The following is a 57,304-nucleotide window of genomic DNA, read 5'->3' as shown; positions in this document are numbered from 1 at the left end:
AACGCTTAACCCCGTCCCGCCGTTACGAATTCGCATGCGCGCACGCCCGCCCGGCCCGCGTGGCTCGCCGCTCGTCGGCAACGCCCGCCGGTACGCTGAGGATCCGTTCACCTTCATGCGCGATTGCGCCGACGCGTACGGCGACGTGGTCCGGTTCGACCTCGGCCCCCGGGAGACGTACATGCTCACGAACCCGGCCGACGTCCAGCGCGTCCTCGTCAGCGAGGCCGACGCCTACCGCAAGGCCGACTTCGGCGACCGCGCCATCGACGACCTCCTCGGCGACGGCCTGCTGATGAGCGAGGGCGACACCTGGAAGCGCCAGCGCCAGCTCGCGAACCCCGCGTTCAACATGCGCCGGATCAGCGCGCTCGCGGACACGATGGTCGACCACACGGCGGACGCGCTCGGGGGCTGGGCGGACGGCAAGGTCGTCGACCTCCAGCTCGAGATCGCCCGGCTCACCGTCCGGATCATCGTCTCGGCCATGTTCGGCGCGGAGCTCAGCGACGAGCGGATCCGGGCGGTCCAGGACAGCCTCGAACCCCTCGGCGCCCGCTTCGAGCCCGACCCGCGGCGGTTCCTCCTGCCGGACTGGATCCCGACCCGGGAGAACCGCGAGTTCGACGACGCCATCGCGACGCTTGAGGGCGTCATCGAGGACGTCCTCGCGGCGCAGACGGGCACCCAGCGCGACCCCGCCGTCGACCCGGCGGGCGAGGCCGGGACGAGCGTTCACGGTCCCGGCCCGGACGGCGACGCGGAACTCCCGAACGACCTGCTCTCGATCCTCCTCCGGGCGCGCGACCGCGGGGAGCAGACGGAGCGGAACCTCCGCGACGAGCTGATGACGATGCTGCTCGCGGGCCACGACACCACCGCGCTCACGCTGACGTACACGACCTACCTGCTCTCGGAGCATCCCGAGGTCCAGCGCCAGGTGCAGGCGGAGGTCGACGAAGTGCTCGCGGCGACCGGCGAGCCGACGACCGGAGAGCCGACGACCGGCGCCGACGGCGCGGATTCGGCCCCGCCGCGACCGACGCTGGAGACGGCCCGGCAGCTCGACCTGACCGAGCGCGTGATCGACGAGGCGATGCGGCTGTATCCACCCGTCTACGCCCTCTTCCGGCAGGCGAAACGGGACGTGGAACACGGCGGCTACCGGGTGCCGAAGGACGCGACGCTGCTCATCCCCCAGTGGGTCGTCCATCGCTCGGATCGGTGGTACGACGACCCCGAGACGTTCGACCCGGACCGCTGGCTCCCCGAGCGGCGCGCCGAGCGCCCGCGGTTCGCCTTCTTCCCGTTCGGCGGCGGCCCGCGCCACTGCATCGGCAAGCAGTTCTCGCTGCTCGAGGCGAAGCTCATCCTCACGTGGGTGTACTCCCGGTACGACCTCACCTACGAGGGCCCGGAGCTGTCGCTGCGGGGGTCGCTGACGATGCATCCGGACCACCCCGTGCCGATGCGGGTGGAAGAACGGTCGTAGCGCGAGGCCCTTTTCGGCAGTCCGCGACGGCTACAGCACCAGCCACGTCGCCGGCGACGCTTACTGCACCAGCCACGTCGACAGCGACGCCTACAGCTTCAGCGTCGCCGCCGGCTCCCGGAAGTCCGGGTCGAAGATGTCGAGCGCGTGGACGCGCCACTCGATCGGGTCGATCTCCGTCGCCGCGAGCGCCTCGGCGTCCGCGAGGTCGCCGCCGCGAGCGAGGGTCACGTGGGGCGTGTAGTCGTCGCCCTCGAGCCCTTCGATAGGGTCGAAGGCGGCACACAGGCGGCGGTGGAGTCGCAGGAGCACGTCGCTCTCGACGGCGAGGTAGACGACCGGCGCCGTTCCCGTCGTCGGGTTCTCGAAGTAGTCGATCTCGGACAGTCGCACGTCGAAGGGGTCGGTGCCCGCGAGGAGGGGGCGGAGCCGCTCGCGGAGCTCCGCGAGGGCGCGCTCCTTCTCGGGGGTCGGCCCGCCCGGGCCGTTCACGTCGTCGGCGCCAAAGCGCTTGAGACACAGCGAGTGGCGGTCGCGGATCCGGTCGAACGCCGCCAGCTGCGGGTGGAGCTCGTTCGAGAGCCGGTCGACCTCCCGCGGGATCGGGACGTTGAGGCTGAACATCAGAGGTTGTCGGTCAGGTACAGGACGATGAGCACGACGATGGCGATCCCGAGCAGCTGGGGGAGCATGCGGAACACCATCCCGGTGATCGACAGCAGGGCACCGAGCACTTCCAGGACGAGCCAGACGATGACCAGTCCCAACACGATCTTCAGCAGAGTGTCGACGTCGACGGACGCACGAGTCATGTCCGCAGGTGCGCCCGGCCGGCGCAAAAGTACTCCGGCCTGCCCCAGCTATTATCTCACCCTTCAGCCAGGGGTAACGGGACCGGGTGAAGGGGATATCGACGACGAGAGCAGTGATCGAGCGTTCATCGGGACCGGCAGGGCACGCGGGAATCTGGTTGTTTTTAAATAGCCGCAGTGAGGAATGCGTGTATGTCGCGGCCGGGCAGCAGTCGACTCTCGCAGCACGCGTGGACGCCGAGCACCGTCGTCGCGCTCGCGCTCGTTGCGCTTCTGGCCACCGGTGGGATCGCGGTCGTCGCGGGCACCGGCGCGGGGGCTGCCACCGGAGCCGGGAGCGGCGGCGGGAGCTTCGCCGCACAGGCGGTCGACGCCGACCAGGTGACGCTCCGGGCCGACGTCAACGAGTCCGGCGACGCCCACTGGCGGATCGAGTATCGCGTCCGCCTCGATACCGACGAGCGGAAGGCGGCGTTCTCGGACCTCGAGCAGGACGTCGAGCAGAACGAATCCGACTACGTCGCGCGGTTCCGGGAGCGGATGAACGCCACCGTCACGAACGCCGAGGAGACGACCGGGCGGGAGATGGCCGTCGGGAACGTCCGCGTCGACACGAGCCGACAGACGATCACCGAGGAGTACGGCGTGTTGACCTACGAGTTCCGCTGGACCAACTTCGCCGTCGTCGACGGCGACCGCCTGCTCTTCGGCGACGCGCTCGCCGGGTTCTTCCTCAGCGAGGGCCACAGCCTCACGCTCACCTGGCCCGAGAGCTACGAGCTGGAGAGCGTTCAGCCGAGCCCCGACGATACCGGGGCGGACCGCGTTCGCTGGTCGGGCAAGGTCGACTTCGCGGGCGACGAGCCCCGCGTCGTCGTCACGAAAGCGGGCGTCGGTATCTCGGGCCTCCTCGTCGCCGGCGTGCTGGCCGCGCTGATCGTCCTGCTCCTGGTCGGGTGGCAGCGCGAGGCCGTCGCGGCCGTCCTCGGCCTCGGCGGCGCCGGCGAACGCGAACCGTCGGCGCCGGCGGGCGAAGCGGCGGGTGAGGGCGCCGGAGCGGCCGGCGAAGCAGCCGGCGGCACGGGCGCCGGCGCAGCTGCCGGCGGCGAGGCTGCCGGGGCAGCTGGCGACGCCGGCGACGCGGCAACCGGCGGGGAAGGATCCGAGGAAGGCGGCGAGGAGACCGGAGAGACCGGGCCGAGCGAGCCGCCCGAGGAGCTCCTGAGTAACGAGGAGCGCGTGCTCCGCCTGCTCGAGCAACACGGCGGTCGCATGAAACAGCAGGACGTCGTCCAGGAGCTGGGCTGGACCGACGCCCGGACGAGTCAGGTCGTCTCCGGCCTCCGCGACGAGGGGAAGATCGAGGGCTTCCGCCTCGGCCGCGAGAACGTCCTCCGGCTTCCGGAGGCCGACGAGGTCGCCCCCGGCGAGGGCGACGCCGCGAACGGAGGCGGCGAGGAGTCCGACGAGAACGACGCCGGAGTCGACGGCGACGACGAGAGCTACGGCTACCAGGGCTAAGGCGGCGGCAGCAGTTTGTTCGTTCCAGGCCGAACGCGTCGCCAGCGACGGCGCTATCGCTCTGCGGGGAACGGCGGTGAAAGAAGGGTAGTGCCCGTCGAGGCGCGTCCGATCACACTCGCGACGCTACTCCTCGTTCAGCTGCTGGAACTGGTCGAGGAGCTCCTCGGCGGACTCACCGGAGTCGTAGGTGACCGACCCCCGGTAGTTCGTCCGCTCGTCGTCGAAATCCGCGTCGACGCTCGACGCTTTCTCCTCACGCCGCTCGTGTTCGTCCTCGTCATAGGCACCCATTGACATGGTACGCTCTCGCTTAGTGGTTTTCTTACATATATGTAACGGTCATCAATGTCGCCTCATTTATACGATCGACGAGGGTCCCGTTATCGGCGGGCGGTTTCCCGATTGCGGCGCCGGGGCCGACGGTGGGCGGTTTCCCGATCGCGGCGCCGGGGCCGACGGCGGGCGGACGGGTCCCCTCGTCCTGCCGAAACCAGTGCACCGGAACCCATTAGCGTCCCGCGAGCCTTCGTCCCAACGTGGCTCAACCGCTTCGGTTCAGGCGCTCGGCCGGCTCGTGGACCGCCGACCAGGTTCGCGACAAGATCGAGCGCCCGCTCGACGACAATCTCGGGGCCGACGCCATGGCGCCGTGGTTCAAGGCGCCCAATGGCTACTCGGCGCGCCGCTTCGAGATGGACGACGGCTCGATGGCGCTGTTCTGCTGGACCGATCACGACGACGACCCGCCGGCGGGCGCGACCGCCGGCCCGGCGGGGTACTGGCTCGGCAACACGGAAACACCGAGCGCGCTCTGGCGCACGGAGAAGTTCGGCTTCGAGAAGGTACCCTACCCGGTCAGTCGCTGGGCGACGCGGGAGCTGACCGCGGGCCTCCTCGACGAGGAGCCGTGGCTGGAGCCGTACCCCCACGTCACCTGGTTCTTCCTCCCCGTCTTCTGCTCGAAGGACGGCGCGGCGTCGACGCGCGCGTTCTTCCGCGACCACGCGGCGGGCTTCCCCGACGCCGACCGCGACGAGGCGCTCGCATACCTCGAATCGGTGCTCCACCCGGGCACGCTCGACCCGTACCGCGCGGTGATGGCCGGCAAGCTCGGGACCTCGGAGTCGGTCGACCTCGTTCGCATGAGTGCGGCCATCGCGGAGTTCACGGCCGCGAAGCTGCTGACGGACGCGGGCTACGATATCACCCCGGAGATCGAGGTGACGACCGGCCACTCGCTCGACTATCGCGCGGAGCGGCCCGACAGCGACGGCGCGACCCTCGTGGAGGTGACGCGCCCGCAGCCGGCGTCGAACCGTGCCGCCAGCGGGCCCGTGGCCGCCGTCCGCGACACGGCCCAGACGAAGACGGACGGGCAGCTGGAGGCCCACGCCGGCGGCGTCACGCTGTTCGTCGACTGCTCGTCGTTCCCCGAGGGGGACTGGGAGCGCGTCGCCGCCGAGCAGCCGGCCGTCCGGCATAAACCGGCCGTCGTCTACCGGGCCCGACCCGCCGGGCGGATCGAGGCCTACCGGAAGGGGTCGGTGCCGCTGGAGCTCGGCGACGCTGTCGAGTGGATCTGATTATAAAAACCGCAGCGAGGGAGTTGCCCACGGACCCGGGGATCGCGCCGGAAAACGGCGGCCCGAGAGAACCGTGCCCGGTCGCTAGAACGACACCGGCTCGGGACCGTTCTCGCCGACCGTGCCGGGGTCGCGGTCCGAGTAGAACCGGCGACCCACGCCTCGATGGCAGACGCCGGATCGGATCGCTGTGCACACCTCGTCGGCGGAGCGGAACGTCTCGTCGCCGAGGCGGGAGAGTACGTCGCCGAGCCGTTCGGACCCCTCCGCGAGCTCCACGCGAGCGTTCCCGTGGGCCGCGATGATGTCAGCGGTCGTCGCCGGATACTCCTGCCGTTCGAGTCGGTCGTCGATGCCGTTCAAGCGCATCACCAGATGGGAATCGGTCGATAACCTTAATGATTGTCCATGGAGGTCCTAAGTCGGTGTGTAGACCTTAATGATCATTAATTGGTTGTGCGTGTCGCGATTTTGCGGCGTCGCCGCGAGGACGCTCGGGCCGGATCGGCCCTCCTTATATCCCCCAGGTCGTGACTGCCCCTATGACCGAGAACCGCCGCCTCGTCGCGGACCTCCACGCTCACACGACCGTGTCGGACGGGACGATGGAGCTGGGGGAGGTACCGAGCGTCGCGCGCGACGCCGAGCTCTCGTGGGTCGCGCTCACCGACCACGACCGCGTGCACCCCGACCTCGACGCGCCGGTCGTCGAGCGCGACGGGGTCCGGCTGATCCGCGGCATCGAGCTCCGCGTCGACGCCGGCTTCGACCGGCTCGACCTCCTCGGGTTCGGCGTCGAGCACACCGAGGCGCTGGACGCGGAGATCGAGCGCCTGCAGCGGAACCGGGTCGAGCGCGGACGGCGGATCGTCGAGCGGGTCGAGGACCGGCTCGGCGTCGACCTCGACGTCGACCCCCGGCCCGGGCTCGGACGGCCGCACATCGCGCGGGCCATCGAGCGCTCGGACGCCCCGCACGACTACCGCGAGGCGTTCGACGAGCTGATCGGCGACGACGGTCCCTGCTACGTCCCGCGCGACGTCACCGACCTGGACCGCGGCGTCGACCTCCTTCAAAAGGCGTGTCCGGTCGTCGGCCTCGCGCATCCCTTCCGCTACGCCGACGTGGACGCCGCGCTCGACGTCGCGCGCAACCTCGACGCCGTCGAGCGCTGGTACCCGTACGACGACGGCGTCGACGCCGACCCGGCGCGGGTCGACCGCGTCGCCGACGAGGCCGACCTGCTCCGGATCGGCGGCACCGACGCCCACGAGCGCGACCTCGGGGTTGCCGGACTCACGGCAGCCGAGTTCGAGCCGGTCCGCGAGCTGTTGCCGCCGGCCGTCGAGGAGTGAGGGGAGCAGTCCCGTCGCCGCTGCCCTTCTGACACCGGCAGACACCCCCAACGACGGCTACGCTTAAACCGCGGCGGTGACTACGTTCGGGTATGCAGTGCCACTACTGCGACCGGGAAGCCGCCTACGAGGCCGAGTCGGACGGCGTGACCGTCGGGCTCTGCGACGAGCACTTCCAGGAGCGCGTGGAGGAGCTCGCCGAGTCCGACGAGCTGGCGGCCCTCCGAGAGCAGGTCGACGTCGAAGGCCCCGAGTAGCGGCGTCGTCCCTCGCGGCCGTCGCCGACGCTGGAGCGACCCTTCTATCGAACGAATCTTAAAAAGGCACGCACCGCCAATGGCGGGTATGCACCTCACGGACCGACCCCGTCGCCTGCGAACCGACGGCGTCCGGCCGCTCGTCAGCGAGACCTCGCTGTCGGCGTCGGACCTCATCGCCCCCGTCTTCGTCGACGCGACGACGGACGAGCGCGTGCCCATCGAGTCGATCCCGGGTCACGAGCGCGTCCCCGTCGACGAGGCCGTCGCGCGCGTCAAGGAGATCCGCGAGACGGGCGTCGAGGCAGTCATCCTGTTCGGCATCCCCGAGTCGAAGGACCCCGAGGGCTCCCGCGCGTACGCTGCGGACGGCGTCGTGCAGGAGGCCACCCGCCGGATCACCGCCGAGACGGACGCGTACGTGATCGGCGACGTCTGCCTCTGTGAGTACACCGACCACGGCCACTGCGGCGTCGTCGAGGAGTCGGCGGAGACGGCGCCGACCTGGACCGTCAAGAACGACGAGACGCTGGACCTGCTCGGGCGGACCGCCGTCTCGCAGGCCGAGGCCGGCGCCGACATGGTTGCGCCGTCGGCGATGACGGACGGGCAGGTCGGCACCATCCGCGAGGCGCTCGACGACGCGGGCCACGAGGACGTCGCGATCATGGCCTACTCGGCAAAGTACGAGTCCGCCTTCTACGGCCCCTTCCGCGACGCCGCCGACGGCGCGCCCGCGTTCGGCGACCGCCGGCACTATCAGATGGACCCCGCCAACCGTCGCGAGGCGATCCGCGAGGCCGAGCTCGACGCCGACCAGGGCGCCGACGTGCTGATGGTGAAGCCGGCGCTGCCGTACCTCGACGTCGTCTCGGACCTCCGCCGTGAGTTCGACCAGCCGATCGCCGCCTACAACGTCTCCGGCGAGTACGCCATGCTGCACGCCGCCGCCGACAACGGCTGGCTCGACCTCGAGGCCGTCGCCCACGAGTCGCTGCTCTCGATCAAGCGCGCCGGCGCCGACCTCATCCTGACGTACTTCGCCGAGGACGTGGCGGAGCGGATTTAAAAGGACCCGCGCTCAGACCACCTGCTCGCCGTCCTCGTACACCTCGATGGCGTCGACGGGGCAGACGCGGGCCGCGAACTTCGCGTCGAACTCCTCGTCCTCGGGAACCTCGACGACGTAGCGGTCCTCCTCGGTCTCCTCGGCGCCGACGAGGTCCGCCTTCCCGTCGTCGACGTCCTTCTCGAACCCGTCCCACTCGTCGACGCACTGGAACATGCCGATGCAGGTGTCGCGGTCGAAGCGAACTTCCATACCGGTCCTTCGCTCGTCCGGTACAAAGCGGTGACGACGGGCGGCGCCGGCGTCGGAACCGGGTGGCCCGGATCCAGGGAAGTCAGTCGTCGGAGCGGTCGGACTCGTCCTCGACCGTCTCGTCCGGGACGTACGACCGGCCGGCCCGGCTGCCGAGGGTCCACTCGGGGAGGCTGAGCTGTTTCACGTCCCGCCCCGGGCGGATCTCCTTCCGCCGGTACTCGGACGTCTGGAAGTAGTTGACGACGGTGACGAGCAGGACGCCGCCGATCGTGTTCCCCAGCGCGACCGGGAGGATGAACGTCGCGAGCCCGGGCAGCAGTGCGGCCTGCCCGAGGAAGACGAGGTACATGAGCTCCGTGAAGGAGACGACGACGTGGAACAGGTTCCCGAGCGGGACCGCGAGGAACGCGAAGTAGACGAGGACGACGCGGGAGATGGTGTCACGGGCGGAGAAGTCCATCCAGACCACGCCGGCGACGATCAGACCCGCGAAGATCGCTTTCCAGAACAGGGTCCAGAACGGCGTGTCGAGCCCCTTCTGGCTGAGGCTCACGGCGGCTTCGGCCGCCGCCGGCGAGAGGACGCCGGTGTGCGCGAGGACGAGTGCGCCGAACGTGGCGCCGACGAAGTTCCCGACCAGCACGAGCAGCCAGACGCGCAACAGCGTCGGGACGCTTGCCAGCCGCTCCAGGACCAGCGCGACCGGCGGGAGCGTGTTCTCGGTGTACAGCTGGTAGCCGCCGATGATGATGTAGACGAACCCCAGCGGGTACATGAGCGCCTTCAGCACGGGGTGGCCGTCGGTGGCGCCGTACATCGAGGCGTACAGCATGAACGTCAGCGTGATCGCGAAGCCGGCGGCGAGCGCGCTGAAGAACAGCTCCCGCGTCGGGCGGTCGATCTCCTCGTCGGCGGCGGCGACGATCCGCTCGAACACCTCGTCCGTCTCGAACCGGTCGCGAACGACGGCGCCGACCGCGGGGGCACCGTGGCGTGACGCCTCGACCGCCTCGCGGACGCTCTCGTCCCCGTTCTCCCCGGGTGCGGACTGTTCGTCCTCCTGGTCCAGATCACTCATCGTGGACGGCTACTGAGCGAACCGTGAAAATGCCTGCTACTGCTCCCCGTCCGCCGTCGATCGGGTGCCGGCTGGGCGACGACGGCGCCCCTTTTAAGCGTCCGAGGAGTCGAGCCGTACACATGCCCCGACTCTGGCTCGTCGACCGCGAGTTCGACTCGAAAGGGCTCGTCCGCCTCACCTACGCGACGGAGGACGGCGAACAGGTGTTCGTGAAGGAGATCGCCGAGGCGCAGCTGTTCCAGCGGGGCGTCACCGCCGCCGTCGACGTCGACGGGGGGAAGCTCAAGTCGCCCGACCCGGAGGACGTCGACCGGTTCGCCACGGAGGCGTCGCGGATGGCCGCCGAGCACGACCCCGACGACGAGATCTGAGGATCGTTTTCTCGGGCGGCGGTCGCCGCCACCCCCACTCCGATGATTTAAACCGGATCGCAAGCCAAGAGCTGGTAATGCAACCGACATCGCTCTCCGGGCTCCCCGAGGGGGTCGGCGAGGCCCTCGAGGCGGAGGGCGTCGCGGAACTCTACCCTCCACAGGAGCAGGCGGTGGAGGCCGGCCTGCTCGACGGCGAGAACCTCGTCGCCGCCGTGCCGACCGCCTCCGGGAAGACGCTGATCGCCGAGCTTGCCATGCTGTCGGCGATCGAGCGTGGCGGGACCGCCCTCTACATCGTCCCGCTGCGCGCGCTCGCGTCCGAGAAGAAGACCGAGTTCGAGCGCTGGGAGGAGTTCGGCATCGACGTCGGCGTCACGACCGGGAACTACGAGGCCGACGGCGAGTGGCTCGCGACCCAGGACGTCATCGTCGCCACCTCCGAGAAGGTCGACTCGCTCATCCGGAACGGCGCCCCGTGGATCGACGACCTCTCCTGTGTCGTCTCCGACGAGGTCCACCTCGTCGACGACAGCCACCGCGGACCGACGCTCGAGGTCACCCTCGCGAAGCTCCGGCGCGTCAACCCCGGCCTGCAGACCGTCGCGCTCTCCGCGACCGTCGGCAACGCCGCGGAGATCGCCGACTGGCTCGACGCGAACCTCGTCGAGTCCGACTGGCGCCCGATCGACCTCCGGATGGGGGTCCACTACGGCAACGCGATCAACTTCGACGACGGCTCGCAGGTCGAGGTCCCCGTCGAGAGCGGCGAGAAGCAGACCCCCGCGCTCGTCGGCGACGCACTCGACACCGAGGAGGACGGGCAGGGCGGCTCCTCGCTCGTCTTCGTCAACTCCCGCCGGAACGCGGAGTCCGCCGCGCGCAAGCTCGGCGACGTGACGCGACCGCGGCTCACGAGCGAGGAGCGCACGAAGCTCCGCGACCTGGCCGCCGAGATCCGGGACGTCTCCGACACCGACACCTCCGAGGACCTCGCGGACGCCGTCGCCGACGGCGCCGCCTTCCACCACGCCGGGCTCGCGGCTGAGCACCGGAGCCTCGTCGAGGACGCCTTTCGCGACCGGCTGATCAAGTGCGTCTGCGCGACGCCGACGCTCGCGGCCGGGGTCAACACCCCCGCCCGCCGGGTCATCGTCCGCGACTGGCGCCGGTACGACGGCGAGTTCGGCGGGATGAAGCCGCTCGACACGCTCGAGATCCACCAGATGTGCGGCCGCGCGGGGCGCCCCGGCCTCGACCCGTACGGCGAGGCCGTCCTCCTCGCGAAGGACTCCGAGACGATGGACGAGCTCTTCGAGCGGTACGTCTGGGCCGACGCGGAGCCGGTCCGCTCGAAGCTCGCCGCCGAGCCCGCGCTCCGGACCCACGTGCTCGCGACGATCGCCTCCGGCTTCGCCTCGTCCCGGGAGGGCCTGCTGGAGTTCCTCGACAACACGCTGTACGCGACCCAGACCGACGACGAGCGCCGGCTCGCGGACGTGACGGATACCGTCCTCGACTACCTGGAGGCGAACGACTTCCTCGAACGCGACGGCGACTCGCTGGTCGCGACCGGCATCGGCCACACCGTCTCGCGACTCTACCTCGACCCCATGAGCGCCGCGGAGATGATCGACGGGCTGCGGGCGGCCGGGGGGGCCGACGCTGCTGGCGCGGCCGACCCCAACGCGGACGACGCGAACAGCGAGTTCGCCCCGAGCGACGAGCCCGCAGCCAGCGACGACGAGGCGGCGTTCGTGAACTACACGCGGGAGGAAGACGAGGGGGCCGAAGCTAGTGACGACAGCGCCGACGAGGAGACCGACTCGGCCACCCCCGAAACCACCGATCCCGACCTCTCCCCGCTCGGCCTCTATCACCTCGTCTGCCGGACGCCGGACATGTACGATCTCTACCTGAAATCGGGGGACAAGGAGCAGTATACGGAGCTTTGCTACGAGCGCGAGGGCGAGTTCCTCGGGAAGGTCCCCTCGGAGTACGAGGACGTCCGCTTCGAGAGCTGGCTCTCCGCGCTGAAGACCGCCCGCCTCCTCGAGGACTGGGCCAGCGAGACGGACGAGGCGGACATGGCCGAGGAATACGGCGTCGGCCCCGGCGACATCCGCGGGAAGGTGGAGACCGCCGAGTGGCTGCTCCGGGCGATGGAGACGCTCGCGTCGGAGATCGGCCTCGACGGTGTCGTCCAGATCCGCGAGGCGCGCAAGCGCGTCGAGTACGGCGTCCGCGAGGAGCTGCTCGACCTCGCCGGCGTCCGGAACGTCGGGCGCAAGCGCGCGCGCCGACTGTACGAGGCCGGCATCGAATCCCGCGCGGACCTCCGCGAGGTGGACAAGTCCGTCGTCCTCGGCGCGTTGCGCGGGCGGGAGAAGACCGCCGAGACGATCCTGGAGAACGCCGGCCGCGAGGACCCCTCGCTGGACGACGTGCGCGCGGACTCGTCGGCCTCGGCCGCCGCGACCGCCGGCGCGGCCTCGGGCGACGACGGTGACGGGCAAGCGAGCCTGGGTGATTTCCAGTGATCGGCGTCGACTCGCCCACGGCCACGCCCGACGTGGACGTCCGGATCGTCGAGGGGGTCGCCCACGTCGACGACCTCGACGAATTCCTGGCGACGGTTGACGAGATCCGGGCGGAAACCGGCGCCGTCGTGCAGCTGTTCGACGCGCGCTACGTCGTCTCCCGAGAACACCTGACTCGGGCCGTTGGCCTCGCGGAGCGGGCCGCCGCCCGCGACGAGGCCGTCGCTCGCGACCGCGCCGTCGAGGTGCTACTGTACGCCGCCGGGCGTCGGCAGATCGACCGCGCGCTGGAGATGGGCGTCAGCGAGGGCAAAGTGCCGACCGTCGCCGTCGCGTACGCGGCCGGTAGCGACGCCGACGCGACTGGCGACGCGGTTGCCGACGTCGATGCGGCTGACGTCGATGCGGCTGACGTCGATGCGGCTGACGTCGATGCGGCCGACGTCGATGCGGCTGACGTCGACGTGGCTGACGTCGATGCGGCCGACGTCGATGCGGCTGACGTCGACGTGGCTGACGTCGATGCGGCCGTCGACCGGCTTCGGGACCTGCTCGAACCCGCCGACACGCTCGGCGAGGTCGATCGGGAGCGCGTAATGGACTTCTTCGACGTCACGGACGCGGAACTGACGGCGACGACGGGAACGCTGACGGACGTCGTCCTCGAGCGCGTCGCGCTCCTGGACGTGGAGAAGTAGCGGTCGGAGGTCGCCAGGAACGGATCGATACGGGTCCGGCTACAGCATGTGACGCGCCACCGATACCCCCTTGTTTCGAGTGGAAGACGGTGTACTCCATCGTGATAGCGCTGGAGTCGAAACTGTCGGTGCAGGCGAAATAGGGGCCGATAGCGAATTACCGACACGTCTCGGAGGGTGAGAATCGAGAGAATAGTTCCGGGAGGATTCGAACCTCCGTCGTTGCCCCCAGAAGGCAACAGGATTGGCCACTACCCCACGGAACTTCGCATCCATCCGTAAGCCGGTTGGATACTTATGGCTGTCGTATCCGACCCGACAGTCGAGGGATGAACGGCGGCCCGTCCCGCGTTTTGGGAGCGAGTGGCACGGGAAATGCCGGCGAAAGGAAGACGCCGCGTGAGGAACGCGATCCGGTACCACATCCATGCGTAAACCATCACCTATTAGCCGCCGGGATGACCAAGTTCGTGTATGTACATCGGTCGCTTCGTCGTCGTCGGCCCTGGAATCGGTGCGTATCGCGTGTCCTCCCGCTCGTTCCCGAACCGGCAGGTCGTCGACCGCGACGGCACACTGACGGTGCTGCCGACGCCGGGTGCGCCGGAAACGGACAACCCGTACATCTCCTACAACTGCGTGCGCGAGGTGACGACGCCCGCGGGCGAGTCGCTGGCGGTCGTCGGCAACGGCTCGCACGTCGACCCGATCGCGGAGAAGCTGGAGCTGGGCTACCCCGCTCGCGACGCGCTGGCGACGCCGTTGCTCGCGCTCGACTTCGAGAAGGACGACTACGACACCCCCCGGATCGCGGGCGTCGTCGGCGCCGAGACGGCGACCATCGGGACGGTCCGCCGTGACGCGCTGGTCGTCGAGGAGGTGTCGGAGCCGACGCTCGTCGCGACCTACGAGAAGGACAGCCCCGAATCCTACTCGCTGGGTGCCGACTCGGCGACCGGGGCGGCGAGCGAGGTGCTCGGTGCGGCGTTCGAACATCCGGTCTGTGCAGCTGGCGTGACCGTCACCGAGGACGCCGTGTCCGTCGCCGTCGACAACGGCGAGTAGCGCGGCCGCCCGTCGTCGGGGCTGGCAACGGCGCACGTGCGGTCGGCCGAAGGTCTTTGTCCACGGCTCCGCTGGCCTCGCGTATGCAGGTCGGAGTGATCTCGGACGTTCACGGCAACCGGGTCGCCTTCGACGCCGTCCTCGACGACATGCCGAACGTCGACCAGGTCGTCCACGCCGGCGACGTCGTCGGCTACAACCCCTGGCCGGGCGAGTGCGTCGACCGGATCCGCTCGGCGTCGATCCCGTCGGTCCAGGGGAACCACGACCGGGCCGTCGCCGACGGAGACACGTTCCGGTTCAACAGCCTCGCGGGCGCCGGCGTGAAGCACGCGAAGTCGACGCTGGACGACGAGCGGATCGAGTGGCTCGGTGGCCTGCCGGCGGAGCGGTTCGTCGCCGACGGGCGCGTCCGGATCGTCCACGGTCACCCCATGGACCCCGACCGCTACACCTACCCCGAGGAGTTCCGCCCGGAGCTGCTTACGCGGGGGCTCGACGCGGAGGAGAGTATGGAAGTCGATCGGGATCCCGACGTCCTCGTCATGGGGCACACCCACGTCCAGGGGCACGCCGTGTACGACGAGGGGATCGTCCTGAATCCGGGGAGCGTCGGCCAGCCACGCGACGGCGACCCCCGAGCGGCGTACGCCGTCGTCGACCTGGACGCGATGACGGTCGACGAGCGGCGGGTCGAGTACGGCGTCGACCGCGTCGTCGAGGCCGTCGAGAACGCTGACCTGCCGCGGCGCATCGGGACGCGACTGCGGGAAGGAAAGTAAAAACGGCGCTGCAGGTTACTCCTGGACCTGGTTCTGGATGATGTCGAGGGCGTCCTCGCGGTCGTCCCAGGCGACGAAGAGGGCGACGGAGGTCGCGCTCGTGATGATGTCGATGACGTTGATGTCGGCGTCGGCCAGCGGGGAGACGATCCCCTGAATGACGCCCGGCTGGTTCGGCAGTTCACCGCCCGTGACGCGGATCACGGCGATTTCGTCGTTGACCGTGACCGACGAGAGCGTGTCCTCGGTGACGACCTCGTCGTGGAGGAGGGTCTCGGCCTCCTCGGCGCGCGTGGAGTCGACGTAGAACGTCACCGAGTCCATGCCGGACGCGACGGCGTCGATGTTGATCTCGGCGTCGCGGAGCGACGTCGACAGGTCCGCGAGGATCCCGGGTCGGTTCCGGATCGCGCGCCCGGCGACCGTGAGACAGGAGAGCGGCTCCTCGCGCATGTCGACCAGGTTCTCGAACTGGCCCTCGATGCGCGTGCCGCCCGTCAGCAGGTCGCCGTGCTGGTAGTGAGTAACGCGGACGTCGAGGTCCCCGTCCTTGTAGGAGAGCGCGCTCGGGGCGATGACCTCCGCGCCGCGGAACGAGAGGTTTCGGAGCTCGTCGACCGTGATGCGGCCGACGTTGCGCGCGCCCTCGACGACCCGGGGGTCGCCGGTCATGATCCCCTCGACGTCGGTGACGATGACGACCTCGTCGGAGTCCATGTAGTTGCCGAGCATGACCGCCGTCGTGTCGGACCCGCCGCGGCCCAGCGTCGCGACGTTGCCCTCGGGGTCCTCCGCGAGGAAGCCCGTGATGACCGGCACGGTGTCGTCGAGCTCCGCGGCGAGTTTCTGGGCGCGTGCGCGCGTGGTCTCGACGTCGACCTCGCCGAGCTCGTTGGTGACCACGGGCCACTCCTCGTCGCCCGGTTCGAGGAACGTCGCGTTGACGCCACGGGCGGCGAGGGCGGCCTTCAGCATGCGGACGCTGGTTCGCTCGCCCATCGAGATGATCTCCGCCCGGTCGGCCTCGTCGGCCTCGAACGTGATGTCCTCGATGAGGTCGTCCGTCGTCGAGCCCATCGCGCTGGCGACGACGGCGATCTCGTTGCCCTCCTCGACCGCCTTCGCGATCGAGTCGGCCGCGCGATTGATTCGGTCCCCGCTTCCGAGGCTCGTGCCGCCGAACTTGGCGACAACCCTCATACGTACCCCTCAGAGCAGATTGCGTGGTGCGTAAACATATCGCCGGCTAGCGGAGGGAGCCGCATAACTGTGTCTTCTTGTCCAACCGTTGCCGGTGTGTACCCCCGATTCCTGATGAACGTTTAAAAGGGATTCCGGAGACACGGGCGTTTCTCGGAGAACGATGGGATTCGTCGAGCGCGGTGTCATCGCCGGAGCAACCGATGCAGGCGGTCGGCCGAAATGCTGTTGAGAAGCGAAGGGTGAGCGAACGGTGCGCGTCTCGACGAAATTCGAAGGCCCCTGGTTTCCGGTAGTCGAAGCCCCCTGGTTTCCGGTAGTCGAAGCCCCCTGGTTTCCGGTAGTCGAAGCCCCCTGGTTTCCGATGGAACGCTACTCGCCGCGGTCCTCGATGGAGTTCGGCATCTCGATGACGTATCGACCGTCCTCCTGCAGGGAGATGATGTACTCCTGGCGGTCGTACAGCTCCATCAGGTTCAGCTCGTACTTCCCCGGGCTCACGATGCGGATGCTCTCGAACTGGTCGTTCAGCTCCTCACGGAGGTCGTCGAGCTCGGGGCGCTCGTGGTCGGCTGGAGGGTGGTCTGTGTCCGACGGCTGGTCCGTGTCGGATGGGCCGGGTCCATCCGCGTCGCGCGTCGTTTCGGGTGGAGCGGCGTCGCGCTCGTCGGTCGACTGACCGGCATCGCGGTTGGCGACCGAGAGCTCGTCGGGACTGACGACGTCGGAGCGCGCGCTCGCCTGCGCGCTGTCCTCGGTGCCGGCAGTGTCGGACTCGACGAACTCGGTGGTCTCGCGGTCGTCTGCCGGTTCGGTCGCCTGATCGGGGGATCCGTTGGGGGAGGCACCAGTGGACGCATCCGCCTCGGTCGGTTCCGGCGTCGCCGAGGAGCGCCGATAGTCGTCCGCTTCTGTTGGGGAGACGGGTTTCGACCGCTGGGCGGCCTCGGGCTCGTCGCCGTGGGTGGGCCAGTCCGTTCGGCCGTCGTCCGCGTCGGCGCGGGAGTTCGGTTGGGTGGAGCTAGCTGTCGACTGGGTGGAGCTAGCTGTCGACTGGGTGGAGCTGGCTGTCGACTGGGTGGTGGACGGACCGGTGTCGCCCCCGCGCGACGTGTCGTCGACGTCGCTCGCGGGCGTGAACTGGAACTTGTTGCCGCCGCAGTCGGGGCAGCCCGAGAGCATCTCCTTCGAGCCGTCCGCGAACGTGCGCCCGCACTCGGTACACTGGTGGGGCATCTACTTGCGGGAGACGAGCGTGCTAATGAGGTTCTCGTCCTTGTGGAGCGTCTCGATCTGGTTGGCCGGGCCGATCACCGTGAGCGTCTGGGTCGATTCACGTCCCATGAGCTTGTCCAGGAAGCTCTGGTCGGTCGCCTCGGCCTTCGGGTAGGTCTCGATCTCGATGCCGGAGAAGTCGTCGGGGCTGATCTCCGTCATGGTAACCTCGATCAGCTTGGACTCCTCGTCCGGCGAGAGCCCCTCCTCGAGGATGACGATGTTGCCGTCGCGGACGCCGTCCAGGATGAGACGGATCTTCTCCATCCCGGTGAGCCCCTCCATGCGAGCGCCGCTGATGAGGTCGATCCGCACGCCGTCGTCGTCGGGGTCACCGACGTCTGGGGTTGCTTCCGGCATTATCCGAAGTACTCCGCGATCTTGTCGTACACTTCGTCCATGTTCTCACCCTCCAGCGCCGAGAGGGGGATCGTTTCGTGCTGCGGGAACGCGTTCGCGACCCGCTGGATGTTCGACTCCGGCAGGTCCGTCTTGTTCGCGAGAATGAGGACCGGCAGGTCCTGCGACTCGATGATGCCGATGAGCATCGTGTTCACCTGCGTGAACGGGTCCGTGGTGGAGTCGAGGACGTAGATGACGCCGTCGACGTCCTCGCGGAGCCAGTGCATCGCCTCCGCGACGCCCTCCGTGGCCTCGCGGGAGCGGCGGACGGCGTCGTCCTTCTCCATCTCGTGGTCGAGGAACTCCTTGTAGTCGACCTTCGTCGTCACGCCCGGGGTGTCGACGATGTCGATCGTCACCTGTCGGCCGTTTCGCTCGATCTCGACCCCCTCCTTGCGTCGCGCTCGACGCGTCTCGTGAGGGATGTGGCTCTCCGGCCCGACGGCGTCGCCGGTCCAGTCTCGTGCTATCCGATTCGCGAGGGTCGTCTTCCCGGCGTTCGGCGGTCCGTAGATGCCGATCCGCTTCGGCTCGTCGGCCGTGAACAGCCGGTCGGTGACCCGTGAAACGCTGTCCTTAAGATTCGTGAGCAGTCCCATCCTGACCTCCGATTCCCTGCGACCGCGCGGGGATTCTACTGACGTTCGTCACCCCTCTTACTTAAGAACTGCGTCAGACAAAAATCAAAAATCCGACGGAGACGGCCGGAATCGGCCGGTCGTCGGTGTTCTAGTCCATTTCACGAAACCGATTCGAGATCGGGGGCTGGAAGTGGAACGGCCATGGACGACGGATGGATATTGTTTGCGTGTTCAATCCGTCGTTAATGGTGTTTGTGACAATCCAGCTACAGAACCCGGGTACTCCGGATGGCAGGATCGGGGGAGAGACGTCCTGCAGAAGTTGACAGTCGTGAACGGCGGAGAGTATCGGGTAATTGTAAAATAGTTTGTTAGTTGGTATGAATTAAGCCTGTATTCTATCGGATCCGTTCGTTTCGGGTCGAATCACCCGGCTTCATTTAAGTAGCCACGAGCTGCAACCGGTTCGTCGTGTCCCGTCTATCTGTCGAAATCCCCTGCCACCAACTGTTGGTGGGCGTGATCGATGGCGGATAGAAGTAGGATGCCGATGGTGGACGGAAGTGAGGTGCTAATCGCGAACAGAGACTTGCAGTTTTGGATGGGAGCAGTTGGCGACGGTGGAGACGCTGAAGGGGAGGAAGCTGCATTGGCGTGAGGGTCGTTTGCCCACCCCTCGTTGCCCCCCACCCCTTCGTTTCGTGTGGAACGTGGCGGGAGGCCGGAGGTGGTCGGTTAAGCTGGAGCTGTTCGACGGTTCTCGAATAAACTCACAAACAAATTCTCCACTCAACTAAGCGACGATAGTGGTATACGGGTACTGTTTTACAGTGTGTATAATAAAACCCCGTGTTTCCAGTAACACCCCCTCCCCCACCCACCCAAACAACCGTTCCACACGAAACGAAGGGGTGGGGGGCACCCGTCTATTTCGAGTCGAACGGAACGCCGAAAGGACAGACCCGAAACGAGGGGGTTCCCCGGTAAAAGAGGAACCTCTCGACAATAAACCATGGTAGCAACACACGCTACAACGATACCGAGGCGTTTTCGCCGATGAACAGAGGCGAGATCCCCACGACAGCTTCGGTGCCAACTCCGTCGACACCTCTTCTCGACTTCGTATAGCCGATCATTTTAGTCGGCGATCCAGCTGCGGAAGACTCACGAGTCGTGGGAGCAACCACGACAGCGGCTCCGGAAACGGATGGTTTCGAGTCGACGCCGCTCCGATGAATTCACCACCACGATGGTGTACATTCCCGTCGCTTCGACGGCAACCGCCCGAATTTTGTCGCGCTATCGACCGATCAATCATCCCCCCGCTTCCATTGGAGAGGGCAACACTTTTGATGCACCTCTTCTTCTGGTTCGTCTGCATCACCTGGACGTGCCCACCACTCCGGACCGAAAGAAATCCACGGTAGAGGCCTTATATACGCCACATCTGTCGTCTGCGGGCGCGTTCTCCACTCGAAATAAGGGGGTAACATATGGGACAAAACGACACGACATCGAACGACGAAACGGGGGAATCGGGGGCGAACAGTTCGACTCGAAACGAAGAGGCGGACACGCAGCGTTCCGAGCCGACGGCCGACGCGAACGACTCCGCAGAATCACGGTCGATCCCCGACACGGCCGACGAGACGGTTTCGAGCACGAACGACTCGTCGGAAGCCGACGTCGACGTCGAGACCGATACAGGCGCAGATTCAGCGACCAGTAGTGGCAGCGTCGAAGACGCCCCCATCGACAGTACCGAGGACGCCCCCGTCGGTACCACCGCCGACCGCGCCGCCAACGGCGCTACGAACGGCGGCGTCGACGAGTCGGTTACCGCTGACGTCGACGACACGGTCGGTCGCGACGTCGATACTGCGGTCTCCGACACGGCCGATCGTCTCGCGACCGGCGACGACGGCAGCGCTGTCGAAAGCAAACCCTCGGAGAGCACCCCGGAAATCCCTGGTAACGGCCCGAGCGACACCGATCTGGACGACATCGACCTCGAGGACGTCGACGTCAACACGTCGTCCAGCCGTGACCGCTCGTCGCCGGACGTGGACCTCGTCGGTGACGTCCTCGACGACGAGGCGGACGACGGCGACAACCAGGGGCTGTTCGACGACCTGCTGTCCGGCGAACCGATCTTCGAGAACAAGGAGATCCTCCGTCCCTCCTACACCCCGCGCGAACTCCCCCATCGCAACGACCAGATCAACCAGATGGCGACGGTCCTCGTTTCCGCGCTGCGCGGGGACACGCCGTCGAACATCCTCATCTACGGGAAGACGGGGACCGGCAAGACCGCGTCCGCGAAGTTCGTCTCCAACGAGCTGGAGTCGACGTCCCAGAAGTACGACGTCCCCTGTGAGGTCGAGTACATCAACTGCGAGGTGACGGACACCCAGTACCGCGTCCTCGCACAGCTCGCGAACAAGTTTATCGAGAAGAACCAGGCCGTCATCGCGGACGAACTCGACCGCCTCCGCGACCTGCGCTCGCGAGCGACGGAGGACTCGTCCGTCCTCGAGGGCGAAACGTCCACCGACGGCACGCCGATCGAGACGCTCGACGCGGTCGACGAGCGCATCGCGGCGCTCGAGGACGACGCGGACGAGATGGAGGAGGTGCCGATGACCGGGTGGCCGACGGACCGCGTCTACTCCACGTTCTTCGACGCCGTCGACTACCACGAGCGCGTGGTCGTTATCATGCTCGACGAGATCGACAAGCTCGTCGAGAAGAGCGGCGACGACACCCTCTATAACCTCTCACGGATGAACTCCGAGCTGGAGAACTCCCGCGTCTCCATCATGGGGATCTCGAACGACCTGAAGTTCACCGACTTCCTCGACCCCCGCGTCAAGTCCAGCCTCGGCGAGGAGGAGATCGTCTTCCCGCCGTACGACGCCAACCAGCTCCGGGACATCCTCCAGCACCGCGCGGAGGACGCGTTCAAGGTCGACGCGCTCACCGACGACGTCATCCCGCTCTGTGCGGCCTTCGCCGCCCAGGAGCACGGCGACGCGCGACGCGCGCTCGACCTCCTCCGGACGGCCGGCGAACTCGCGGAGCGCAGCCAGGCCGAGATCGTCGCGGAAAAGCACGTCCGCCAGGCCCAGGACAAGATCGAGCTCGACCGCGTCGTCGAGGTCGTCCGCACCCTCCCGACCCAGAGCAAGATCGTCTTATTCTCCATCATCCTCCTCGAGAAGAACGGCGTCCACAACATCAACACCGGCGAGGTGTTCAACATCTACAAGCGCCTCTGTGAGGAGATCGACGCCGACGTCCTCACGCAGCGCCGCGTCACCGACCTCATCAGCGAGCTCGACATGCTCGGCATCGTCAACGCCGTCGTCGTCTCGAAGGGCCGCTACGGGCGGACGAAGGAGATGAGCCTCTCCGTCCCGATCGACGAAACCGAGGCCGTCCTCCTCTCGGACTCCCGGCTCGGGAACATCGAGGATGCCCAGCCGTTCGTGCAGGCCAGGTTCGACAACTGAGCGCGACGTACCGCCTCGATTCTTCCGTACTCTCGACACCGTCAACACGTCCGTTTCTTCAACGCCGCCAACGTGGCCGTTTGTTCCGCGCCGCTAACCCATCCGTTTCGACTGGAGATACACCCGCCGATAGGGATAAGTATCCCATCTATCCCCGATCTATCCCCAATCTATCCGCGAGTGTGGAACTCCAATCGAAACGGTGGGGCCGATCGGACGGTGACGCTGGAACCCGACTCAACCGTCGAACGACCCTACTTTTCGCAGGGTCTCGGAGACGAGCAGTCAGGCGGCACCGCGGGACCGCCGACCCACGGCGACCGCGCTCGCGCCGGCGGCGAACAGCGTCGAGACCGGCGAGATGCCCAGCGGGCTCGCCTGCCCCGTCGCGATCAGCCGGACCCAGCCGAGGTACGGGATCCGAACGCGCGCGACCCCTGTCACCCACTCGGCCTTTACTGGCGGCGCGATGCCGTTCGCCTGGTCGTACTGCCCGTTGGCGTCTCCCTTCGTGATGAAGCCGGCGTGCGGGGCGGGACAGTTCGTCAGCTCCTGACAGTCGTCCGCGCGAATGTGGTCCTTGTTGGCCCGGTCGTACCAGTTCTCCCCGGCCTCGACGTGGAACCGGGCCCGATGAATGATCGGTGATCCCACTCGCCCGGGTTGTTGATAGACGACGACCGATCCGGGGTTGCCGAAGGTGCTGTAGTCGGCCTCCTGGCCCTGCTGGTAGGTGACGACGCCGGCCTGGTTGGTGGCGGCGTCGGGCGCAAACCGGCCGGGCTCGGTGACGAAGATGAGGTCGCCCTTCTCCATGTTCGGCTCCATGCTCCCGGACTCGACGGCGACCATCGGCGGCCAGACGCCGCTCACCGCGAACAGCACCAGCCCGATCGCGAGGACGACCGCGGCACTCGAGAGCATCTCCCGGATCCACATCAGCGGTCCGCGCTTGGCCGTCAGAAACCGTCGAACCGGTCCCTTCCGGGTCTCGTCGGCCGCGGCCGTCCCCGGTTCGGGATCTGGCGCCCGGGCCGCGGCGGAGGGTTCCGACGTCGTCGACGCTGCGTCGCCGGACGCCGCCGTCGCGTCCTCGGTCGCGGGCATCGCACCGTTGGCTGCGGACGTCGCGTCGTCGGCCGCAGTTTGCTGCTCGTCCTCAACGACAGGATCCGAGTCGCCGACATCCTCGGTGATGTCGTCGCCCAGGTCCTCGGTACCATCGTAGCTCTGCTCTTCAATTACGTCGTTGCTCGGCTCCTCGGGTTCGTCGTGGCCCGGTTCCTCCATGGTGGCGTCGTCGCCGTCCCCGTCGCCGTCGTCCGCGTCGGCAGCTGACGGACGGTCCCCGGAATCCATTGCAACGACGTTGACCGCGTTCAGCTTTCAAGCTTCTGGGTTCGGCATTCTTTTGACCGCTTCCCGCCTTTCGACGTGTGTGCCACTGGAGACGCCCTCCCGCATCGTCAGCGAACTCGCGAGCCGCGGCTACAACGCCGAGCGGGAGGCGGTGACGCTGCTCGCCGGCGCGCCAGAGCCCGCCCTCGCGCTCGAGGCCGCCATCGAGCACGCGCCCGACGATGCGCTCCGCATCACGACCGAACACGTCCGCGCCGTCCTCGACGCCGACGGCGCCCCCGACGCCCCGACCGCCCCGGGCGCGGATGCCGCGACGGCGACGGGGTCGGCCCGAAAGGGCGCCGGCGCGAGCCTGCAGGACGACGCGGAGTCGGCGAACGAACACCCCTCCGTTTCCACTGGAACGGCCGGTTCCCGGTCGGGCGGATCCGAGGGCGACGCTCCAGTTGAAACGAAGGAGTCGAACGACGATTTGACGGCCGCGGGAACGACGGCCGCGGAATCGACGGCCGCGCAGTCCCCGAGCTCGGCCCACGATCGCGATCCCTCGCTCCGCTCGCTCGAGATCGCGAACGACATGACCGGACAGAGCACGGGCACGGGCGAGTACAAGCACTTCGTCCGGACGTTCCGGGACCGCTACGAGCGGCTCTCGGGACTGCTGCGCGGTCGCGTCAACCACCGTCCCGCGGAGTCGATCCAGCACATGGCCGGCGGCGAGGACGCGTCAATGATCGGCCTGGTGAACGACGTGCGGTCGACGGCGTCCGGCCACTGGCTCATCGAGCTGGAGGACACCACCGGTACGTTTCCCGCCCTGGTGATGAAGGACAAGGGGATCGCCGACATGGTCGAGGAGATCATGATGGACGAGTGCATTGCCATCGACGGTACGCTCGCGGACGACTCCGGGATCCTCTTTGCCGACTCCATCCACTTCCCGGACATTCCCCGGACGCACAAGCCCTCGACGGCTGACCGCCACGTGCAGGCGGCGCTCATCTCCGACGTCCACGTCGGCTCCGACGAGTTCATGGCCGACGCCTGGCACCGGTTCGCCGAGTGGCTCCACACCGACGAGGCCGAACACGTCGAGTACCTGCTCATCTGTGGCGACATGGTCGAGGGGGTCGGCGTCTACCCGGACCAGGACGAGGAGCTCGACATCGTCGACATCTACGAGCAGTACGAGACGTTCGCGGAACACCTCAAGGAGGTCCCGGGCGACATGGAGATCGTCATGATCCCGGGGAACCACGACGCGGTCCGGCTCGCGGAGCCCCAGCCCGGCTTCGACGAGGAGCTCCGGGAGATCATGGCCGCCCACGACGCCCGCATCGTGAGCAACCCCGCGACGGTCACCGTCGAGGGCGTCTCCATCCTGATGTACCACGGCGTCTCGCTCGACGAGGTCATCGCCGAGCTGCCGGAGGAGAAAGCGAGCTACGACGAGCCCCACAAGGCGATGTACCAGCTTCTCAAGAAACGCCACGTCGCCCCGCAGTACGGCGGCCACGTCCGGATGGCCCCCGAGGAGAAGGACTACCTCACCATCGACGAGGTGCCGGACGTGTTCCACACCGGCCACGTCCACAAGCTCGGCTGGGGGAAGTACCACAACGTGCTCGCGGTCAACTCCGGCTGCTGGCAGGCCCAGACCGACTTCCAGAAGTCCGTCAACATCGACCCGGACGCGGGCTACGCACCTATCCTCGACCTCGATACGCTGGAGATGACCGTCAGGAAGTTCTCGTAGGCCTCGCGCTCTCCGCGACTACTCCTCGTCGACCCCGCCGACGGCGTCGACCGAGTCCGGATCCAGCTGGTAGCGCCGCGTGGGCGACCCGTCGAACTGGGGACCCGCGCCGACGTCCTCGAACCCGGCTCCCTCGATGGCCGAGCGCCGGTCCGTCTCGTCGGCCTCCACGAGCGCTTCCACCACCATGCCCTCGCGAGCCGCGAACCGGATCGGCTCCCCGAGCAGCTCCTCGACCGCAGCCTGCGTGCCGCCGAACCCGGTGACGTGAACGGCGTCCGGCTCCGCGTCGAAGGCGACGAAGCCGAGCAGATCCTCCGACTCCACCGGTGGGCTCGGAGTCGGTTCCGGGTCCAAATCGGGTACCGGCTCCGGGTCCGGATCCGGATCGTCGACCGCCTCCGCGACGCCGACGCGCACCGACCGGTCGTGGACGAGGTTCCGGGCCGCGGCAGTGGGCTGGTCCGCGAGGGACGCGATCGCGGCCGCGTCCGCCTCCACTGCATCACGAACGTGCATAGCCCACCGTATCGGAGTCGGATACTTAAGTCGTCCCCACGGCGAGGCCGGCCGGACCGACTCCGCACAGCAGTCGGAGCTCCCCTGTGACGCGTACCCATTATGTCGGGGGGAGTGCAACAGAGATATGTCGGTCGCGTTCCTGTAGACCGGTATGATACGCCGGTACCTGCAGTCCATGGGCACTCGCGTGCGCGGTGCCGCCGAGCGGATCGGCGTCGTCGGCGGCGCCTTCGGACTGCTGGCTATCGGATTCTGGCAGGGGCTCCAGGTCACCACCGTCACGGTGGTGCTGTGGGTCGTGAGCCTCAAGCTGCTCTACTTAAAGGCTGTCAGCTCGTTCGTCGTGTTCACCACTTTCCTCCTCTGTTCGAGCGCCCTCCTCCTCTGGGAGGTGTCGCGCTCGCGCGACCCGGAGACGTACCGCCACGACGGCCCGCCGGTCGACGCGTTGATCCCGGTGTACCGGGACGGCGCCGTCGTCGATCGGAGTGTGGAGAGCCTGCTCGACAGCGACTACGAGAACCTCCGGATCCGGGTCATCACCGAGCCGGGCGACACCGAGACGATCCGGGCGGCCGAGTCGCTCGCGGCCGACGAGCCCACGGTCGAGGTGTGGGAGAACGACTGCCCGGGGTCGAAGTCCGGGGCTATCAATTCCGCGGTCGCGCGCTCCGAGGCCGACCACTTCGTCGTCTTCGACGCCGACGAGGTGGTCACGCCCTCGTTCGTCCCGGCCGCGATGGGACGGCTCACCGACGGCGTCGACGTTTTCCAGGGCCGTCGCGTCCCGGAGCCGACGGGGCTCGTGGAGACGCTGGCGTACTGCGAGCGCGCGCTGTTCCACGCCAGCTACCAGCTCGTCGAGCTAACGGGCTTCACCAACTGCCGGAGCTCGTCGACGGCGTTCACGCGAGACGCACTCGAATCGGTCGGGGGGTATCAGGACTGTCTCACGGAGGACCTCGCGTTCGCGCACGCGACCTACCGCCACGGGCTCGACGTCGAGCAGCACCGGAACCACGTCAACACGATGGAGGCGCCACACACCTTGCGGGACCTGTGGGGCCAGCGCAAGCGCTGGCGCACCGGCCAGGTCGAGTACCTCCATCGCGTCCTCTCGGGCAAGGCTACCGGCGGCGACCCGAAGCGGCGGCTCCTCTCGTTCGGCAGGATCGCCACGAGCCTCCTCGGGAGCCTCCTGACGCTCACCCTCGTCTCGAAGTTCCTCGTCCTCCTCCTGGCCGACGTGGAGGTTCTGTACTTCACCCCCCTGGCCCTGCTGGGGCTGCTGGTCGGCGGCCTGCTATGGGTCGACGTGGCCGACGGCGTCGCCGACAGCTCCGTAACGACGTGGGTCGGCGCCATCGCCGCGGCCCCGGTCGTCATCCCCCTGTTCGGCCTGCTCACGCTGTCGGCGCTGTTCGGCTACACGCTGACCTGGGACGGCGAGTGGTTCCGCGTCGCGAAGACGTCGGGGTGAGGGCCCCGGGCGGCGTCGACCTTGCGGCAACGATCTCGCGGCAATGACTCCCCCGGCTCTCCGACCCGATCTGGGAGGATTTAAGCGGCCACCCTCCCGACGTGCGAGTATGAACCAAGCGACGAAGATCGTGGTCGGAACGGTCGGTGTCTCGGCGGTCCTGGCCATACTGCTCGTGCTGACGTACGCGTTCGCCTGAATGTTCTCGGTCCGTGACCTCGACGCCGACGTCGAATCGGTCCGCGAGGCGCACGCGCCGGAGAGCCCCGTACTCGACACGGAGGCCGACTTCGAGACGATCCCGCCGGAGGCTGCGGAGGACCTCGGCCTGTTCGTCGACGGTCTCGACCCGGCGACGTACCCGCCAGAATGGCTCCCGGACGAGGTGCCGACGCTGCTCCGCCGGTACGCCGGCACGGACTTCACCGTCGGGATGCCCGGCGCGGGCACCGTCACCTGGACGGCCCAGACGGTACCGGAGACCGTCCTTGTCAAGCGCCGCGCGGAGACGACGCCGGACGATTTCCTGGCGTTCCTCGTCGCGGAGGCGCTCGTCGAGGTCGGCGCCGAAACCGAACCGCCGGTCGGCGACTCGGCAGCCGACCAGCCCGCGCCGTCGCGAGCGACGGTACCGCCGGGCGCCGTCGAGGCCGACGTCGACGGCATCCCCGAGCACTTCCTCCCCTTCTTCGGCGAGCGCTACCACGACCTCGACGCGGCGATTCGCGACCCGGAGGACCCGATCGGGCCGGGCCCGACCGACGTCTACCAGGTCGCGAACGCGCTGTTCGACGCCTGGATCGGCCTGTGCACCCGCGAGGTGTTCGCCGACTGGGAGGGCGAGCACGACCGCCTCTTCGCGGCGTGGCAGGACGCCGGCGGGCGGCTGGAGGGGCGCCTCGAGCAGCTCCCCGAGCGCGTCGCGCGCGGCGACACCGACTTCGCGGACGCGACGGAGTACGCTTGCTCGGCGGTCCGACACGGGCTCGAGCTCCCGGCGCCGTTCGCGGCGCTGGACACGAGCGCGTACCGCGAGCACGGCGCCGCCTACGCGGTCCAGTGGGCGGAGAAGACGTTCGACGCGCTGGCGGAGGCGGGGGGCGACGCCGACGGCGATGGCGACGGTGGCGAATAGCGGTCGAGAACCGGGGAGCCCTTTTGAAAAGCCGGTGTGAGCGCGATGTCCCTTATAAATCGGATTCGACGACGACGTTCCCGTCCTCGTCGAGGTCGAGCACGACGTCGAACAGCTCGCGGAAGCGGTCGATGGTCGCGCTCTCGTGGACCTCCTTCGAGAGGTGGAACAGGCCGACAGCGTCGTGGTTAGCGAGGTGGTCGAGCATCGCCGCGGTCGCGTCGTAGGTCGCGTCGTCGTCGGCGTAGTAGGCCATCTCCGTGAGCGAGTCGACGGAGATCCGCCGTTTCCCCTCGCTCTCGTCGAGGAACCGCCCGACGCGGTCGACGACGCCGTCGAGGTCGTCCGGGGCGGCGACGTAGTAGACGTTCTCGGCGGAGCGGCGCGAGTAGCCGCGCTCGACGGAGAGCGTGTCGAGGATCGTCGCTTTCGACTCGTCGACGTCGTAGTACTCGAGCTTCTGCTCGACCTCCCGCGCCGTCGTGCGCGTGGAGACGACGAGGAAGGCGTCCGTGTCCTCTTTTAAAAAGTCCGTGTCGATACGGTCCGTCTCGCCGATGCTCGGGTGGAGCAGGAGAATCCCGGTGCCGCCGGGGATCGTGTCGGGCCCGTTCTCAATGGCGAGCGAGTAGTCCATACAGGCGGCAACCGCCGGATGACCTTAAGTTGTGAGGCCGGATCACACGCCGGCGACTTCCCTTTTTGGTCCTCCCGCACCGCGTCCAAACCGGTTTTACGCGCCCCCGCCGATAGCCCGGACATGAGCGTACGCGAGGAGTTCGACGAGTGGGCGACCGCGGGGAAGGACCGCGGCATGGAGGAGCGTCACTGGCACACCGCGAAGCACGCGCTCGCGCGGATGCCGGTCGAGGCGGGCGACACGGTCCTCGACCTCGGCACCGGTTCGGGCTACGCGCTCCGGGCGCTCCGCGAGCGCGACGTCGGCCGCGCCTACGGCCTCGACGGCGCCCCCGAGATGGCCAGCAACGCCCGCGAGTACACCGACGACGACCAGGTCGGCTTCGTCGTCGGCGACTTCGACAGCCTCCCCTTTGCGGACGACTCCATCGACCACGTCTGGAGCATGGAGGCCTTCTACTACGCGAACGACCCCCACAGCACGCTCCGCGAGGTCCGGCGCGTGCTCAAGCCGGGCGGCACTTTCTACTGTGCCGTCAACTACTACGAGGAGAACCGGGCCTCCCACGCCTGGCAGGAGAACATCTCCATCGAGATGACGCGCTGGAGCCGCGAGCAGTACCGCGAGGCGTTCCGCGACGCCGGGCTTTACGTCGCTGAACAGGATAACGTGCCGGACCGCGAGATCGACGTCCCGGACGAAAGCGAGTTCCCGACCGAGAACTGGGACACCCGCGAGGCGATGGTCGACCGCTATCGCACCTGGGGCACGCTGTTGACCGTCGGCGTCGCGCCGTAGCGCCGCCGTTCTTCGCTCATTTCACGCCGATCACGTGCGCGTCTGCGGGGTCGAAGCCGACCGTCACCTCGCCCTCGAGCGGGTCGAGCGTGCGCACGAGCAGGTCGCGTCCCTGCCAGTCGAGGTGGACGCGCGTCGTCTCCCCGAGGAACTCCGCGCTCTCGACGGTCGCGGTCAGCGTGTTGTCGGTGGCGTCGACCGCGAGGTGTTCCGGTCGCACACAGAACGTGACCGCGTCGCCGACGGCGTGGTCCCAACCGGTCGCGTCGACCCGGAGCGTCTCCTCGCCCACGCGAACGGTGGCCACCTGTGAGCCGTTGCCAACCCCCTTCGTTTCAGGTGGAGATTCGCCAGCTGGCTCGGCCTCGGTCGGTTCGACGACCTCGCCAGCGAAGACGTTGTTGTCGCCGACGAACTCGGCGGCGAATCGGGAGGCGGGCTGCCGGTACAGCTCCCGCGGCGGGCTCACCTGTTCGGTCGTCCCGTCGCGCATGACGGCGACGCGGTCGGAGATAGCCAGCGCCTCCTCCTGGTCGTGGGTGACGTAGATGGTCGTGATCCCCAGCTCCGACTGGATGCGCTTCACCTGAACCCGCAGACGCTCCCGGAGCTGCGCGTCGAGCGCGCTCATCGGCTCGTCGAGCAGGAGCACGTCCGGCCCCGGCGCCAGCGCGCGAGCCATCGCGACGCGCTGGGCCTGCCCGCCGGAGAGCTCGTCGGGGTCGCGGTCGCCCATGCCGCCGAGGTCGACGAGCTCGAGCAGCTCGGCGACGCGCTCGTCGGCAGTGACGCCGCCGGGCGGGTCCGCGAAGTTGAGCCCGTAGGCGACGTTCTCGTGGACGGTCATGTGCGGGAACAGCGCGTAGTTCTGGAAGACGACGCCGACGTCGCGGTCCTCCGGCGGGACGCCGACCACGTCCGCCCCGCCGAACCGGACCGTTCCCGCGGTGGGCTCCTCGAAGCCCGCGACGAGCCGGAGGGTCGTCGTCTTCCCGCAGCCCGAAGGCCCGACGAGGGTGAAGAACTCGCCCTCGCGCACCCGGAGGCTCACGTCGTCGACGGCGGTCGTCGTCGCGAAGCGCTTCGTGACGCCGTCGAGTTCGACGGCGACGTTGCGGTCGTCGGCGACGGCGGCGTTGCTGGCGTCGTCGCTGGTGTCGGTGCTGGCTGTTGAAGTCGGGTCCCTAGAGTCCATAGCTATCCCCTCCGAGTCGGTCGATGACGACGAAACTCACGCTGGTGACGACCAGCAGCACGACCCCCATCGCGGTCGCGGGGCCGAGCCGGCGCCCGATGAAGCGCTCGATGGCGATGGGCATCGTGTACTGGTTCGTGCCCGTCGCGAGCACGATCGTCGCGGAGAACTCGCCGATCGAGATGGCGAACGCGAAGGCGGCGCCGGCGACGACGCCCGGCCAGACCAGCGGGAGTTCCACGTCGACGAGCGCCCGGACCCGCGACGCGCCGAGCGCCCGCGCGGACTCGACGAGGCTCGGGTCGAGCCCCTCCAGTCCGGGCGCGACGGTCCGGACGACGAACGGGTAGCCGGCGACGGCGTGGGCGGCAACGATGGCGAGGGCCCCGCTGACGGCGAACCGCCAGCCGGCGACTTCGACGCCGAAGACGAGCCCGCGGAGCAGCCCGAGCCCGACGACGATGCCGGAGACCGACAGGGGCGCCATCCCGACGGCATCCACGATCTTCCGGCCGCGGTACTCCCGCGTCGTCAGCACGGCGACGACGACGCCCATCGGCAGCGCCACGAGCAGCGACGCGACGCCGAACGCCAGCGAGTTGCGGACGGCGGGCCAGGGTTGCACCTGGAACGCCGCCCCGGTCGTCTGGCGCTCGAGCAGGAAGCGGTAGTGGGCGAGCGTGAGCCCGTCCGGCCCCGCCACACTCGCGTACAGCATGCTCGCGATCGGCGCGACGAACAGCACCAGCGCGACGACGGCGTAGGCCGCGAGGCCGACCCGCGGCAACAGCTCGCGAACCGAGAGCGCCGGCGGGCGCAACGGACGCCGCGGCAGCGGTCGGACGCCCCGTGCCCGAACCGAGTGCCGCGCCTCGTAGCGCAGGTACCCGTACAGCACGCCCAGCGAGATGCCGAGCTCGACGATCGCCAGCGCCGCCGCCTGCGCGTAGTTGAGGTCGCGGATCAGCCGATAGACGAACACCTCGACGGTCGCGAGCTGGAACCCGCCGAGCGCGAGCACGATGGGGAAGGTCCCGAACGTGAACACGAAGGTGAGCGTCGCGCCCATCAGCACGGCGGGGACGATCTGTGGCGCGACGACGTCCCGGAACGCGCGGAGCGGGCTCGCGCCGAGGCTCCGGGCCGTCTCGACGGCGCTGGCGTCGACCGACTCCCAGGCTGCGGTCGTCACGCGGGCCACCAGCGGCGCGTTGTAGAAGGCGTGCGCGATGACGACGGCCTCGAGCGTGAACAGCAGGTCGACCGGCCCGAGGCCGACGGCGCCGAGCACAGCGTTGAGGGTCCCGCGGTCGCCGAACGTGGCGACGAAGCCGACCGCGACCATGATCGACGGGAGCACGAACGGGAGGATCGTCAGCGACCGGAGCATCCGGCGGCCGGGGAACTCGTAGCGCGCGAGCAGGTACGCCGCCGGGAGCCCGAGGGCGACGCTGGCGACGGTCGACAGCAGCGCCTGGTAGACGGTGAAGCCGACGATGCCGAGCCGGGGGTCCGACGACAGCAGCGATGCGAGCACCGTCGCCGGCGGCACCCCCGAGAGCAATCGGGCGAGCTCGCCGAAGTAGAAGGGATCCCGGAAAATGTCGGCGAAAACGCGCAGCGTTACCCGTCCGTCGACGACGACGGCGTCGATAAAGACGGTCGCGACGGGGTAGTAGAAGACGACGAGCAGGAGCCCCACCGTCGCGACGGCCAGTGCCGTCAGCGCGCGGCGTTCGACGCGGTCGCGGACGCGCCGGCGTGCAACCGCGCGGTCCGGGCTGTCTCGGGCTCCTCGGGCGGGGTCGTCACCGCCGACGGCGTCGCTCACGTCGTCAGTTGCTGGCGAACTGCCGCTCCCAGTCGTCGATCCAGCCACTAACGGAGCCCTTGAGCTCCTCGTACGTGAAGGTCACCGGTTCAGGCGGCTCCTTGGCGAGCTCCGCGTAGTCCGCCGGTAGCTCGGCGTTCGTCGTTGCCGGGAAGGCGACGTTTCGCTGGGCGATGCCGCCCTGGATCTCGGGCTGGAGCAGGAAGCCCATAAAGTCGCGCGCCAGGCCCGCGTTGGAGGCGCCGTCGAAGACGGCCATCCCCTCGGGGTTGGCGTATCCCTGGTCGTTGAGGAAGCGGATCTGGTGTTTCTCGAGGTCCGCGCCAGACTGGTCGGCGAACACCTGGTCCGTGGAGTAGGAGACGACCATGGGTGCCTCGCCGCCGGACCAGGCGCTGTACGCGTCCGACCAGGAGCCGAGCACACGGACGTCGTTGGCCTGCAGGTCGCTCCAGTAGTCGAGGTACCGCTCCTCGCCGTACTCGTGGATCGTGTGCAGGAGGAACGCGCGCCCGGTCGCGGAGCTGGCGGGGTTCTGCGCGATGAGGTCGCCCGCGAACTCCTCCTTCAGGAGGCCGTCGAACGTTTCCGGGGCCTCGACCGAGGTCCCGTCGTAGACGAGGCTGATGTAGCCGGTGTCGTACGGGACGGCGCGGCCCTGTGGGTCGAACTGGAGGCCGGATTTGACGTTCTCGGCGCCGGCGACGTCGCCGGCCTCCACGAACAGGTCCTCGTCGAGCTTCTTGTCGACGCGGACGAGGTCGTCGGTGTTGAGCCCGAGGTACATGTCGGCCTCGACGTCGACGCCGGCGTTCCGCCGCTCGACGTAGTAGTTCACCTCGTTGCTGGGGGTCTGCCAGACGAGGCGGGCGTCGAACTGCTCCTCGAACTTCCGTTTCACCCACGCGCCCGGACTCGACGACGGCGCGTCAATGAAGGCGCTGTAGGTGCCGACGACGAGGGTTTCCGGCTCCGTGTCGCCGGTCGTCGTGCCCGTCGCGGTCTCGGTGTCGGCTGGCGTCTCCGTGTCCGTCTGTTCGGCGGAACAGCCCGCCAGCCCCGCCACGCCGGCCGCACCGGCCGCGGTCAGGAAGCGGCGGCGCGTTCGCGGCATCTCGTTGTCGCTCATTAGCGAGTGGTTGCACCCAGTGGTATAAAACGACGGCGCATAGTTGCGACTGCGTGGGTGGATCACACGGGTTTAAAAGACGTCCGCGAACGCGAGGGGTGTCTAGTCGTCGGCCGGCGTCGCCGACGGCGCTTCGCTCTCGTCGATCTCGGCGGTGGGGAGCAGCGTCGCCTCGAAGTCGAACTCGTCGAGGGGCTCGTCGCGGGCGACGCGGTTCGGCCAGTCGGGGTTCGCGAGGGCGGGCGTCGCCTGCGCGACGAGGTCCGCGCCGGCCGCGATGGCGTCGCGCGCGTCCTCGGGGGCGCCGAGGGAGCCGTTGGCGATCACCGGCGCGTCGGCGTGCTCGGCGGCCAGCTCCGTCAGGGTCGGCCCCTCGTCACCGATGGCGGGCGTCCGGACGTCCGGCTCGGTAACGTGGACGTAGTCGGCACCGGCGTCGGTGAGCGCGCCGAAGACGGTCTCGGCCTGCGCCTCGTCGGCCCACTCGTGTGCGTCGTCGTTGACCTTCGTCTGGGAGGCGCGGACGCCGACGACGAAGTCCGCGGGCGTGGCCTCGACGACCGCCTCGACGACCTCGGCCGGGAAGCGGACGCGGTTCTCGACGCTCCCGCCGTACGCGTCGTCGCGCTCGTTCGTGTAGTCGGTGAGGAACTGGTCGAGCAGGTAGCCGTTCGCGCCATGGACCTCGACGCCGTCGAAGCCGGCGTCGACGGCGCGCTCGGCGGCCGCGACGAACGCCGCCCGGATCTCGTCGAGCTCGTCGGCGTCGAGCGCGTGCGGCGTCGGGAACTCGCCCTCGCCGCCGTAGATGGGCAGCTGCTCGCCCTTCGGGGGCACCGCGGAGGGGGCGACGGTCTCGTCCTCGTACCGGTTGCCCTGCGAGAGCGCGCCGGCGTGCATCAGCTGGGCGAGCACCGCGCTCCCCTCGTCGTGGACCGCGTCGACGACCGGCTCCCACGAGGCCGCCTGGGCGTCCGTCGCCAGCCCGGGCTGGTTGTCGTAGCCCTGGCTGTGGGCCGTGTCGGGGTGGACGCCCTCGGTGACCAGCAGCGAGAAGCCGCCGCGGGCGAACTTCGCGTAGTAGTCGCGCATCTGTGCGGTGGCGTGGCCGTCGGCCGTGGCGCTGGTCCGCGTCATCGGGGCCAGCGCGAGCCGGTTGTCGAGGTGGAGGTCGTCGACGGTGACGTCGTCGAAAAGCGGGTCGGATGCCATTACCGGTCCTTCGGGTGGCGGAGGGAAAGGTGATGCTCGGCTATGTACGCGCCGTGCACAAATTATATGCTACCAGGGTTCGCGGTACCGGGGTTTGCGGTACCACGACCCGCGGCATTACGGGTTGCGCCCGCCGCCCGCAACGCCGACGGACCCTTTTAAGCCATCGGGCTACGGGAACCCCGTATGGTCGAACGACAGCGAGTGCTCAGTGCGCTGCTGGTCCTGCTCGTGCTGCTCGCGCTCGCGCTGCTGTGGGAAGTCGCCGCGACGGTCTTCTTCGCGCTGACGGTCGCGTACGTGCTGGCGCCGGTCCGGCGGCAGCTCCGGCGGCGCGGGGCGTCGCAGCGAGTCGCCTCCCTGACGGCGACGTTCGCGGGCTTCGTCGGGACGCTCGCGGTGTTCTCGCCCGTCGGTGCGCTGCTGTTCCTGCGCCTGGACGACTTCGTCGCGTTCCTCCGGGGCATGCCGGACGAGGTGACGATCACCGTCCGGGAGTTCTCGACGACGGTCGTCACGGCGGACCTGATCGGTCGCGGCGTGGACCTGCTGGCGGCGACCGCGCGGTCCGTCGGCGGTGCGATGCCGGTCCTGTTGATCAAGCTCGGGCTGTTCGTCTTCGTCGTCTACGGGCTCCTGTACTACGAGTCCCGCACGCGCCAGGCCACGATGGGGCTGGTCCCGCCCGCGTACCGCGACGTCGCCGACTCGCTGCACGTCCGCGCGCGACAGACGCTCTACGGGATCTACGTGGTCCAGGCGGCGACGGCGATCGCGACAGTGGTCATCGCCATCCCCGTCTTCGTCGCGTTCGGGTACCCGTCGCCGTTCAGTCTGGCTGCGGTCGCCGGCGTCCTCCAGTTCATTCCCGTGCTCGGCCCGATCGTGCTGATCCTCGGGCTCGTCGCCTACCACCTCCTGCTCGGAGAGGTCGCGCTCGCCGTCGCGCTGTTCTTCGTCGGTGGGTTCCTCATCGCGTGGGCGCCCGATCTATTCATCCGTCCCCGGCTCGCCGCCGAGACGGCGCAGATCCCGGCGACGCTCTACTTCATCGGCTTCGTCGGCGGCGTCCTCACGGTCGGGACGATCGGCGTCATCGTCGGCCCGCTCGTCATCGCCGTCACCGCCGAGGTCGCCGACCAGCTCGCGGAGGAGTTCAACGCGGTTCCGGTCCGCGAGGAATAGGCGGCCGCCATCACTTTTTTGAGCTCATTGGGGGCGCTGGCCACCGATTATATCCGGAAATCTCGAGTCAATTTACTGTATGAGAACGAAACATCCGGGGCGGTTGCTAACAAAGGCATTCGCGGTGACGATGGTCGTTGCGGTGGTGGTGAGCGTCGCCAGCGCCGGTGCGTTGGGCGCGGCGGGCAGCCCCGAGGGCGTGTCGGCACTCGACAGTAGTTCGACCGAGTTCTCGTCGATGACGACGACGGATTCGGAGTCGAAGAACGTCTCGTTCGCGTATGTGGATGGCGGGAGCAGTAGTGACTACGTGACTGTCGTCTATGAGGATGGGACGGAAGCGCAGACGGACGTCTCTGCCAAGCTCGTTGGCCATGTGTCCGACATCGACGACGACGGGGTGATGGAGGTCCCGTTCGTGAACAGTAATCAGGAGCTCGGCATCGTCGAGGCTGAGGCGAATGCCCCAGGAACGATTCTCGTAAAGAACGCCAGCTACGATAACTCACACATTGCGGTGGGAGACCTGAACGGCAACGGTGAAGAGCGGATCTTCTACACGGAAACGAGCACAAACCAGCATATTAACGCGGTCAACGCGAGCGGGAGCGTTGAAACGGTGATGTCCGACGAGTCGACTGTCGGTGTGATCGGCATCGCCGATTTCACCAATGATGGAAATACGGAGCTTGTCTTCATCGGCGAAGCGTCCGAGGAGATCAAGTATTACGATGGCAACAGCGTCACCTCGACCGAAGTCCCGGTTGCGCAGAACAACGGACTTGGTGTCGGTTCGCCTGCCGATTTCGACGGTGACGGGACGCTTCGTGTGCCGTTCGTGGACGGGTCCCAGAACCTCAAATTGACTTACGCCGATGGTACTGTCACGAAACTAACCGGCGGGGCCAATAAGCGACCGGTCGCCGCTGCTGACTGGGTCGGAGACGATCAACTCGAAGTCCTCTACTCAAGCAGTGGCAACGGAGAATACGTCAAACTCGATGGGACGACGGGATCCGTCAATGCTGATGGAAACCAGATCAACGTCCAACAGAACGCCGGTATCGCCAAAAGCGACGCCGCGCCGCCGTTCGAAGTTCGGAACTTCACCCTGGAGAACGCGACGGGCGAAAGCATCACCGTCTCGTTCGAGTCGGCGGTCCAGCTCCAGGAGATCGGCGTCTCGGTCGATGACCCGGACGGGAACACGCATTCGCTCAGCCGGGGCGACTTCAGCGAATCCGAGACGAGCGACGGCTGGTACAACTACACGGCGACCTTCGATGCCAAGCTCGACGGCCAGTACAACGGGACGCTCGACACCGTGGTCTCCGACCGCGGAACCGAGCTTCACCCCAAACTGACCGACTCGACGTCCGTCTCGACGGCGGCGCCGAACGTGCACAACCTCCGAGTGATCGGCGAGGACGGCGATAGCTACGCCAACGACGGCGAAACGGTGAACATCACCGTCGATATTCAGGGCAACGCCGACAGCGTCACTGCGGACGCCTCCGCGATCGGCGGCCCGTCGACCGTTGACCTGACCAACGTCAGCGGCGAGACGTGGACCAAGGAGGTGGCGGTCAACGCGAGCGGGATCAGCGACGGCGAGAAGGAGATCCCGGTCACGGCGGACGACGGCTCGGGTAACACCGATACCGAGGTCGTCACGATGACGCTCGACACTACGGCACCGGACGCCTCGAGCATCACCGTCGACTCCGCGACCGCGGGCGAGTCGGCGACATTCAGCGTCTCGGACGCCGACAGCCCCATCGAGAGCGCGCAGTGGGACTTCGGCGACGGCACGTCCGCCTCGGGCGCCACCGTCACCCATACCTACGACTCGGCCGGCACGTACAACGTCACGCTGACCGCGACAGACGCGGCCGGGAACACCCTGCAGACGACGTTCACGGTCGACGTCGCGGAGGCCAGTACGGACTACGACGAGGGACCGAACGACCCCGACGACGAGCCCGAGCTGCCGGCGAACGTGGCCGAGCGCCACTACACCATCGTCGACGGCGCGGCCACCGTGGAGCTCCCCGGCGGCGACGTCGACACCGTCGCCTTCGAGAACGCGCAGGCGGACGGCTTCGTCATCGTCGACCGGCTCGAGGGCTTCCCGGGGAGCATTCAGCGTCCGGACGCGGTCGACTCCGGCGAGGTGCTGGACCTGTACGACGTCTCCGTCCCGGACGAGAACACCGACGACGCCGCGACGATCGAGTTCGTGTTCGACGCGAGCCGGCTCGGCGACGCCACGACCGACGACGTCGTGGTCTGGCACTACGACGGCTCCGGGTGGACCGCGCTCGACACCTCGGCCACCGTCACGGGCGACGCCCTCGTGGTCGAAGCCGAGACGGACGGCTTCTCGGTGTTCGCCGTGACCACCAGCGGCATGCCGACGACGGAGACGCCGACGGCGACGCCAACCGAGACGGCGACGCCCACCGAGACAGCCACTGAAACCGCGACGGAGACGGCGACCCCGACCGAGACGGCCGCGGAGGGCACCGTTGCCGGCGAGCGTGCCGAGCCCGGGTCCGGCCTCCCGACCGTCGAGATCGTCGGCGCCGTGCTGCTGGTCGCACTCCTGACCGCGACGGTTGTTGTGGCGCGACGCAGGGAGTAGCGCTCTTATTTTTAAGTGATAGGAGTTTTTGGTCGGTCGGTAAGTTTTCTCGTTGGCGACATTTGTTCCTGATATCCCGCGGCTACTCATTTTAACTGCTTTAAGTGGTACAAACGCTACTCCGCTTGACGGCATCGCAGGTTCATCGAGAGCCCTCGGCCGCTCTTCATTGATTGGTTTAAATAGGTGACACGGTCGTGCTCTCGTCAGCACCGCCAACGCCCAGAAAGCCCTCGCCCGCTCGCGGTCGCTCCGCGACATATCCGCGCTCTCAGCACAGCCCGCGCGGATAGGGGTCGTCGGAGCGACTCCGTTTCACCGCGACCGGCCATCGCCCTTTCAGTCCGCCAGGACAGCACCGCACAGCAATCGCCACCGCGACAGCTCCGCACCGCGACAGCTCCGCACCGCAACCGCACTCCTCAGCCCTCCCCAGCCTCGGTCGGGGCGCGCCGGCACCGCAACGCATCGGCGCGCCCCGCCCTCCCTCGCACGCGTTGCTCGCGCGCGCCGACCGCCGCCGCACCGCTTGCCGGCCCGCCGGCGAGCGACGGCTGCGAACCAGCCGCCGCGAGCGACGCTCCGGCCACCACTCCCGGGCGGGACTGAAAGGGGCAGCCGCTGAGCGGGACGCCCTGCGACGTAGCGACGCGAGAGCCTCGCTCTCGCTAGTCTGAGGCTTCGCCTCAGGCACCGCAACCCCGGCGAGCGAACGGAGTGAGCGAGCCGGGTGAGGAGCGCAGCGAGCAGCGCGACCGCCTCAGCGGCTGGGGCTTTCTACGTGTGCTGAGTGGTCTTAACAGCGACGCTGACCGTATTTATTTATAAGCGCGAGCGCTCAGCGGCTGGGGCTTTCTGGGTATGCCGAGTGGTGTCGCTGCCGACGTTAGACGGCCTTATTTATAAGATCGACCGGTCAGCGAGGGGATTACCGGGCATGCCGAGAGGTGTCGCTGGCGACGATGGTCGAGTTCACTTATAAGTTCGACCGATCAACGATCGAAACTCCCCGAGTACACCAGGTGGCGTCGCTGGCGAGGATAGCTATTTAAAAACGCGAAACCGGATCGACGCGGAATCCCCGCCTCAGTCTTCCAGGAACGACTCGATCTTCTCGCGCGCGGACTCCACCAGCTCGCCGACCTCCTCGCTCAGGCTTTCCTCCTCCCGAAGGTCGGCGAGCGCGGCGTGGTGACGACGCAGCGTGTCCGAGTCGGGCTCGGCCGTCCGCGCCTCCTCGGAGATGCGCCGCGCGTGTTCGCGGAGCTTCTGCTCGTGCGTGCCGCGGACCACGTCGCTCGCTTCGTGCACGTCTTCGCCGGCGTCGGCGAGTACGGTATGCTCCATACGTCGGGATTCTCCTGGCTACAGAATATGGATTGGGGCCGAGTGCCACGGCGGACCCCCTGTCGCCATCGCCGTCGCCGCAGCCGGCCGGGACCGCCCCGAACGCGCCGCTCAAGTGTCTGCGACGACAAGGACTGGCAACGTGAGCGACGCCGATTCCCCGCTGTCCGAGGACCGACCCACGGCCGACCAGCCGCTCCGGGTCGACGCGCCGTTCGACCCCGCCGGGGACCAGCCCCACGCCATCGAGCAACTCGTCGAGGGCTTCGAGTCCGGCGCCGACAAGCAGACGCTGCTGGGCGTCACCGGCTCGGGGAAGACGAACACCGTCTCCTGGGTCGCCGAGGAGCTGGACCAGCCGACGCTCGTGCTGGCCCACAACAAGACGCTCGCGGCGCAGCTTTACGAGGAGCTCCGGGAGCTGTTCCCGGACAACGCCGTCGAGTACTTCGTCTCGTACTACGACTACTACCAGCCGGAGGCGTACGTCGAGCAGACGGACACGTTCATCGACAAGGAGATGTCGATCAACGAGGAGATCGACCGCCTGCGCCACTCGGCGACGCGGTCGCTCCTCACCCGCGACGACGTCATCGTCGTCGCCTCCGTCTCGGCCATCTACGGGCTGGGTGACCCGGGCAACTACCGCGAGATGGCGATGGAGCTCGAGGTCGGCCAGGAGATCACCCGCGACGAGCTGCTCGCGAAGCTGGTCGACCTGAACTACGAGCGCAACGACGTGGACTTCACGCAGGGCACGTTCCGCGTGCGCGGCGACACCATCGAGATCTACCCGATGTACGGTCGGTACGCGGTCCGCGTCGAGATGTGGGGGTCGGAGATCGACCGCATCCTGAAGGTCGACCCGATGCAGGGCGAGGTCCAGTCCACGGAGCCGGGCACGATGATCCACCCGGCGGAGCACTACTCGATCCCCGAGGAGCAGCTGGAGACCGCCATCGCCGAGATCGAGGAGCTGCGTGACGAGCGCGTGCAGTACTTCGAGCGGCAGGGCGACATGGTCGCCGCCCAGCGCATCGACGAGCGGACGACCTTCGACATAGAGATGCTCCGGGAGGCCGGCTACTGTTCCGGCATCGAGAACTACTCCGTCCACATGGACGACCGGGACCAGGGCGACCCGCCGTACACCCTGCTCGACTACTTCCCGGACGACTTCCTCACCGTCATCGACGAGTCCCACCAGACGATCCCCCAGATCAAAGGGCAGTACGAGGGCGACAAGTCCCGGAAGGACTCGCTCGTCGAGAACGGCTTCCGGCTCCCGACTGCCTACGACAACCGCCCGCTCACCTTCGAGGAGTTCGAGGAGAAGACGGACCGGACGCTGTACGTCTCCGCGACGCCGAGCGAGTACGAGCGCGAGGCGTCCGCGCAGGTGGTCGAGCAGATCGTCCGGCCGACCTACCTCGTCGACCCCGAGGTCGAGGTCGCGGACGCGACGGGGCAGGTCGACGACCTGATGGACCGCATCGACGAGCGCATCGAGCGCGACGAGCGCACGCTCGTCACGACGCTGACGAAGCGCATGGCCGAGGACCTCACGGAGTATCTGGAGGAGTCCGGCGTCGAGGTCGCGTACATGCACGACGAGACGGACACCCTCGAGCGCCACGAGATCATCCGGGACCTCCGGCTCGGCAACATCGACGTGCTCGTCGGCATCAACCTCCTGCGCGAGGGGCTGGACATCCCCGAGGTGAGCCTCGTGGCCATCCTCGACGCCGACCAGGAGGGCTTCCTCCGCTCGGAGACGACGCTCGTCCAGACGATGGGCCGGGCGGCCCGCAACGTCGAGGGCGAGGTCGTGCTCTACGCCGACGAGGTCACCGACTCGATGCAGGCCGCCATCGACGAGACGAACCGGCGCCGGACAATCCAGCGGGAGTTCAACGAGGAGCACGGCCACGAGCCGACGACCATCGACAAGCCGGTCGGCGAGACCAACCTTCCCGGCTCGAAGACCGACACCTCGGGCGTCTCCGTCGGCGACGTCGAGAGCGAGGAGGGCGCCCGCGAGCAGATCGACCAGCTCGAGGACCGCATGGACGAGGCCGCCGCGAACCTCGAGTTCGAGCTCGCCGCCGACATCCGCGACCGCATCGCGGAGCTGCGGCAGGCGTTCGAGATCGACGACGGCGACGAGGGCGTGCCGGCGCCCGACCCCGAGCGGTAGCGAGGCCAGTGCAACCTTTTAAATGGGCGACAGGGATCCCGGCGCTGTCCTGCAGTTCTTAAGTAGCTGACCGGCGTTCGGCCGAGTATGTTCGGGCTACGCCGTCGGGCGATCGGTGGACTCTTTCTCGCTATCGGCGCCGGCTGTCTGGTCGCACCGCTCCTGTTCGGCAACCGTTTCGTGCCGACCGTCCCGCAGCTGGCCGACCCCGCGAGCCTGATCGCGGTCGTGCCGCCGTCGCTGGCGGGCGCCGGCGCGGTCCTCGTCGTCGCCGGCGTCGCGGCGCTCCGGAACCGGCGACCCGATGCTCGCGGGGCGTTCGCCGCACCCGTGCTCGGTGCGCTCGTCGCCGCGGCGGCCGTGCTCGTCGCCGTTTCGACCGAGACGACGACCGCGCGGGCGACGGTCGAGTGGGTGCTCTCCGTCCCGCCCGCCCTGCAGTTCGCCGTCGGTGGCGTCCTGGCCGGCGGCGGGGTCGCGCCGGTGACGCTCGGCGCCGTCGCCGACGACGTCCCCGCACTCCTCGCGGGCGCGGTCCTGGTCCTCGCCGCCGTTTCCGGGTCGCCGGCGCCGATGTTCGTCGTCCTCGCCGCGCTCGGTGGCGTTCTCGCGGTCGCCATCGCCTGGGTCGTCGACGCCGACGGCTGGCATCCCTGAGCGCGAATCGAACGTAGCTCACTTCGGGGTCCGCCGACTTTTGTTTAAAAGGGAAAACGACCGGCCTGGTGCTGGTTTTAAATACTCTCCCGCGAGGATCAGCGGTCCGCGAACTCGACGTCGGGCTCGCCCTCGCCGTCGGCGTCGACGTCGTCGAACGTTACCGCCTCGCCGGTCGAGAGGTCCGAGTCCGCCTGGTCGACGAGCTCCTCCAGCGACGCGCTGATGTCCTCTAAGCCGAGCATTTCTTTCGTCTCCTCGTCGAACGCGAGCGATTCGAGCCCCTCGCCGTCGCCGGCGACGTCCGATCCCGAGAGGTGCTTCCCGTAGCGGCCGACGAGGCTGGTCAGCTCCTGCGGGAGGACGAACGTCGTCGACTCGCCCTGGCCGATGGCCGAGAGCGTGTCCATGCCGCGCTCGATGACGGCGCGCTCGCCCATCGACTCCGCGGACTTCGCGCGCAGCACCGTGGCGATGGCGTCGCCCTGCGCCTCGAGGATCTGGCTCTGCTTCTCGCCCTGCGCGGTGATGATCGCGGCCGACTTCTCGCCCTCGGCGGATTCGACGGCGGAGCGGCGCTCGCCCTGCGCCTCGAGGATCATGGCGCGGCGGTGGCGCTCGGCGGAGGACTGCTGCTCCATCGCGTTCTTGACGTCCGCGGAGGGGCTCACCTCGCGGACCTCGACGGCCTCGACGCGGATCCCCCACTGGTCGGTGGCCTCGTCGAGCTCGTCGTGGATCCGCTCGTTGATCTCCTCGCGGCGGGCGAGCGTGTCGTCGAGCTCCATGTCGCCGAGGACGGCGCGGAGCGTCGTCTGCGCGAGGTTCGAGACCGCCTTCTCGTAGTCGTCGACCTCGAGAAACGCGCGCTTGGCGTCCATCACGCGAACGTACACGACGGCGTCGGCCGTCACCGGCGAGTTGTCGCGAGTGATCGCCTCCTGCTGGGGCACGTCCAGCGTGCGGGTGCGCATGTCGAACGCGTACGTCCGGGAGACGAACGGCGGAATGAGGTGGAGGCCCGGCTCCAGGAGCGTTCGGTACTCGCCGAAGACGGTCAGCGCCTCCTTCTCGTACGCCTCGACGATGTCGACCGCGCTCGCGACGGTGACGGCGGCGGCGACGAGCGCGAGGACGCCGAGGCCGGCGAGGAGACTGCGACTCAGGAGGGCGACGCCGACGAACACGGCCGCCGCGAGGGCGACGTACTGGAGGAGTGCGTCGGGGACCGGGCCGTCGGCCCCGTCGGAAACGAGTCCGGACCCGTCCGTCGTGCGTGCCGAGCGTCGGCCGAGTTGACGGGCGATCCGGCGGAGGACGTTCATACGGGAGCGTGGGCCTCTCCCCTGTTAACTGTTCACCCGGGTGGCGCGCGACGGCATGGCTTAACCGCCGCCGGCGTCAAGGGTCGGTATGGCAACCGAGCCGTGCGAGGTCTGTGGGACGAAGGTCCGGATCGCCGGCGGGATCGGCGACCTGTGGAGCTTCGCGTTCGAGTCCACGCAGGGCATGACCCTGGAGCTCACCGACGGCTCCGAGTTCTTCCTCTGTTTCGACTGTATGGAGCGCCTCCCGGGCGACGGCGAGCCGACCGCCGAGGACGTCGAGCACCTGCAAGACCTCGCCGCGAAAGAGGACCTGCCGCCCGTCGACGACGACTAAAACGGACCGGAACGTGTTCGGGATAATTCGCAGGTGAGCGCGGCGCCTACCTCGGTCCGACATGTCGTTCCTGACGCACACGACCGGCGACGTCGACGACGCGGCGTTCGGGCGGCAGCTGGCCGTCATCGGGCTGGCCTGGCTGTCGCTGTTCGTCGTCGCGACCTGGCTGCTGGTGACCTACGGCCACGTTGCCACCGGCCTGCTGTTCTGAGGGGGTGGCTTGTTCGGCCGGCGACGGTCCCGCACCGGCCCGGCTTGCACCCCCGATTCCGGACCGCGTTTTTCGACCGCGAGTTCCGACAGCTTTAGCTCCGCGCAGGGCGACGACCGCCTGTGGACCCCGACCGGATCCTCCCGGAGTTCCCCGCCCCCAGCTACCGCGGCGCCCAGGAGCAGGCGCTGCGGGACATCCGGGACGCGTACGCCGACGGCAACGACGTCGTCCTCGTCCGCGCGCCCACGGGCAGCGGCAAGTCCCTCCTCGCCCGCGCCGTGATGGGCGCGGCCCGCGAGGCGGGCGAGGCCGACCCGCACGAGCCGACGGGCGCGTACTACACGACGCCGCAGGTCTCCCAGCTCGACGACGTCGCCGGCGACGACCTGCTGGAAGACCTCAACGTGATCCGCGGGAAGTCGAACTACGCATGCATCCTCCCGGGCGAGCAGGACACGCCCGTCGACCAGGCGCCCTGCGTCCGCGAGCGCGGCTACGACTGCTCGGTCAAACACCGCTGCCCGTACTTCTCCGACCGGGCGATCGCCTCCTCGCGACGCCACGCCGCCATGACGCTCGCGTACTTCATGCAGACCGCCGGCTCCGAGGTGTTCCGCCAGCGCGACGTCGTCGTCATCGACGAGGCGCACGGGCTCGCGGAGTGGGCGGAGATGTACGCCACCATCGAGCTGTCGCCCTCGCGGGTGCCCATCTGGGACGACGTGAAGGTGCCCGACGTCGAGGTCGACGCCGGCGACCACGAGGACGCGCTCGACCGGACCGCCCGGTTCGTCGAGCAGCTCCGCGACCACTGCGAGGCCGCCAAGGACGAACTGATCGGCCAGGCCGAGCTCAGCCAGGACGAGGTCCAGCGCCGGGACCGCCTCCAGGAGCTCATCGGCGAGCTCGGCTGGTTCCTCGAGGATTACCGCGACCACGAGAGCCGGACGACGTGGGTCGTCGACCAGCCCGACGGCGCGAACGCGGCGCTGACGATCAAGCCGCTCGACCCCGCGAAGTACCTCAAGCACACCGTCTGGGACCGGGGGCAGAAGTTTGCACTGCTGTCGGCGACGATCCTCTCGAAGGAGGCGTTCTGCCGCGGCGTCGGGCTCGACCCCGACGACGTCGCCCTCGTCGACGTCGAGCACACCTTCCCCCTCGAACACCGCCGCCTGTACGACGTGACCCAGGGGAAGATGACCTACGAGCACCGCGACGAGACGATCCCGAAGATCGCCCGGCTCATCGTCCGGCTGATGGCCGAACACCCCGACGAGAAGGGGCTGATCCACGCGCACTCGTACGCCATCGCCGACCAGCTCGTCGAGACGCTGGGCGAGCTCGGCGTCGCCGCACGGCTCCGGCATCACACCTCCGCGAACCGCGACGCGGAGCTGGAGACGTGGAAGGCGAGCGACGACCCCGAGGTGTTCGTCTCCGTGAAGATGGAGGAGGCGCTCGACCTCGACGGCGACCTCTGTCGCTGGCAGGTGATCTGCAAGGCGCCGTACCTCAACACGAACGACTCCCGGGTCGCCCGCCGGCTGGAGGAGGGCCAGTGGGCCTGGTACCACCGCGCCGCGCTCCGGACGGTGATCCAGGCCTGCGGCCGGGTCGTGCGCGCCCCCGACGACTACGGCGCGACGTACCTCGCCGACGACTCCCTGCTCGACCTCTTCGACCGCGCCGAGGCCGACACGCCGCCGTGGTTCACGAATCAGGTCGAGGCCATGACGACGCCGACGCTGCCCGACTTCGACCCGTCGGCCGCGCTCGCCGGCATCGACGCGGAGCCGTCCGGGCCGTCGGGTGCCGGGCGGCGGTCGGTCGGCGGTGGGTCCGGTAGTCGGTCCGGCTCCGGCACCGGGAGCGCGTCGTCAACTGGCGGGGGGTCCGGGTCTTCAGCGGGCAGCTCCGCGAACTCGACGACTGGCAGCTCCGGTGGCTCGCCGAAGACGCGCTCGGAGCGCGACGCCGAGAAGCGCGAGGACCATCCGCTCTCGGACGTCTGGGGCGACGGGTAGGTGGGTGCCGATCCGCCAGCCGGCTTTTAAAAGCAGTCGCTACGGCGTCCAACGCTCGGAAAACGGCGGGTGGGGAGTTGCGGCCGCCGGCGCTACAGGACGGTCACGCCCCACGCGACCATGGAACTCACCATGAGGAACGCGAAGAACAGGGCGAATATCTTGTCTCGGTCCATAGCCACCGTTGACGCGGCATCGCTATAGTTCTGCTGCACTGCGGCCGCCGCCGTCGTCGCCGGATTCCTTTTATCGGGGGCAGCCCGGCCGTGATCTTCTTCGTGACCTTATATCGTATTAGGTGTGTAATCACCTACTAACGATGGGGAACATTCATATCCCTCCACAGTGCATGAACGTTCATGACGAACCACGGACTGACGAGCGCGCTGACACGCTATCGGGCCCGGAACCTGACGCTGTCGCAGGCGGCGGCGCAGGCCGGCGTGAGCGAGTCGGCGTTCGTCGACCAGCTCGAGTGCCGCGGCATCACGGTCGACGAGACCGAGATGGAACGCGCGCTCGGCGCCGACGCGTCCTCCGCGAGCGCGGACTGACTCCGTCTCCCGAGTTCCGGTGACCCGGGTCGCCCGGGTCTCGAGGAGACGCCGCCCGCGACCCCTTCATGCCGGGGTTTCGACTCGATAGCAGGCCGACGTAAACTATTTTTAAGAGCTCGCTCAAGTCCGGGTATGGCACTCGGACTCGCCACGACGAGCATCGCTCGCGAACGCGACAGCGACGGGTCCGAGTTCTTCTTTGGCGCCTGAGACGCGCGGTGGAGCCGGCTCGCGGGCAGGAGCCGGTGAAACCGGGCGGGGTGACTCGACGGCCAGCCACGCGGCCGTCCGCGACTCGTGCCGGAAGGGATAACTGTCGACCGGACGCGTATTCACGCAACTCAATATATGCGACTCAAGGAAACCCAGCTCGCGGTGTTAGACGCCGCGAGCGCGAACGATCCGAAGACGATAGAAGACCTGTCGGCCGTCCTCGACAAGAAGGCCGAGACCGTCACGCGGGCCGCCTTCGACCTGCACGACGCCGGCCTCGTCAGTATCGACGAGGAGACGACCGTCACCGTCGAGGTGACCGAGGAGGGCCGCGAGTACGTCGACAACGACCTCCCCGAAGCGCGCCTCTACTGGGCCGCGCTCGAGATGGGTGCCACCGAGGAGCCCGTCGACATGGGCGACCTCATCGCCGACACTGACGTCGCGGGGCCCGAGGTCGACATCGCGCTCTCGAACTTCGCGCGGAAGGACTACGGCACCATCGAGGCCGGCGAGGTGACCGCGAACCCCGACGTCGACCCGGACCACGACCCCGAGCGCGTCGCGCTGGAGGAACTCCTCCACGGCGAGGGCGACGCCGACGTCGACCCCGAGGTCGTCGACCAGCTCGAACGCCGCGGGCTCGTCGAGACCCACGAGGCCGCCACGCGCCACGTGACGCTCTCCGAGGAGGGCGTCACGGCGCTGATGGAGGGCGTCGAGGCGGCCGAGACCGTCGATCGCGTCACGCCCGAGCTCCTCACGAGCGGCGAGTGGGCGGACGTCGAGTTCACCGACTACAACGTCGAGGCCGACGCGCCCGACGTCGAGGGCGGCCGGAAGCACATCCTCCGGCAGACCGCCGACCGCGTCAAGGACGTCCTCGTCGGCATGGGCTTCAAGGAGATGGAGGGCCCCCACGCCGACTCCGAGTTCTGGATCAACGACACGCTGTTCATGCCCCAGGACCACCCGGCGCGGACCCACTGGGACCAGTTCGGGCTCGACGTGCCGCCGATGGACGACATCCCCCAGCAGCTCCTCGACCGCGTCGAGGAAGCCCACCGCGAGGGCTGGGGCGAGGAGGGCGATGGCTACCACTCGCCGTGGACCGAGGACGTCGCCCGCGAGATCGACCTCCGCGGGCACACGACCTCGCTGTCGATGCGGCACCTCTCCGGCTACGCCGGCGCCGACGTCGAGCCGCCGCAGCGCTACTTCTCCGTCGAGAAAGTGTACCGCAACGACACGCTGGACCCGACGCACCTCCTGGAGTTCTTCCAGATCGAGGGATGGGTGATGGCCGAGGACCTCTCCGTCCGCGACCTGATGGGGACGTTCGAGGAGTTCTATCGGCAGTTCGGGATCACCGACATCCAGTTCAAACCGCACTACAACCCCTACACGGAACCGTCGTTCGAACTGTTCGGCCGCCATCCCGAGACGGACGAGCTCATCGAGATCGGCAACTCGGGGATGTTCCGCGAGGAGGTGCTGGGCCCGCTCGGCATCGAGTGCGACGTGATGGCCTGGGGCCTCGCCTTAGAACGACTGCTCATGCTCATGTACGGCTTCGACGACGTCCGCGACGTGCACGGAACGCTCTGTGACCTTGAACTCCTGCGGGAGACGGAGGTGGTTCGCTAATGCCCGTCGTCGACGTCGACCCCGACGAGCTCCGCGAGCTCACCGGCCACGACAAGGACGTCGATGAGTTCAAGGAGGACCTCTTCTCGCTCGGCCTCGAGTACGAGGGCGAGACCGAGGACGGCGAGCTCCAGCTCGAGTTCGCCCCGGACCGCCTCGACCGGCTCTCGGTCGAGGGGATCGCGCGCAGCCTTCGCTACCACTACGGCGACGCCCGCGGCGTCCACGTCCCCGGCACCAACGACCCCGAGTGGACCATCCACGTCGACGAGTCGGTGCCGGACGAGCGCCCGTACGTCACCGGCGCCGTGATCCGCGGCGTCGACCTCGACGAGGACGCGCTCGAATCGATCATCCAGCTCCAGGAGAAGCTCCACGCGACGATGGGCCGCAAGCGCGCGAAGGGCGCCATCGGCATCCACGACCTCGCGATGGTGAAGGGCACCGCCATCGAGGAGGAGGGCACCCACACCGTCGACTACCGCGGTATCGAACCGGACGGCGACACGTTCGTTCCCCTCGATTCCGACGCGGAGCTGACCCCCGCGGAGACGCTCGAGGCGCACGAGACCGGTCGCGAGTACGCCGACCTCGTCGCCGACTACGAGCGCTACCCGGCCATCTACGACGAGCTCGGGCTCTTCTCGTTCCCGCCCGTCATTAACGGGAAGCGGACCGAGGTCGACACCGGCTCCCGCGAGCTGCTGGTCGAGATGACCGGCACGGACCAGTGGACGATCGACCACATGCTCAACATCGTCTGCTACGCGTTCGCCGCCCGCGGCGCGACCATCGAGGAGGTCGAGGTCGAGTACGCGGACGGCGCGACGGCGCCCGAGGGCGGCCGGGAGCTGATTCGGCCCGACCTCTCGACCAACGAAAAATCGGTCTCGCACGACCGCATCGAGACGATGCTCGGCGTCGAGTTCGAGACCGAGGAAGTCGTCGACCTGTTCGAGCGCTCCGGCCTCGACGCCACCTACTCGCTCGGTGAGGACGTCGTCTACGACGTGGAGATCCCGCCGTACCGCGTCGACGTGCTCCACCCGTACGACCTCGTCGACGACGTCGGCCGCGCGTACGGCTTCAACGAGCTGGAGCCGACGTACCCGGACATCGGCACGGTCGGCGGCCGCCACGAGCGCTCCCGGCTGGAGGACGCGGTCCGGACCAGCCTTGTCGGCCTCGGCTTCGAGGACCTGCTGAACTTCCATATGATCAGCGGGCCGGAGAACTACGACCGGCTCAACGTCGAGCCCGGCACGGACGTCGTCGGGGGCGGTGAGCCCGTGGAGATCACGGAGCCGTACAGCGAGGACTACACCCAGCTCCGCACCTGGGCGCTCTCCTCGCTCATGCTCGTCTTAGAGCGCAACACCCACCGCGCGTACCCGCAGGACCTCGCGGAGATCGGCCTCGCGGCCGAGTACGACGAGTCCGAGAACACGAACGTCGCGGAGCACCGGACCGTCGCCGGCGTCCTCGCGCGCAATGACGCCTCCTACGAGGACGCGAAGGCCCGCCTGCAGGCGGTCTGTGAGGACTTCGACGTGGAGCTGGAGACGCCGGCGACCGAGCACCCGACGTTCATCGACGGCCGGACGGCCGAGGTCGTCATCGATGGGGATTCGGTTGGGGTTATTGGGGAAATCCACCCGAGCGTGCTCGTCGAGCACGACCTCGAACTGCCGGTTTCCGGCTTCGAGTTCCGGCTGGACGCGTTAGAATAGGCTCCGTATCGGTCCGCGATTTTTGGTTTCGCGGTCGGGAACAGCGTGGTTTGGCGGTTGTGTTTATAAAGAGGATGCTCAGATGCAGACGCTGCTACACTCGTCAGCACCGCAGACACCGGGAAAGCCCTCGACCGCTCGCGATGCGTAGGCTTGTCCAGGTAATACGGGCTTGCTTTTGACAGCACTGCAAACACTCAGAAAGCCCTCGGCCGCTCGCGGTCGCTCCGCGACATATCTGAACCTCTCCGCACCGCCCGGTTCAGATAGGGGTCGGCTCAGCGACTCCCCGTTGGCGCGACCGGCCGTCGCCCTTTCAGTCCGCCAGGACCGCGACAGCGACGGTAGCGCATCGCGACCGCCCCGCAACCGCACCAGCACCGCGACCGCACAGCAACCGCAAGCCTCGGCCCTCCCCAGCCTCGGCCGGGGCGCGCCGGCCACGCCTCGGAAGACGGTCCGGGCTGCCTGCAGTAGCGGGCTGCCGGGCTGCGACTTCCGGCCCTCCGTTCGCTTCGCTCACGGAGACACCGCCGCGGCGCGCCACCGGCCTCCCTCGCACGCGTTGCTCGCGCGCGCCGACCGTCCCGCACCACCGCCGGAAAACCGGCGAACGACGACCGTCGACAAACCGCCGCAATCGCCCCCCAACAACCACTCGGGGCGGGACTGAAAGGGGCAGCCGGCGAGCGGGACGCCCTGCGAAGTAAGCACCAAGCCAGCGAACGAGCGAAGCGAGCGAGCTGGCGAGGCGCGCAGCGAGCAGCGCGACCGCTCGCCGGCTGGGGCTTTCGAGGTGTGCCGAGTGGTGTTGCCCGCGATGATAGCCGAGTTTATTTATAAGTGCGACCGCTCGCCGGCTGGGGCTTTCTGGGCATGCTGAGTGGTGTCGCCCGCGACGATGGCCGAATACATTTATAAATGCACCCGTTCAGCAGCCGCGGAATCCACGACGTACTGGGAAGCGGCGCCGCCGACAACCAGAACGCCAGCCCCACCTACATATCCGAAATCCACAGAAAGCGCTCCCGGTAACCGAGCCGTTTAACAGGCGAGCCGTCGGAATCCATAGACGTAGCTATGCCCAGTGGAGATTACGACCCGGACGCTGCCGAGCGACACTGGCAGCAGGAATGGGTCGAGAACGAGACTTTTGCCTATCCAGAGGAAACGGCGGATCCTGACACTGCCTTCGCTATCGACACCCCGCCGCCGACGGTATCCGGGAGTCTCCACTGGGGCCACGTATACGGCTCTATCCTGCAGGACATCACGGCGCGGTTCCACCGGATGTCGGGCAGCGACGTGCTGTTCCCGTTCGGGTACGACGACAACGGCATCGCCTCCGAGCGCCTGACCGAGGACGAACTCGACATTCGCCACCAGGACTTCGAGCGCCGCGAGTTCCAGCAGAAGTGCCGCGAGGTCTGTCGGGAGTACGAGGCCGACTTCACCGAGAAGATGCAGGGCGTCGGCGTCTCCATCGACTGGAACAACACCTACCGCACCATCTCGCCGGAGGTCCAGCGCGTCTCGCAGCTCTCCTTCATCGACCTGTACGACCAGGGCCGCGAGTACCGCGAGGAAGCCCCGGCCATCTGGTGTCCGGACTGCGAGACGGCGATCTCGCAGGTGGAGACCGAGGACGCCGAGCAGGACTCCCACTTCAACGACATCGCCTTCGAGGTCGTCGGCGCGGAGTCCGACCCCGACCTCCCCGCGGAGTTCACCATCTCGACGACGCGGCCCGAACTCCTCCCGGCCTGCGTCGCCGTCTTCGTCCACCCGGACGACGACGAGAACCAGCACCTCGTGGGCGAGCAGGCCCGCGTCCCGCTCTTCGACCACGAGGTGCCGATCATCGCCGACGAGCGCGTCGACATGGAGACGGGCTCGGGCATCGTGATGTCGTGTACCTTCGGCGACCAGAACGACATCGAGTGGTACAAGGCGCACGACCTGGACCTGCGCGTCGCCATCGACGAGTCCGGGCACATGACCGACCTCGCCGGCAAGTACTCCGGGATGGAGGCGGCCTCGGAGGCCCGCGAGGCCATCGTCACGGACCTCGACGACGCCGGCGTGTTAGAGGACCGCTGGGCGATCGAGCACACCGTCAACGTCCACGAGCGCTGTGGCGTGGGCGTCGAGTTCCTCGTCACCGAGCAGTGGTACGTCGAGGTGCTGGACAAGACCGACGAGTACCTCGCGGCCGGCCGGGAGATGGAGTGGTTCCCGGACAAGATGTTCTCCCGGTACGAGCACTGGGTGGAGGGGCTCCAGTGGGACTGGTGTATCTCCCGCCAGCGCTCCTCCGGCATCCCGTTCCCGGTCTGGTACTGCACCGACTGTGGCGAGGAGGTCGTCGCCGACAAGGCCGACCTCCCGGTCGACCCGCTCTCGGACGACCCGCCGGTCGACGCCTGTCCGTCCTGCGGCCACGACGACTTCGAGCCGGAGGAGGACGTCTTCGACACCTGGGCCACCTCCTCGCTGACTCCCCTCATCAACGCCGGCTGGGACTGGGACGAGGAGGCCGAGGAGTTCACGATGGAGCGGCCGGAGATCTACCCGATGGACGTGCGCCCGCAGGGCCACGACATCATCTCCTTCTGGCTGTTCCACACGCTGATCAAGTGCTACGAGCACACCGGCGAGGTCCCGTTCGACCAGACGATGATCAACGGGATGGTGCTCGACGAGAACCGCGAGAAGATGTCGAAGTCGAAGGGGAACGTCGTCGCGCCCGACGAGGTGCTCGAGAAGTTCCCCGTCGACGCCGCGCGGTACTGGGCCGCGGGCTCCGCCATCGGCGACGACCTGCCGTACCAGGAGAAGGGGCTCCGGGCGGGCGAGAAGCTCATCCGGAAGCTATGGAACGCCTCGAAGCTCGTCGAGTCGCTCGCGCCGGAGCCGTACCCGGACGAGCCCGACGAGCTCCGCGAGATCGACCGCTGGCTCCTGGCCGAGCTCGACCGCGAGATCGAGACGATCTCGACGCAGCTGGAGAACCGCGAGTTCTCGAAGGCGCGGGACGGGCTCCGGTCGTTCTTCTGGGGCACGTTCTGTGACGATTACCTCGAGATTGCCAAACAGCGCGAGGACGCCTCGGCGCGGTACACGCTCCGGACGGCCCACCGCCGCTTCCTCAAGCTGTTCGCGCCGCTGCTCGCGCACGTCACCGAGGAGATCTGGCACCAGGACTACGGCGAGGAGTCGATCCACCTCACGGACTGGCCCGAACCGCTCGGCATCGAGGCCGACCACGACGCCGGCGCCACGGCGACGAGCGTCGTCGGCGTCCTACGGAAGTACAAGAGCGAGCACCAGCTCCCTCTCAACGCGACCATCGACGAGGTCGAGGTGTACGGCGACGTTCGCGGCTTCGAGGCCGACATCACCGGCGTGATGCACGTCGACGACCTCTCCGTTCACCCGGATGCGGAGGCCCCCGTCGAGACCGTCGTCTCCGGCATCGACCTGGACTACTCCACGGTCGGCCCGAAGTACGGCGGTGACGTACCCGACATCGAGGCCGGCATCGAGGCGGGCGACTACGATCTCGTCGACGACGAGCTCCACGTCGCGGGCCACGAGCTCGGCGCCGACGAGTTCACGGTCGAGCGCACCCGTGAGCTCCAGGGCGAGGGCGACCTGCTCGACGCCGAGGGCGTCGTCGTCATCGTGCGCAACGAGGAGTAGCTGCGTTCGCTACGTCGGATCGGTATCGCACGCGGCCAAGCGCGCTCGCGTGTCGCGCCCGTGCGTGGAAGGTCCTGTTTCTCTCCGCTTTGTTGGTCGCTCGCGACTCGTCCGGTCAGTCGCTGCTCTCCTCGAGGTCGGCGCCGACGGCGTCGGCGACGGAATCGAACCCGTCACGCTCGAGCAGCTCGAGCAGCCCCTCGTTGATGTCGCGGGCGACGTTCGGGCCCTCGTAGACGAGCCCGGTGTACAGCTGGACCAGCGAGGCGCCGGCGCGGATTTTCGCGTAAGCGCCCTCGGCGTCCGAGACGCCGCCGACGCCGACGACGGGCACGTCCGTGCGCTCGGCGATGAAGCGGACGAGGTCCGTCGCGGTCTCCTCGATGGGGTCGCCGGAGAGGCCGCCGCGTTCCGCCTGCTTCGGGCTCTGCAGGTCGTCGGGCCGCTCGGTCGTCGTATTGGTCGCGATGACGCCGTCGAGGTCGAGCTCGTCGACGACGTCGAGCGCCTCCTCGATGGCGGGTCGCGGGAGGTCCGGCGAGAACTTCACGAGCAGGGGGCTGGCGCCGGCGTCGGCGAGGGTGCCGAGGATCCCCTCCAGCGCCTCGCGGTTCTGGAGCGAGCGAAGCCCCGGCGTGTTCGGGCTGGAGACGTTGACGACGAAGTAGTCGCCCGCGTCCGCGACGCGCTCGTACGTGTACAGGTAGTCGTCGGGCGCCTCCTCCAGGGGCGTCGCCTTCGACTTCCCGATGTTGATGCCGACGGGCACGTCCGGCAGGGGTTCGCGGTCGAGGCGCTCGCCGACGCGGTCGGCGCCCTGGTTGTTGAATCCCATCCGGTTGATCAGCCCGCGGTCCTGCTTGAGACGGAACATGCGCGGGCGCGGGTTGCCCGCCTGTCCCTCGGCCGTGACGCCGCCGACCTCGACGTGGCCGAACCCGAGCGCGGCCAGCGCCCGCGGGACCTCCGCGTTCTTGTCGAAGCCGGCGGCGACGCCGACGGGGGTCGGGAACTCGAGGCCGAAGGCCTCGGTGGCGAGGCGGTCGTCGTCGACGACGTAGCGCTCCGCGAGGGCGGTCTGGATGGGTGTGCCCTGTGCGGCCCGGAGTGCCCGATGGGTGAGGTTGTGGGCGGTCTCCGGCGGGAGCGCGAACAGGGCCGGCTTCCACAGGTCGTAGGCGCTCATTGGCGAGTCGTCGTCGTGGACCCTCAAGAAACCGCCGACCGGCGGTCGGGCAGGCGGCCCCGTTGCGTGCGCGTCGCCGGCGAGGGGCTTTCGTCGCCGTCGCTCACGGTGGTCGCCCCGAACATCGATCTCGTCGACTCCGCCGCCGGGGGCGATCGCGTCCCGCTGACCGATCCGGTTCGGTCCCCGTTTCCAGCCGGTCCCGGACGCGCGCGAGTTTGAACCCGCCGTTTACCGGGCGATTTGCCGGTAGATCTCCCGACGAAATCGACCGCAGGCGAAGTCCCTTTAAAAAGAACCCTCGGAATATCACTCGATTCCCCGATATATTTATAACAGATTGTGTGCTGGGTTAGCACGGAGGTCGAAAATCATGGTACGTGAAGACGGTAAGCGAAACTTCGCACTTCGCGAGGACGGCGACGAAGAGAGCGTCTTTTCGGGCAACACTCCGCGACAGGCTGCGCTGAAGGCAGCCCGTCGACTCGATCCCGCGAGTTCGGAGGACGCTGCCGACAAGACGAAACTCAAGCTTCGCGAGAAAGGGACCGACAAGGTCCACATCTACGAGGGATGGGCATGGGAGGAGGAGGCCCCCGACAACAGCCCGGACTGGATGCCGGAGGAGATCACGGAAGCGAACGTCTCCAAGCAAGGCATCAAGCACCTCGAAGAGGAGTAATCTCGCGACGTTGATTCTGGCTTTTTCGACAGCCATAGAAATCACGAGTCACAACTCAACGTGCGCGGCTCTCGCCCGGTCCGACCGTGCGTGCCAGCGGGGGATGAGGGCCCGGCTCTCCGACCGCGTGATATCACGTTCTCGTGTGCTCGCTATCGTCCAATAGCGAACCGACCCATGTGAGTATGTTCGCATGAAACCGCGTGACGGGGAGCGGATAGAACGACGAGGTTAAGTAATTACCTGCCATTCGAATGAATGCGAAGGTCCCCGCGAGGGGACGACGGCCGTCCGCTTCGGCGGATGGTCGACGCGTGACGACGCCCTTAAGTGTAACAGGGCATTCGTCATGAAATGCGAAGGCCCGAGATAACTCGGGCACGTGAGGCCCTTCGGGGTTTTCACGAAACGCGTTCCGACGGCCTTATACATGGGTCGGACCTGGAACGTAATGCGAAGAACGCATCCGCGAACTCGGGCCGTTCAACTCGGCCTGGCTTCGCCGAACCGGCACGGTTTCCATGCCGGCGCCCACCAGGGTCTTACCCCCAGGCGGCGCTCGCCGGTTCAAAGACATGAGGATTCCGCCCCTGCGCTCCGGCGTACAGACGGGATCTGATGTGAGCCATGATGGTCCGGTGCCACCCGGTCGTTCTGGGTGCACCGGACACTTGGACCATGCAATGGTGATTCATTGACGTTACGTCAATCGAATCTCCGCCAAACCCCCTCCGTGCCGG

At 68.1% G+C, this 57,304-nt stretch carries 48 protein-coding genes, 1 tRNA gene and 1 pseudogene; 29 read left to right on the top strand and 21 right to left on the bottom strand.

Annotation, left to right across the window (positions count from 1 at the left end):
- Positions 1–34: 34 nt before the first annotated feature.
- On the top strand, positions 35–1,492 hold the full coding sequence (locus tag ACQE3M_RS00250) for a cytochrome P450 (protein ID WP_430503457.1): 1,458 nt from the start codon (positions 35–37) through the stop codon (positions 1,490–1,492).
- Positions 1,493–1,582: 90 nt separating this feature from the next.
- Here the strand turns inward: ACQE3M_RS00250 and ACQE3M_RS00245 are convergent, their stop codons facing one another.
- Entirely contained in the window at positions 1,583–2,116 is a 534-nt protein-coding gene (locus tag ACQE3M_RS00245; RefSeq protein ID WP_430503456.1) for a 2'-5' RNA ligase family protein, read from the bottom strand.
- On the bottom strand, positions 2,116–2,304 hold the full coding sequence (locus ACQE3M_RS00240) for a DUF7554 family protein (protein WP_430503455.1): 189 nt from the start codon (positions 2,302–2,304) through the stop codon (positions 2,116–2,118). The genes ACQE3M_RS00245 and ACQE3M_RS00240 overlap by 1 nt, the downstream gene beginning before the upstream one ends.
- Positions 2,305–2,496: 192 nt before the next feature.
- Here ACQE3M_RS00240 and ACQE3M_RS00235 point away from each other — a divergent pair, with 192 nt between their 5' ends.
- Positions 2,497–3,825, top strand: a complete 1,329-nt coding sequence (locus ACQE3M_RS00235) for a helix-turn-helix transcriptional regulator (protein WP_430503454.1) — start codon at positions 2,497–2,499, stop codon at positions 3,823–3,825.
- Positions 3,826–3,951: 126 nt separating this feature from the next.
- Here the strand turns inward: ACQE3M_RS00235 and ACQE3M_RS00230 are convergent, their stop codons facing one another.
- On the bottom strand, positions 3,952–4,125 hold the full coding sequence (locus tag ACQE3M_RS00230) for a DUF5786 family protein (RefSeq protein WP_430503453.1): 174 nt from the start codon (positions 4,123–4,125) through the stop codon (positions 3,952–3,954).
- Positions 4,126–4,364: 239 nt separating this feature from the next.
- On the opposite strand from ACQE3M_RS00230, the gene ACQE3M_RS00225 reads away from it, so the two are divergent.
- Positions 4,365–5,411 (top strand): DUF5784 family protein, encoded by a 1,047-nt coding sequence (locus ACQE3M_RS00225; RefSeq protein ID WP_430503452.1) that lies wholly within the window; start codon positions 4,365–4,367, stop codon positions 5,409–5,411.
- Between the two features lie 84 nt (positions 5,412–5,495).
- Here ACQE3M_RS00225 and ACQE3M_RS00220 read toward each other — a convergent pair whose 3' ends face one another.
- Positions 5,496–5,780 (bottom strand): DUF5789 family protein, encoded by a 285-nt coding sequence (locus tag ACQE3M_RS00220; protein WP_430503451.1) that lies wholly within the window; start codon positions 5,778–5,780, stop codon positions 5,496–5,498.
- A gap of 173 nt (positions 5,781–5,953) precedes the next feature.
- On the opposite strand from ACQE3M_RS00220, the gene ACQE3M_RS00215 reads away from it, so the two are divergent.
- The 3 genes from ACQE3M_RS00215 to hemB all read left to right on the top strand — a co-directional run bounded on the left by ACQE3M_RS00215 (position 5,954) and on the right by hemB (position 8,092).
- Positions 5,954–6,766: a PHP domain-containing protein gene (locus ACQE3M_RS00215; protein WP_430503450.1), complete on the top strand. Its 813-nt coding sequence runs from the start codon at positions 5,954–5,956 to the stop codon at positions 6,764–6,766.
- Between the two features lie 92 nt (positions 6,767–6,858).
- Positions 6,859–7,023, top strand: coding sequence for a DUF6757 family protein (locus ACQE3M_RS00210; protein WP_430503449.1), 165 nt, complete (start codon positions 6,859–6,861; stop codon positions 7,021–7,023).
- An 88-nt stretch (positions 7,024–7,111) separates the two neighbouring features.
- The gene (gene hemB / locus ACQE3M_RS00205) at positions 7,112–8,092 is read left to right on the top strand and encodes a porphobilinogen synthase (protein WP_430503448.1); all 981 of its coding nucleotides are present in this window, start codon (positions 7,112–7,114) and stop codon (positions 8,090–8,092) included.
- Between the two features lie 12 nt (positions 8,093–8,104).
- On the opposite strand, the gene ACQE3M_RS00200 is transcribed toward hemB, so the two are convergent.
- Complete coding sequence (locus tag ACQE3M_RS00200; protein WP_430503447.1) at positions 8,105–8,344, bottom strand: ferredoxin; 240 nt, start codon at positions 8,342–8,344, stop codon at positions 8,105–8,107.
- Positions 8,345–8,432: 88 nt separating this feature from the next.
- Positions 8,433–9,425, bottom strand: a pseudogene (locus ACQE3M_RS00195) (formate/nitrite transporter family protein); the annotation flags it as partial.
- 122 nt (positions 9,426–9,547) lie between these two features.
- On the opposite strand from ACQE3M_RS00195, the gene ACQE3M_RS00190 reads away from it, so the two are divergent.
- The 3 genes from ACQE3M_RS00190 (at position 9,548) to cgi121 (ending at position 13,037) form a co-directional block, all read left to right on the top strand.
- Positions 9,548–9,799 carry a DUF7967 family protein gene (locus ACQE3M_RS00190; RefSeq protein ID WP_430503446.1) on the top strand — a complete coding sequence of 84 codons (252 nt, stop codon included), beginning with the start codon at positions 9,548–9,550 and terminating at the stop codon, positions 9,797–9,799.
- 77 nt (positions 9,800–9,876) lie between these two features.
- Positions 9,877–12,339, top strand: a complete 2,463-nt coding sequence (locus tag ACQE3M_RS00185; protein WP_430503445.1) for an ATP-dependent DNA helicase — start codon at positions 9,877–9,879, stop codon at positions 12,337–12,339.
- A complete protein-coding gene (cgi121, locus tag ACQE3M_RS00180; protein WP_430503444.1) occupies positions 12,336–13,037 on the top strand; it encodes a KEOPS complex subunit Cgi121 in 702 nt (233 codons plus the stop codon). The genes ACQE3M_RS00185 and cgi121 overlap by 4 nt, the downstream gene beginning before the upstream one ends.
- Positions 13,038–13,230: 193 nt before the next feature.
- Here the strand turns inward: cgi121 and ACQE3M_RS00175 are convergent.
- A tRNA-Gln gene (locus ACQE3M_RS00175) sits at positions 13,231–13,303 on the bottom strand.
- A gap of 208 nt (positions 13,304–13,511) precedes the next feature.
- On the opposite strand from ACQE3M_RS00175, the gene ACQE3M_RS00170 reads away from it, so the two are divergent.
- Complete coding sequence (locus ACQE3M_RS00170; protein WP_430503443.1) at positions 13,512–14,102, top strand: IMP cyclohydrolase; 591 nt, start codon at positions 13,512–13,514, stop codon at positions 14,100–14,102.
- An 83-nt stretch (positions 14,103–14,185) separates the two neighbouring features.
- Positions 14,186–14,884, top strand: a complete 699-nt coding sequence (locus ACQE3M_RS00165; protein ID WP_430503442.1) for a metallophosphoesterase family protein — start codon at positions 14,186–14,188, stop codon at positions 14,882–14,884.
- A gap of 15 nt (positions 14,885–14,899) precedes the next feature.
- Here ACQE3M_RS00165 and ACQE3M_RS00160 read toward each other — a convergent pair whose 3' ends face one another.
- From ACQE3M_RS00160 to ACQE3M_RS00145, 4 genes are all read right to left on the bottom strand, one after another.
- Positions 14,900–16,084: an aspartate kinase gene (locus tag ACQE3M_RS00160; protein ID WP_430503441.1), complete on the bottom strand. Its 1,185-nt coding sequence runs from the start codon at positions 16,082–16,084 to the stop codon at positions 14,900–14,902.
- A 372-nt stretch (positions 16,085–16,456) separates the two neighbouring features.
- Complete coding sequence (locus ACQE3M_RS00155) at positions 16,457–17,320, bottom strand: Zn-ribbon domain-containing protein (RefSeq protein ID WP_430503440.1); 864 nt, start codon at positions 17,318–17,320, stop codon at positions 16,457–16,459.
- Positions 17,321–17,719 (bottom strand): DUF2073 domain-containing protein, encoded by a 399-nt coding sequence (locus ACQE3M_RS00150; protein WP_430503439.1) that lies wholly within the window; start codon positions 17,717–17,719, stop codon positions 17,321–17,323. It abuts the gene before it with no gap.
- Entirely contained in the window at positions 17,719–18,360 is a 642-nt protein-coding gene (locus ACQE3M_RS00145; protein WP_430503438.1) for an Era-like GTP-binding protein, read from the bottom strand. The genes ACQE3M_RS00150 and ACQE3M_RS00145 overlap by 1 nt, the downstream gene beginning before the upstream one ends.
- Before the next feature lie 1,733 nt (positions 18,361–20,093).
- Between ACQE3M_RS00145 and ACQE3M_RS00140 the strand changes: the two genes are divergently transcribed.
- A complete protein-coding gene (locus tag ACQE3M_RS00140; RefSeq protein WP_430504024.1) occupies positions 20,094–21,854 on the top strand; it encodes a Cdc6/Cdc18 family protein in 1,761 nt (586 codons plus the stop codon).
- A gap of 285 nt (positions 21,855–22,139) precedes the next feature.
- Here ACQE3M_RS00140 and ACQE3M_RS00135 read toward each other — a convergent pair whose 3' ends face one another.
- Positions 22,140–23,213, bottom strand: coding sequence for a S24/S26 family peptidase (locus tag ACQE3M_RS00135; RefSeq protein WP_430503437.1), 1,074 nt, complete (start codon positions 23,211–23,213; stop codon positions 22,140–22,142).
- A 79-nt stretch (positions 23,214–23,292) separates the two neighbouring features.
- Between ACQE3M_RS00135 and ACQE3M_RS00130 the strand changes: the two genes are divergently transcribed.
- Complete coding sequence (locus ACQE3M_RS00130; RefSeq protein WP_430503436.1) at positions 23,293–24,969, top strand: DNA-directed DNA polymerase II small subunit; 1,677 nt, start codon at positions 23,293–23,295, stop codon at positions 24,967–24,969.
- A gap of 18 nt (positions 24,970–24,987) precedes the next feature.
- Here the strand turns inward: ACQE3M_RS00130 and ACQE3M_RS00125 are convergent, their stop codons facing one another.
- The gene (locus ACQE3M_RS00125) at positions 24,988–25,488 is read right to left on the bottom strand and encodes a hypothetical protein (RefSeq protein ID WP_430503435.1); all 501 of its coding nucleotides are present in this window, start codon (positions 25,486–25,488) and stop codon (positions 24,988–24,990) included.
- A gap of 154 nt (positions 25,489–25,642) precedes the next feature.
- On the opposite strand from ACQE3M_RS00125, the gene ACQE3M_RS00120 reads away from it, so the two are divergent.
- The 3 genes from ACQE3M_RS00120 to ACQE3M_RS00110 all read left to right on the top strand — a co-directional run bounded on the left by ACQE3M_RS00120 (position 25,643) and on the right by ACQE3M_RS00110 (position 28,106).
- Complete coding sequence (locus tag ACQE3M_RS00120) at positions 25,643–26,971, top strand: glycosyltransferase family 2 protein (RefSeq protein ID WP_430503434.1); 1,329 nt, start codon at positions 25,643–25,645, stop codon at positions 26,969–26,971.
- A 109-nt stretch (positions 26,972–27,080) separates the two neighbouring features.
- The gene (locus ACQE3M_RS00115) at positions 27,081–27,170 is read left to right on the top strand and encodes an adenosine deaminase (protein ID WP_430503433.1); all 90 of its coding nucleotides are present in this window, start codon (positions 27,081–27,083) and stop codon (positions 27,168–27,170) included.
- Positions 27,171–28,106: a DUF7089 family protein gene (locus ACQE3M_RS00110; protein WP_430503432.1), complete on the top strand. Its 936-nt coding sequence runs from the start codon at positions 27,171–27,173 to the stop codon at positions 28,104–28,106. It begins immediately after the preceding gene.
- 52 nt (positions 28,107–28,158) lie between these two features.
- Here ACQE3M_RS00110 and ACQE3M_RS00105 read toward each other — a convergent pair whose 3' ends face one another.
- Entirely contained in the window at positions 28,159–28,743 is a 585-nt protein-coding gene (locus ACQE3M_RS00105; protein ID WP_430503431.1) for a DUF7090 family protein, read from the bottom strand.
- Between the two features lie 123 nt (positions 28,744–28,866).
- On the opposite strand from ACQE3M_RS00105, the gene ACQE3M_RS00100 reads away from it, so the two are divergent.
- Positions 28,867–29,544: a class I SAM-dependent methyltransferase gene (locus tag ACQE3M_RS00100; RefSeq protein ID WP_430503430.1), complete on the top strand. Its 678-nt coding sequence runs from the start codon at positions 28,867–28,869 to the stop codon at positions 29,542–29,544.
- 16 nt (positions 29,545–29,560) lie between these two features.
- On the opposite strand, the gene ACQE3M_RS00095 is transcribed toward ACQE3M_RS00100, so the two are convergent.
- The 4 genes from ACQE3M_RS00095 to ACQE3M_RS00080 all read right to left on the bottom strand — a co-directional run bounded on the left by ACQE3M_RS00095 (position 29,561) and on the right by ACQE3M_RS00080 (position 34,911).
- Positions 29,561–30,739, bottom strand: a complete 1,179-nt coding sequence (locus tag ACQE3M_RS00095; protein WP_430503429.1) for an ABC transporter ATP-binding protein — start codon at positions 30,737–30,739, stop codon at positions 29,561–29,563.
- Positions 30,729–32,618: an ABC transporter permease gene (locus ACQE3M_RS00090; protein ID WP_430503428.1), complete on the bottom strand. Its 1,890-nt coding sequence runs from the start codon at positions 32,616–32,618 to the stop codon at positions 30,729–30,731. The genes ACQE3M_RS00095 and ACQE3M_RS00090 overlap by 11 nt, the downstream gene beginning before the upstream one ends.
- The gene (locus ACQE3M_RS00085; RefSeq protein WP_430503427.1) at positions 32,575–33,699 is read right to left on the bottom strand and encodes a thiamine ABC transporter substrate-binding protein; all 1,125 of its coding nucleotides are present in this window, start codon (positions 33,697–33,699) and stop codon (positions 32,575–32,577) included. Before ACQE3M_RS00085 ends, ACQE3M_RS00090 begins: the two co-directional genes overlap by 44 nt.
- Positions 33,700–33,801: 102 nt before the next feature.
- On the bottom strand, positions 33,802–34,911 hold the full coding sequence (locus ACQE3M_RS00080) for an oxidoreductase (RefSeq protein WP_430503426.1): 1,110 nt from the start codon (positions 34,909–34,911) through the stop codon (positions 33,802–33,804).
- Positions 34,912–35,097: 186 nt separating this feature from the next.
- On the opposite strand from ACQE3M_RS00080, the gene ACQE3M_RS00075 reads away from it, so the two are divergent.
- Both ACQE3M_RS00075 and ACQE3M_RS00070 read left to right on the top strand, forming a co-directional pair.
- Positions 35,098–36,096 (top strand): AI-2E family transporter, encoded by a 999-nt coding sequence (locus tag ACQE3M_RS00075; RefSeq protein ID WP_430503425.1) that lies wholly within the window; start codon positions 35,098–35,100, stop codon positions 36,094–36,096.
- A gap of 79 nt (positions 36,097–36,175) precedes the next feature.
- Positions 36,176–38,740: a PKD domain-containing protein gene (locus tag ACQE3M_RS00070; RefSeq protein WP_430503424.1), complete on the top strand. Its 2,565-nt coding sequence runs from the start codon at positions 36,176–36,178 to the stop codon at positions 38,738–38,740.
- Between the two features lie 1,086 nt (positions 38,741–39,826).
- Here ACQE3M_RS00070 and ACQE3M_RS00065 read toward each other — a convergent pair.
- On the bottom strand, positions 39,827–40,087 hold the full coding sequence (locus ACQE3M_RS00065) for a DUF7553 family protein (RefSeq protein WP_430503423.1): 261 nt from the start codon (positions 40,085–40,087) through the stop codon (positions 39,827–39,829).
- A 142-nt stretch (positions 40,088–40,229) separates the two neighbouring features.
- Between ACQE3M_RS00065 and uvrB the strand changes: the two genes are divergently transcribed.
- Positions 40,230–42,284, top strand: coding sequence for an excinuclease ABC subunit UvrB (gene uvrB, locus ACQE3M_RS00060; RefSeq protein ID WP_430503422.1), 2,055 nt, complete (start codon positions 40,230–40,232; stop codon positions 42,282–42,284).
- Between the two features lie 87 nt (positions 42,285–42,371).
- Positions 42,372–42,941, top strand: a complete 570-nt coding sequence (locus tag ACQE3M_RS00055; RefSeq protein WP_430503421.1) for a hypothetical protein — start codon at positions 42,372–42,374, stop codon at positions 42,939–42,941.
- A gap of 98 nt (positions 42,942–43,039) precedes the next feature.
- Here ACQE3M_RS00055 and ACQE3M_RS00050 read toward each other — a convergent pair whose 3' ends face one another.
- Positions 43,040–44,266: an SPFH domain-containing protein gene (locus ACQE3M_RS00050; protein WP_430503420.1), complete on the bottom strand. Its 1,227-nt coding sequence runs from the start codon at positions 44,264–44,266 to the stop codon at positions 43,040–43,042.
- A gap of 88 nt (positions 44,267–44,354) precedes the next feature.
- Here ACQE3M_RS00050 and ACQE3M_RS00045 point away from each other — a divergent pair, with 88 nt between their 5' ends.
- The 7 genes from ACQE3M_RS00045 (at position 44,355) to ACQE3M_RS00015 (ending at position 54,696) form a co-directional block, all read left to right on the top strand.
- The gene (locus ACQE3M_RS00045; RefSeq protein WP_430503419.1) at positions 44,355–44,603 is read left to right on the top strand and encodes a DUF7561 family protein; all 249 of its coding nucleotides are present in this window, start codon (positions 44,355–44,357) and stop codon (positions 44,601–44,603) included.
- A 61-nt stretch (positions 44,604–44,664) separates the two neighbouring features.
- On the top strand, positions 44,665–44,817 hold the full coding sequence (locus ACQE3M_RS00040) for a hypothetical protein (protein ID WP_430503418.1): 153 nt from the start codon (positions 44,665–44,667) through the stop codon (positions 44,815–44,817).
- 122 nt (positions 44,818–44,939) lie between these two features.
- Complete coding sequence (locus ACQE3M_RS00035; protein WP_430503417.1) at positions 44,940–46,847, top strand: helicase C-terminal domain-containing protein; 1,908 nt, start codon at positions 44,940–44,942, stop codon at positions 46,845–46,847.
- A gap of 359 nt (positions 46,848–47,206) precedes the next feature.
- On the top strand, positions 47,207–47,401 hold the full coding sequence (locus ACQE3M_RS00030) for a DUF7317 family protein (protein WP_430503416.1): 195 nt from the start codon (positions 47,207–47,209) through the stop codon (positions 47,399–47,401).
- Positions 47,402–47,752: 351 nt separating this feature from the next.
- Positions 47,753–49,264, top strand: coding sequence for a phenylalanine--tRNA ligase subunit alpha (gene pheS / locus ACQE3M_RS00025; RefSeq protein ID WP_430503415.1), 1,512 nt, complete (start codon positions 47,753–47,755; stop codon positions 49,262–49,264).
- Positions 49,264–50,994 (top strand): phenylalanine--tRNA ligase subunit beta, encoded by a 1,731-nt coding sequence (pheT, locus tag ACQE3M_RS00020; RefSeq protein WP_430503414.1) that lies wholly within the window; start codon positions 49,264–49,266, stop codon positions 50,992–50,994. Before pheS ends, pheT begins: the two co-directional genes overlap by 1 nt.
- A gap of 1,080 nt (positions 50,995–52,074) precedes the next feature.
- Complete coding sequence (locus ACQE3M_RS00015) at positions 52,075–54,696, top strand: valine--tRNA ligase (RefSeq protein WP_430503413.1); 2,622 nt, start codon at positions 52,075–52,077, stop codon at positions 54,694–54,696.
- A 115-nt stretch (positions 54,697–54,811) separates the two neighbouring features.
- Here the strand turns inward: ACQE3M_RS00015 and ACQE3M_RS00010 are convergent, their stop codons facing one another.
- Positions 54,812–55,882 (bottom strand): quinone-dependent dihydroorotate dehydrogenase, encoded by a 1,071-nt coding sequence (locus tag ACQE3M_RS00010; RefSeq protein WP_430503412.1) that lies wholly within the window; start codon positions 55,880–55,882, stop codon positions 54,812–54,814.
- Between the two features lie 373 nt (positions 55,883–56,255).
- Between ACQE3M_RS00010 and ACQE3M_RS00005 the strand changes: the two genes are divergently transcribed.
- Complete coding sequence (locus ACQE3M_RS00005; protein ID WP_430503411.1) at positions 56,256–56,564, top strand: non-histone chromosomal MC1 family protein; 309 nt, start codon at positions 56,256–56,258, stop codon at positions 56,562–56,564.
- Positions 56,565–57,304 lie beyond the last annotated feature (740 nt).

This window comes from Halosubterraneus shenae (assembly GCF_050510935.1).
In the GTDB taxonomy this organism is placed as follows: Archaea; Halobacteriota; Halobacteria; order Halobacteriales; family Haloferacaceae; genus JBDGPU01.
This window is presented reverse-complemented; position numbering and strand designations above follow the sequence as displayed.

Coding starts and splice junctions, on each gene's coding strand:
- ACQE3M_RS00250 (WP_430503457.1), top strand. CDS start 35: ATGCGCGCACGCCCGCCCGGCCCGCGTGGCTCGCCGCTCGTCGGCAAC.
- ACQE3M_RS00245 (WP_430503456.1), bottom strand. CDS start 2,116: ATGTTCAGCCTCAACGTCCCGATCCCGCGGGAGGTCGACCGGCTCTCG.
- ACQE3M_RS00240 (WP_430503455.1), bottom strand. CDS start 2,304: ATGACTCGTGCGTCCGTCGACGTCGACACTCTGCTGAAGATCGTGTTG.
- ACQE3M_RS00235 (WP_430503454.1), top strand. CDS start 2,497: ATGTCGCGGCCGGGCAGCAGTCGACTCTCGCAGCACGCGTGGACGCCG.
- ACQE3M_RS00230 (WP_430503453.1), bottom strand. CDS start 4,125: ATGTCAATGGGTGCCTATGACGAGGACGAACACGAGCGGCGTGAGGAG.
- ACQE3M_RS00220 (WP_430503451.1), bottom strand. CDS start 5,780: ATGCGCTTGAACGGCATCGACGACCGACTCGAACGGCAGGAGTATCCG.
- ACQE3M_RS00215 (WP_430503450.1), top strand. CDS start 5,954: ATGACCGAGAACCGCCGCCTCGTCGCGGACCTCCACGCTCACACGACC.
- ACQE3M_RS00210 (WP_430503449.1), top strand. CDS start 6,859: ATGCAGTGCCACTACTGCGACCGGGAAGCCGCCTACGAGGCCGAGTCG.
- hemB (WP_430503448.1), top strand. CDS start 7,112: ATGCACCTCACGGACCGACCCCGTCGCCTGCGAACCGACGGCGTCCGG.
- ACQE3M_RS00200 (WP_430503447.1), bottom strand. CDS start 8,344: ATGGAAGTTCGCTTCGACCGCGACACCTGCATCGGCATGTTCCAGTGC.
- ACQE3M_RS00190 (WP_430503446.1), top strand. CDS start 9,548: ATGCCCCGACTCTGGCTCGTCGACCGCGAGTTCGACTCGAAAGGGCTC.
- ACQE3M_RS00185 (WP_430503445.1), top strand. CDS start 9,877: ATGCAACCGACATCGCTCTCCGGGCTCCCCGAGGGGGTCGGCGAGGCC.
- ACQE3M_RS00170 (WP_430503443.1), top strand. CDS start 13,512: ATGTACATCGGTCGCTTCGTCGTCGTCGGCCCTGGAATCGGTGCGTAT.
- ACQE3M_RS00165 (WP_430503442.1), top strand. CDS start 14,186: ATGCAGGTCGGAGTGATCTCGGACGTTCACGGCAACCGGGTCGCCTTC.
- ACQE3M_RS00160 (WP_430503441.1), bottom strand. CDS start 16,084: ATGAGGGTTGTCGCCAAGTTCGGCGGCACGAGCCTCGGAAGCGGGGAC.
- ACQE3M_RS00155 (WP_430503440.1), bottom strand. CDS start 17,320: ATGCCCCACCAGTGTACCGAGTGCGGGCGCACGTTCGCGGACGGCTCG.
- ACQE3M_RS00150 (WP_430503439.1), bottom strand. CDS start 17,719: ATGCCGGAAGCAACCCCAGACGTCGGTGACCCCGACGACGACGGCGTG.
- ACQE3M_RS00145 (WP_430503438.1), bottom strand. CDS start 18,360: ATGGGACTGCTCACGAATCTTAAGGACAGCGTTTCACGGGTCACCGAC.
- ACQE3M_RS00135 (WP_430503437.1), bottom strand. CDS start 23,213: ATGGATTCCGGGGACCGTCCGTCAGCTGCCGACGCGGACGACGGCGAC.
- ACQE3M_RS00125 (WP_430503435.1), bottom strand. CDS start 25,488: ATGCACGTTCGTGATGCAGTGGAGGCGGACGCGGCCGCGATCGCGTCC.
- ACQE3M_RS00120 (WP_430503434.1), top strand. CDS start 25,643: ATGATACGCCGGTACCTGCAGTCCATGGGCACTCGCGTGCGCGGTGCC.
- ACQE3M_RS00115 (WP_430503433.1), top strand. CDS start 27,081: ATGAACCAAGCGACGAAGATCGTGGTCGGAACGGTCGGTGTCTCGGCG.
- ACQE3M_RS00110 (WP_430503432.1), top strand. CDS start 27,171: ATGTTCTCGGTCCGTGACCTCGACGCCGACGTCGAATCGGTCCGCGAG.
- ACQE3M_RS00105 (WP_430503431.1), bottom strand. CDS start 28,743: ATGGACTACTCGCTCGCCATTGAGAACGGGCCCGACACGATCCCCGGC.
- ACQE3M_RS00100 (WP_430503430.1), top strand. CDS start 28,867: ATGAGCGTACGCGAGGAGTTCGACGAGTGGGCGACCGCGGGGAAGGAC.
- ACQE3M_RS00095 (WP_430503429.1), bottom strand. CDS start 30,739: ATGGACTCTAGGGACCCGACTTCAACAGCCAGCACCGACACCAGCGAC.
- ACQE3M_RS00085 (WP_430503427.1), bottom strand. CDS start 33,699: ATGAGCGACAACGAGATGCCGCGAACGCGCCGCCGCTTCCTGACCGCG.
- ACQE3M_RS00080 (WP_430503426.1), bottom strand. CDS start 34,911: ATGGCATCCGACCCGCTTTTCGACGACGTCACCGTCGACGACCTCCAC.
- ACQE3M_RS00075 (WP_430503425.1), top strand. CDS start 35,098: ATGGTCGAACGACAGCGAGTGCTCAGTGCGCTGCTGGTCCTGCTCGTG.
- ACQE3M_RS00070 (WP_430503424.1), top strand. CDS start 36,176: ATGAGAACGAAACATCCGGGGCGGTTGCTAACAAAGGCATTCGCGGTG.
- ACQE3M_RS00065 (WP_430503423.1), bottom strand. CDS start 40,087: ATGGAGCATACCGTACTCGCCGACGCCGGCGAAGACGTGCACGAAGCG.
- ACQE3M_RS00055 (WP_430503421.1), top strand. CDS start 42,372: ATGTTCGGGCTACGCCGTCGGGCGATCGGTGGACTCTTTCTCGCTATC.
- ACQE3M_RS00050 (WP_430503420.1), bottom strand. CDS start 44,266: ATGAACGTCCTCCGCCGGATCGCCCGTCAACTCGGCCGACGCTCGGCA.
- ACQE3M_RS00045 (WP_430503419.1), top strand. CDS start 44,355: ATGGCAACCGAGCCGTGCGAGGTCTGTGGGACGAAGGTCCGGATCGCC.
- ACQE3M_RS00040 (WP_430503418.1), top strand. CDS start 44,665: ATGTCGTTCCTGACGCACACGACCGGCGACGTCGACGACGCGGCGTTC.
- ACQE3M_RS00030 (WP_430503416.1), top strand. CDS start 47,207: ATGACGAACCACGGACTGACGAGCGCGCTGACACGCTATCGGGCCCGG.
- pheS (WP_430503415.1), top strand. CDS start 47,753: ATGCGACTCAAGGAAACCCAGCTCGCGGTGTTAGACGCCGCGAGCGCG.
- pheT (WP_430503414.1), top strand. CDS start 49,264: ATGCCCGTCGTCGACGTCGACCCCGACGAGCTCCGCGAGCTCACCGGC.
- ACQE3M_RS00015 (WP_430503413.1), top strand. CDS start 52,075: ATGCCCAGTGGAGATTACGACCCGGACGCTGCCGAGCGACACTGGCAG.
- ACQE3M_RS00010 (WP_430503412.1), bottom strand. CDS start 55,882: ATGAGCGCCTACGACCTGTGGAAGCCGGCCCTGTTCGCGCTCCCGCCG.
- ACQE3M_RS00005 (WP_430503411.1), top strand. CDS start 56,256: ATGGTACGTGAAGACGGTAAGCGAAACTTCGCACTTCGCGAGGACGGC.